At 55.7% G+C, this 57583-nt stretch carries 34 protein-coding genes and 1 pseudogene (1 of these 35 only partly in view); 20 read left to right on the top strand and 15 right to left on the bottom strand.

Annotated elements, in window-relative coordinates:
* A protein-coding gene (locus RB_RS19340) for a sulfite exporter TauE/SafE family protein (RefSeq protein ID WP_011122308.1) crosses the window boundary here: on the bottom strand, window positions 1-129 show its 5' end (the start). It extends 621 nt beyond the left edge of the window; the window shows 129 of its 750 coding nt (coding positions 1-129); it begins with the start codon at window positions 127-129; the stop codon falls past the left edge of the window.
* A gap of 142 nt (window positions 130-271) precedes the next feature.
* Between RB_RS19340 and RB_RS19335 the strand changes: the two genes are divergently transcribed.
* From RB_RS19335 to RB_RS19325, 3 genes are all read left to right on the top strand, one after another.
* Window positions 272-1888 (top strand): neutral/alkaline non-lysosomal ceramidase N-terminal domain-containing protein, encoded by a 1617-nt coding sequence (locus RB_RS19335; protein WP_164922239.1) that lies wholly within the window; start codon window positions 272-274, stop codon window positions 1886-1888.
* A gap of 23 nt (window positions 1889-1911) precedes the next feature.
* Window positions 1912-5511, top strand: coding sequence for a family 16 glycoside hydrolase (locus RB_RS19330; protein ID WP_164922238.1), 3600 nt, complete (start codon window positions 1912-1914; stop codon window positions 5509-5511).
* A gap of 66 nt (window positions 5512-5577) precedes the next feature.
* A complete protein-coding gene (locus RB_RS19325) occupies window positions 5578-7056 on the top strand; it encodes a DUF7133 domain-containing protein (RefSeq protein ID WP_011122305.1) in 1479 nt (492 codons plus the stop codon).
* Window positions 7057-7081: 25 nt separating this feature from the next.
* Here the strand turns inward: RB_RS19325 and RB_RS19320 are convergent, their stop codons facing one another.
* On the bottom strand, window positions 7082-7711 hold the full coding sequence (locus tag RB_RS19320; protein ID WP_011122304.1) for an RNA polymerase sigma factor: 630 nt from the start codon (window positions 7709-7711) through the stop codon (window positions 7082-7084).
* Window positions 7712-7791: 80 nt separating this feature from the next.
* Between RB_RS19320 and RB_RS19315 the strand changes: the two genes are divergently transcribed.
* Complete coding sequence (locus RB_RS19315; RefSeq protein ID WP_011122303.1) at window positions 7792-10884, top strand: protein kinase domain-containing protein; 3093 nt, start codon at window positions 7792-7794, stop codon at window positions 10882-10884.
* A 124-nt stretch (window positions 10885-11008) separates the two neighbouring features.
* Entirely contained in the window at window positions 11009-11707 is a 699-nt protein-coding gene (locus tag RB_RS19310; protein WP_164922237.1) for a Uma2 family endonuclease, read from the top strand.
* Between the two features lie 20 nt (window positions 11708-11727).
* On the opposite strand, the gene RB_RS19305 is transcribed toward RB_RS19310, so the two are convergent.
* The 4 genes from RB_RS19305 to RB_RS19290 are packed head-to-tail and all read right to left on the bottom strand — an operon-like array spanning window position 11728 to window position 16321.
* Window positions 11728-12522 (bottom strand): methylamine utilization protein, encoded by a 795-nt coding sequence (locus RB_RS19305; protein WP_164922236.1) that lies wholly within the window; start codon window positions 12520-12522, stop codon window positions 11728-11730.
* A complete protein-coding gene (locus RB_RS19300) occupies window positions 12519-13238 on the bottom strand; it encodes a response regulator transcription factor (RefSeq protein ID WP_011122299.1) in 720 nt (239 codons plus the stop codon). The genes RB_RS19305 and RB_RS19300 overlap by 4 nt, the downstream gene beginning before the upstream one ends.
* Entirely contained in the window at window positions 13223-14920 is a 1698-nt protein-coding gene (locus RB_RS19295; RefSeq protein WP_011122298.1) for a sensor histidine kinase, read from the bottom strand. The genes RB_RS19300 and RB_RS19295 overlap by 16 nt, the downstream gene beginning before the upstream one ends.
* A gap of 6 nt (window positions 14921-14926) precedes the next feature.
* A complete protein-coding gene (locus RB_RS19290) occupies window positions 14927-16321 on the bottom strand; it encodes a vWA domain-containing protein (RefSeq protein WP_164922235.1) in 1395 nt (464 codons plus the stop codon).
* A 120-nt stretch (window positions 16322-16441) separates the two neighbouring features.
* Here RB_RS19290 and RB_RS19285 point away from each other — a divergent pair, with 120 nt between their 5' ends.
* The 5 genes from RB_RS19285 (at window position 16442) to RB_RS19265 (ending at window position 24887) form a co-directional block, all read left to right on the top strand.
* Window positions 16442-17551, top strand: a complete 1110-nt coding sequence (locus RB_RS19285) for a DUF58 domain-containing protein (RefSeq protein WP_193427744.1) — start codon at window positions 16442-16444, stop codon at window positions 17549-17551.
* A complete protein-coding gene (locus RB_RS19280; protein ID WP_011122294.1) occupies window positions 17548-19575 on the top strand; it encodes a vWA domain-containing protein in 2028 nt (675 codons plus the stop codon). Before RB_RS19285 ends, RB_RS19280 begins: the two co-directional genes overlap by 4 nt.
* Window positions 19576-19632: 57 nt before the next feature.
* Window positions 19633-21624, top strand: a complete 1992-nt coding sequence (locus RB_RS19275) for an ABC transporter ATP-binding protein (protein WP_011122293.1) — start codon at window positions 19633-19635, stop codon at window positions 21622-21624.
* 93 nt (window positions 21625-21717) lie between these two features.
* The gene (locus tag RB_RS19270; RefSeq protein ID WP_011122292.1) at window positions 21718-23922 is read left to right on the top strand and encodes a sensor histidine kinase; all 2205 of its coding nucleotides are present in this window, start codon (window positions 21718-21720) and stop codon (window positions 23920-23922) included.
* A gap of 614 nt (window positions 23923-24536) precedes the next feature.
* Window positions 24537-24887 (top strand): hypothetical protein, encoded by a 351-nt coding sequence (locus RB_RS19265; protein ID WP_164922234.1) that lies wholly within the window; start codon window positions 24537-24539, stop codon window positions 24885-24887.
* A 220-nt stretch (window positions 24888-25107) separates the two neighbouring features.
* Here RB_RS19265 and RB_RS19260 read toward each other — a convergent pair.
* A pseudogene (locus RB_RS19260) lies at window positions 25108-26425 on the bottom strand (IS4 family transposase).
* 406 nt (window positions 26426-26831) lie between these two features.
* On the opposite strand from RB_RS19260, the gene RB_RS19255 reads away from it, so the two are divergent.
* Window positions 26832-27203 carry a hypothetical protein gene (locus tag RB_RS19255; RefSeq protein ID WP_011122285.1) on the top strand — a complete coding sequence of 124 codons (372 nt, stop codon included), beginning with the start codon at window positions 26832-26834 and terminating at the stop codon, window positions 27201-27203.
* Window positions 27204-27213: 10 nt separating this feature from the next.
* Here the strand turns inward: RB_RS19255 and RB_RS19250 are convergent, their stop codons facing one another.
* The 7 genes from RB_RS19250 to RB_RS19220 all read right to left on the bottom strand — a co-directional run bounded on the left by RB_RS19250 (window position 27214) and on the right by RB_RS19220 (window position 39458).
* The gene (locus tag RB_RS19250) at window positions 27214-29184 is read right to left on the bottom strand and encodes a hypothetical protein (protein WP_011122284.1); all 1971 of its coding nucleotides are present in this window, start codon (window positions 29182-29184) and stop codon (window positions 27214-27216) included.
* A 7-nt stretch (window positions 29185-29191) separates the two neighbouring features.
* Entirely contained in the window at window positions 29192-30454 is a 1263-nt protein-coding gene (locus RB_RS19245) for a M16 family metallopeptidase (RefSeq protein ID WP_011122283.1), read from the bottom strand.
* Entirely contained in the window at window positions 30451-31749 is a 1299-nt protein-coding gene (locus RB_RS19240) for a M16 family metallopeptidase (protein WP_007327204.1), read from the bottom strand. Before RB_RS19240 ends, RB_RS19245 begins: the two co-directional genes overlap by 4 nt.
* A 139-nt stretch (window positions 31750-31888) precedes the next feature.
* A complete protein-coding gene (gene miaB / locus RB_RS19235; RefSeq protein WP_011122282.1) occupies window positions 31889-33328 on the bottom strand; it encodes a tRNA (N6-isopentenyl adenosine(37)-C2)-methylthiotransferase MiaB in 1440 nt (479 codons plus the stop codon).
* Entirely contained in the window at window positions 33325-33537 is a 213-nt protein-coding gene (locus RB_RS19230) for a hypothetical protein (protein WP_007327202.1), read from the bottom strand. The genes miaB and RB_RS19230 overlap by 4 nt, the downstream gene beginning before the upstream one ends.
* A gap of 48 nt (window positions 33538-33585) precedes the next feature.
* On the bottom strand, window positions 33586-36510 hold the full coding sequence (locus tag RB_RS19225) for an MMPL family transporter (RefSeq protein ID WP_011122281.1): 2925 nt from the start codon (window positions 36508-36510) through the stop codon (window positions 33586-33588).
* On the bottom strand, window positions 36510-39458 hold the full coding sequence (locus tag RB_RS19220) for a secretin N-terminal domain-containing protein (RefSeq protein ID WP_164922232.1): 2949 nt from the start codon (window positions 39456-39458) through the stop codon (window positions 36510-36512). The genes RB_RS19225 and RB_RS19220 overlap by 1 nt, the downstream gene beginning before the upstream one ends.
* Window positions 39459-40063: 605 nt before the next feature.
* Between RB_RS19220 and RB_RS19210 the strand changes: the two genes are divergently transcribed.
* Genes RB_RS19210 through RB_RS19200 form a run of 3 tightly spaced genes read left to right on the top strand, consistent with a single transcriptional unit; the run spans window position 40064 to window position 44099 of the window.
* Window positions 40064-41272, top strand: coding sequence for a TlpA family protein disulfide reductase (locus RB_RS19210; RefSeq protein WP_007327198.1), 1209 nt, complete (start codon window positions 40064-40066; stop codon window positions 41270-41272).
* Window positions 41269-42792 (top strand): sugar ABC transporter ATP-binding protein, encoded by a 1524-nt coding sequence (locus RB_RS19205; protein WP_011122276.1) that lies wholly within the window; start codon window positions 41269-41271, stop codon window positions 42790-42792. Before RB_RS19210 ends, RB_RS19205 begins: the two co-directional genes overlap by 4 nt.
* A 20-nt stretch (window positions 42793-42812) precedes the next feature.
* Complete coding sequence (locus tag RB_RS19200; protein ID WP_164922231.1) at window positions 42813-44099, top strand: ABC transporter permease; 1287 nt, start codon at window positions 42813-42815, stop codon at window positions 44097-44099.
* A 42-nt stretch (window positions 44100-44141) separates the two neighbouring features.
* Here the strand turns inward: RB_RS19200 and RB_RS19195 are convergent, their stop codons facing one another.
* The gene (locus tag RB_RS19195; protein WP_164922945.1) at window positions 44142-45299 is read right to left on the bottom strand and encodes a S1C family serine protease; all 1158 of its coding nucleotides are present in this window, start codon (window positions 45297-45299) and stop codon (window positions 44142-44144) included.
* 614 nt (window positions 45300-45913) lie between these two features.
* On the opposite strand from RB_RS19195, the gene RB_RS19190 reads away from it, so the two are divergent.
* The 6 genes from RB_RS19190 to RB_RS19165 all read left to right on the top strand — a co-directional run bounded on the left by RB_RS19190 (window position 45914) and on the right by RB_RS19165 (window position 57083).
* The gene (locus RB_RS19190) at window positions 45914-51382 is read left to right on the top strand and encodes a cadherin domain-containing protein (protein ID WP_231845795.1); all 5469 of its coding nucleotides are present in this window, start codon (window positions 45914-45916) and stop codon (window positions 51380-51382) included.
* An 18-nt stretch (window positions 51383-51400) separates the two neighbouring features.
* A complete protein-coding gene (locus RB_RS19185; RefSeq protein ID WP_011122271.1) occupies window positions 51401-53389 on the top strand; it encodes a RecQ family ATP-dependent DNA helicase in 1989 nt (662 codons plus the stop codon).
* A gap of 248 nt (window positions 53390-53637) precedes the next feature.
* Window positions 53638-54255 (top strand): imidazole glycerol phosphate synthase subunit HisH, encoded by a 618-nt coding sequence (gene hisH, locus RB_RS19180; protein ID WP_007333911.1) that lies wholly within the window; start codon window positions 53638-53640, stop codon window positions 54253-54255.
* A 32-nt stretch (window positions 54256-54287) separates the two neighbouring features.
* A complete protein-coding gene (locus tag RB_RS19175) occupies window positions 54288-54845 on the top strand; it encodes a hypothetical protein (protein ID WP_011122270.1) in 558 nt (185 codons plus the stop codon).
* A gap of 184 nt (window positions 54846-55029) precedes the next feature.
* A complete protein-coding gene (locus tag RB_RS19170) occupies window positions 55030-56049 on the top strand; it encodes a sugar phosphate isomerase/epimerase family protein (RefSeq protein WP_011122269.1) in 1020 nt (339 codons plus the stop codon).
* 5 nt (window positions 56050-56054) lie between these two features.
* Entirely contained in the window at window positions 56055-57083 is a 1029-nt protein-coding gene (locus RB_RS19165; protein ID WP_011122268.1) for a bile acid:sodium symporter family protein, read from the top strand.
* Window positions 57084-57583: the final 500 nt, after the last annotated feature.

Below are 57583 nucleotides of genomic sequence, written 5' to 3'. Positions count from 1 at the left end.
TCCAAATACAAAGGCAAATAGCACAACATGCAACATGCTGATGCCGGGGAAGCCAGATTTTGAAAACCCAATGCCGGTCGCTCCCACTGCCAAAAGTGCGATTTGGTCGGGAGTGAGGGATGAAAGCATTGGATTTTGTGTGAATCGAAGGGCGTACGAGTCGGTGGGTGAGATCGCGAGTATCTACAATGTCTCCGGGTTCACGAACCCCACCCCACCTGCCGACTTCGGTCCCCGCCCCAAAATCCCTCCCACAACGACAGGAAGAACCATGGTTCGTCCGTTGGATGTATCTGTTCCCTCGATCCGCTTTATCGGCATTTGGTTGATAGGCTGTTTCCTTTGGGGCAGCTTCGATCACTCATTTGCGACGGCAGAAGAGGAAAATTCAAAGACGCCGGTAGCGGAGTCAGCACCAACGTCGCCTTTGTTGATCGGAAGTGCGCAACGAGACATCACTCCACCGATGGGGTTTCCGATGTCGGGTTATTTTCACGAGCGGTTGGCGACCGATACTCGAGACCCGCTTTTCGCGAAGGCCGTTGTGTTTGAACAGGACGGAACAACGGTTGTCTGGGTCGTTTGCGATTTGGTTGGAATCACCCGTGATTTGTATGAAGAAGTGGTTCGGAGATCAGAATCGTTGCACGGGATCCCAGCTAAGAACCACATTTTGTCGGCGACGCACTCGCACACTGCCCCCGATTACAAGGCTCACTTGGTTCGGCATCTCCGCGGAGAGTTAGACGAGGACGAAAAAAAGAACTCAGGTTCTCCTTACGCGGCAGGGTTGATCGATGGGATTGTGTGTTCGATTGGAGATGCAATCTCCAGCAAACGGGCCGCGAAGCTCTTGGCTGGCAACGCAACTCAGAGCGTGCCGGTTTCTTTCAACCGTCGATCGGTGATGAAAGACGGCAGCATCCGGACTTGGCAAGGTGAATCCAATCCCGATCGACTGCGCGTCGCCGGTCCGATTGATGATCAGTTGGGCATCGTCGCCGTCGTTGATATTGAAAGCAATCGTCCGTTTGCGATTTGCAGCAGCTATGCGTTGCATTTGGACACGGTGGGTGGCACCCGATGGAGTGCGGACTACCCCGCCTTGATGCAGCGAGCGGTGGCTGAAAACTTTGGTGATGATGTGCTGTCCATTTTTGGTGCCGGCACTTGTGGCGACATCAATCACGCTGACCCATCCCGGAAAGAACGCAATTCGTGCGAGTTTATCGGGCACGCATTGGGCGAAACGCTGGTGAAAGAAGCTCGTTCAATGTTGGCGAAATCTATTGAGACACCGTCTGTCACAACTCCGCAATTAAAATATCGCCACGCGGTGGTGCCGCTGCCATTACAGGCACCGACGAAGCAAAGCATCGCGAGAGCGAAAGCATTGGTCCCACGTGCTCGAGAGGGCGAAAAAATTGGATTCGAAGACCTTGTTGCGGCAAATCGCGACGTCCAATTGGATCGGTTGAGAAACAATCCATCGTGGATCGACGCCGACGATCCCGCTAATGTTTGGCCGATGATCGCTTGGGAAGGCGTGGGCAATCATCTGCCCGTTGATGTTTCCACCATCACCGTGGGGGATGAGCTGGCCATCGTCTTCCTACCCGGAGAGGTTTTTGTTGACTTGGGGTTGGCGATCAAGCGACATTCGCCATTCAAGACAACGATGGTGATTGAATTGTCCAACTGTGTCGAAACCGCTTATCTGCCAACGCACGCGGCGTATGCGCAGGGCAGTTACGAAGTCATCAATTCCCGAACGAAACCTGGATCGGGTGAGAAGTTGGTTGCCGCGGCACTCTCCCTGTTGCGAAGTGCGGCTGCCGACGATGCTCCTGCAAAATACGAAACACTTTCTGAACTGACTGCCCGATGATTCTTACTTCGAAGACTTTCCTCATGCGAATGCATCTGCCGGTACCGAATTTCCTGGCCGGACTGTTTCTTATTTTCTGGTGTGCAGTTGGCTCGGCTTCCCTCTCGGCGCAGGAGCCCGCCGCCGATGATCCTGATCTTCAACTGCAAGGTGAGTACGTCGCGGAAGATACTGGTGTCCAAGTCATCGCGATTGGTGACGGCGAGTTCGACGTTGTGATTTACGAAGGTGGCCTGCCCGGGGCAGGTGCAAAGCCTTCGCCTCGAAAAATCGAAGCGGACGAAGACGTGCTGCTTGGTTTGGTGGATTCCATGAATCTGCGACGTGTCGAGCGGGTCAGCAGCACGATGGGCCGGGTGGCTCCGGCAAAGGCCACCGTGCTGTTCGATGGAACCAAAGAATCGGCGGACGCGAACTGGGAAAACGCTCGCGTCAGTCCCGAAGGTTGGTTGATGCAGGGAACGACGAGCAAGCAAAAATTTCAAGACTACACACTGCACCTTGAATTTCGGACGCCTTTCATGCCCAAGGCAACCGGTCAACAGCGAGGCAACAGTGGTGTCTACCATCAAAGCCGCTACGAGACTCAGGTGTTGGATTCGTTTGGATTGGAAGGACTCGACAATGAATGCGGTGCGATTTACACGGTCAGTGCTCCCGCAGTCAACGTTTGCTATCCACCGATGCAATGGCAGACCTATGACGTCGACTTCACCGCGGCGCGATTCGATGATGCGGGAAAGAAAGTCACTGATGCTCGGATGACCGTTCGATTGAACGGAGTCATCGTGCAAAACAATGTGTCAGTGCCAAACGCGACTCGGGCTGCCAAATTGAAAGAAGGGCCGGAGCCCGGTCCCCTCTATTTGCAAGATCATGGCGACGAGGTTCGATACCGAAATATTTGGGTTTTGCCACGGGATGCTGATCGCGAAGCCAAGCGTCCGATTGTTTCAGGGTTCGAACGTTTTGTTGGCACTGATGCGTTGTCGATGGCCGATGCGGGTGAAGTTCTGATCGACAACTTGGCATGTGGTTCCTGCCACGCAGCAGGAACATCGATGTTGCCTTCGCAAAGTGGTCCCGATTTGTCCCAGGTTTTCGGACGAGTTCGCGCTGACGCAATCGTTGACATGATCGCGGATCCGCACACCACCAAACGCGGCACAACGATGCCCGATCCTTGGCCAGGAATGGAGGCGGCCGAGCGTCGCGAACGCGCGAAAGAAATCGCAAGCTACTTGCATTCGATCAACGATCAGCCACTCGAAGATCGCATCGTCAGTGAAAAACTGGCTGATCGTGGTGAAAAGCTGTATCAAAAAGTGGGGTGTGTTGCCTGTCACTCGGCCGATCCCGCCAGCCCCAGTCCAATGTCGGTTCCGCTGGGCAAGCCACACCGCAAATACACATTGCCTTCACTGACGAAGTTTTTGAAGACCTGCAATCAACTTCGTCCGGGACTTCGGATGCCAGCGATGGTGGGAACCGACGAAGAGATCATGGCGGTGGCGGCCTACCTGACTCGCGAGATCACGGTGGGCGAGACCGCCGACGCGTTCACCAGAACGGTCTACCACGGTTCATGGAAGCAACTGCCAAAGTTTGATTCGTTGAAGCCGGTCTCGAAGGATCAAGTGAGTGGTCTGAAGTTTGATGACCTGAAACGAAGAAACAACTTTGGGGTGGTCTACGAGACCGATTTGCACGTCAACGCAGATACGAAGTTGACGTTTTACTTGGCCAGCGATGACGGCAGTGCGCTGGAAATTGATGGGCATCGATTGGAAAACGATGGGATCCATCCTCACAAAACGGTCCAAGCCGAATACGAATTGAAGGCTGGCGTCTATCCGATCCGAGTGGAGTACTTTGATGGTGGAGGACAAACGTCGCTGAGCCTGGAAGTGGAAAGCGATACCTTTGCCCGTGATGACATCGCTTATTGGGTCAGCAACACCGTGGGTGGTAAGCCGCTGGATTTGCTGCCAAGCGACTTCGTCGCGGACTCTTCTCTGATTGAAAAAGGCAAGCAGCAGTTTTATTCCGCCGGATGTGCCAATTGTCACTCGGTCGGCGCGGGCAAAGCTTCCGATTTACAAATGGTTCAAGCCGTCGCGTTGGATCAGGCGAGCGAAGGAAAAGGCTGTTTGGCTGATGAGGTGTCGGAACCAGCCGTTAACTTTGCGTTGGGGGCTTCGCAGACATCCGCCATTGAATCGGCGCTCAAACGGAGACGCTCGGGGCAACGTCCCAAGGTGGCGGATGCTCGCCGTGTGCATCTGACGATGGTCGGATTGAATTGCTATGCCTGTCACCAACGCGACGGAGTCGGCGGACCCGAGTTGTCACGTGATGAGTCATTCGTATCCACTGTTCCTGAAATGGGACTGGAAGGGCGTTTGCCCCCGCAATTAACGGGTGTTGGCGACAAGCTGACTCCGCAAACGATCACCGATGTGTTGAATCATGGTGCGAACATTCGCAGCTACATGGGCACGCGAATGCCGGCGTTTGCGTACGAGCCGTTGCGTGATTGGCATGCTGCGGTGGGGCGTTTAGACATGGATTCAACGGTCGAAGAAGCCGACTCCACTGCCAGTGAGTCAACCATTCTTTCCAATGGTCGCCAGCTTTGCGGCAACGACGGATTGGCGTGCATCAAGTGTCATAGTTTCGGTGGAGACACCGGAGGTGGACTGGGAGCCATTGATCTTTTGACGATGCCGAAACGCCTTCGGTACGAATGGTTCCAACGCTATTTGCAGAATCCAACTTTGTATCGACCCGGCACTCGGATGCCGAATAGTTTTGTGGATGGCAAGTCTTCGATCACCACCATTGAAGACGGTGACCCGGTCAACCAAACCGACGCAATTTGGAAGTATCTGTCGCTTGGTGACAAAGCCAAAGAACCTGTCGGGTTGAAGCAGAATGCGATTGTTTTGAAGCCGACCGAGCGGGCACTGCGGATCTACCGGAACTTCTTCACCGGAGTCAGTGCACGCGGAATTGGAATTGCCTTCCCGAACAAAACCAACTTGATTTGGGATGCCGAGCAGATGACTTTGTCTCGGGTTTGGAAGAATGGCTTCTTCGATGCATCGATGCACTGGCGTGGTCGTGGGCAAGGTCGCCAGGAACCGCTCGGTGATGCGGTTTCGATTCTTGAGGGGCAGTCAACATTGGCTCAGCTTCCAAGCGTTGCTGCGGCTTGGCCCGAGGAGTCGGCAAGAGCCCGTGACTTCCGTTTCGGTGGATATCAACTGAGTGGCGGCGAAACCATTGCCATTGGGTTTGCTCGAGGTGATTTGAAAGTGGAAGACACCATTTCTTCTCAAACGCCGGCTGGTGAGAAAACGTCGCCTCAATTGAGCCGAACGTTGACGATTTCGGTTCCTGCTGCAAAAGGCAACGATCAGTGGGTTTGGCAACCGACCGACCAGCCCATGGAACTTGCGGAAGAATCGGAGGGCACGCAAGTTTTCCGTTTCAACAATCAAGCGAGTTTGCAGGTCCAGGGGATTCAGCTTGAGAAGGTGATGGTGGAGGGCAAAGCGATTTGGCGTGCCGCCCTGCCGGAGGGAGAAACCGTGACGATTCATCAAACGATTGCTTGGTGACGTCCATCCGACGCGTTGCTTTGAACTGACACATTTGCCACCGAACTTTTTTTGACGATCTGAACGATGAACTTCATGCAAATTCGACCTTTGGCCAGCTTGGTCTTGCTGCTGAGCTTTGTTCCAGCGATCCATGCGGAGCAGCCCAAGGAGAGCGACTACTACACCATCACGACCTTCGAAACTCCGGAGGGCGAAGTCATCGAAGCGTGTGGCTTTGAATGGATGGAAGACGGGCGATTGGCGGTGTGTTCGCGTCGCGGTGACATCTTCATGGTCGAGAATCCGCTTGCTGAAAAAGTGACCGCGGATCAGTTCAGCGTGTTCGCTCGCGGGCTGCACGAACCACTCAGCTTGACCGAACAAGACGGTTGGTTGATCGCGACTCAGCGTCCTGAAATCACACGTTTGAAGGATACCGATGGCGATGGTGCCGCGGATGTTTTTCAAACGCATGCCGATGGATGGGGCGTGTCGGGTGATTACCACGAATACGCGTTTGGATCGAAGCTGGATGCCAACGGCGACATGTTGATCACGTTGTGTTTGACAGGTTCATTCAGCAGCAAGGTTCCGTTTCGCGGATGGGCGATGAAGGTGACTTCGGACGGGAAAACCATTCCGTATTCCAGCGGTGTTCGCTCGCCCGGCGGGATGGGAACCGATTCGAATGGCAACGTTTTCTATACCGACAACCAAGGCCCTTGGAACGGAACATGTGGATTGAAAATCCTGCGAGAGGGCAAGTTCATGGGCCATCCCGGCGGATGGGATTGGTATGACGACGCACCGAACATGGGCAAGCGTCCGCAAGAACCTGAGAGCGGCAGTCGCATCTTGACCGAAGCGGCCAAAATCCCGGAACTGGTGCCGACGGTGGTTATGTTCCCGTACGACAAGATGGGAAAGAGTGCGTCGGGAATCGTTTGTGATCAGTCGGGCGGCAAGTTCGGTCCGTTTGAAAATCAACTGTTCGTCAGTGATCAATCGCAGAGCACGGTCATGCGAGTCGACTTGGAAGAGGTGGATGGCGTTTGGCAGGGTGTTTGTTTCCCTTTCCGACGAGGGTTTGCCTCAGGCAATGTCGGGATGGAAATGGCACCCAATGGATCGATGTTTGTTGGCGGAACCAACCGCGGTTGGGGATCAACGGGCCCTCGTCCTTTCGCGATCGAGCGATTGGATTGGACCGGGAAAGTCCCGTTTGAAATCAAGCACATGAAATCAACGTCCGACGGTTTTGATTTGGAATTCACTCAACCGGTGGATGCCGCGACAGCGACCGATTTGGCGGGTTATGAGATCGAGACTTACACGTACGAGTACCGTTCGCAGTACGGCAGTCCGGAAGTGGATCCGACCAAGCCCACGATCACATCGGCAACTGTTTCGGAGGACGGGATGCACGTGCGATTGGTGATCGATGGATTGCAACTCGGTCATGTTCACGAGCTTCATTCCAACGGTGTCCGCAACCAAGACGGCAATCCTTTGCTGCATCCTCAGGCGTACTACACGCTGAATAAGATCAATGAGGCCAAGTGACTCAGGGCAATTAGTTGCCGCTGGACTATTCCGGCAACTCCGCCATGCGTTTGCGGAGTCGGCGAAGCACGCGGGATTTCGCTTGGTAGACGCTGGCCACGGAAAGGCCCAACTTGTCCGCAACCGTTGATGCAGGTTGCTGATCGACGGTGGTGGCCCAGAATGCTTGCCAGGTCATGGCTTCAAATTCGGATTCGACCGACGTCATGACTTGGCGAATCAAAGGGCTTTCGATCGACGCGGGGCAAATGGTGGAATCCAACGTGTCGGCGATCTCTTGCTCGCCGATTTGATGCAATTGATCGAGCGCTTCGCTGCCACCGATCGCTCGCCCATCGGCCTCGGCGAGTTTGCTGAGTCTTCGAAAGTGATCACGGACTCGATTGCGAGTGATCGTCGCCAACCAAGAACGAAAGCTGCCTTCTTGTTTTTTTCTTTGGAAGTCGCCGATGCCTCGGGCCACGGATGAGAAGACCTCTTGCACCACATCGGGTGCATCGGACGCGGGGATTCCGGAGGTCCGGCACCAGCGGTAGACGATCGGGCCGAAGGTATTAACCAAACGGCTCCAGCTTTCGGCATCCATCTGTTTGACGCCGGAAATCAGCATCGATGACAGGGTGGGATGTTCGTTCGAGGGCGACGCGTGGCTCATGAAAAAGATTTTATCAGCAAATGGTGTCAGACGCCCGCGTTCATCCTGGTGCGTTACCCTAACTATCCCGGAGGACACCTATGATGACCGCAACTGAATGCCCGTCGATCGAACGTTTGAAGGATTTGACGCTCGGCCGATTGGCTGAAGAAGACAGCGACTCGATGCTGGACCACCTTCGCGATTGTGCAGTTTGCCAATCTGAATTGGAAACGATCGGCGATGGCGAAGACTCTTTGATCCAAGCCATTCGATCGCCTGACGACGCTTCGGAATGGATTCACGAGCCGCAATGCGACATGGCCGTGATCGCCGCTTTGGGAGCGATCGGAATCGGCCAACAATCACGAACGGTCTCGGAAATGCCGGCTTTTCCGGTCTCGATTGGTGAATATGAGATCGTTCGGCCGTTGGGTCGCGGTGGGATGGGCAATGTTTACTTGGCTCGTCATACCAAGTTAGGAAGACTGGTCGCACTCAAGGTCTTGGCCGGGCATCGTCTCGCTGATGCCAAAATGAAGGAGCGGTTTGGGGCGGAGATGCGGGCCGTGGGACAGCTAAGTCACCCGGGAATCGTTTCGGCCCATGACGCACGTGAAATCGATGGCACAGCGGTTTTGATAACCGAATTCATTGACGGAATGGATCTGGCTCAGTTGGTTTCGCGAACCGGGCCGATCGAGATTGCGGACGCTTGTGATTTGATTCGCCAAGTGGCCGTCGCACTGCAATACACCAGCGACCAAGGTTTCGTTCATCGCGACGTCAAACCATCCAACATCATGTTGAGTCGTTCTGGCGAGGTGAAGTTGTTGGATCTGGGGTTGGCCCGTTTGCAGGAACCTCGTCACGAAACATCAGGTTTGACCGGCACCGGACAAGCGATGGGGACGGCCGATTACATCGCCCCCGAACAGGTCACGGACAGTCGTGGTGTCGACGTTCGCGCCGACATTTATTCGCTTGGTTGCACATTGTTCAAATTGCTGACCGGGCATGCCCCGTTTGCTGGGCCGCAGTGCACGACCGCGTTTGCCAAAATGACGGCTCATGTTTCCACGCCACCACCGGTGCTCAACGATTTCTTGCCTGATGCACCCGCTGGGTTGGCCAAGTTAGTTGCATCGATGTTGGACAAAGACCCAACGTCGCGACCACAAACGCCGATGCAGGTCGCTGAAAAGCTCAAGCCATTTGCGAGCGACGCCAATCTTTCTGGCTTGATCGCTCGAGCCGAAACTGCCTCGCCTGAGCGTGCGCCCACCAGCCATCCAGAAACCAAGGTTTCGCCCCAAAAGCAAAGTTGGCGGCGACGAACGGTACCCCTCACCGCGGCGATCGCTGCAGGATTCTTTGGGTTGTTCATCGGATTGATGAGTGGTGTGTTGATCCGCATCAAGCTGCCCGATGGTTCGGTCATGACCGTGAACGCACCAGATGGAAGCGAAGTCACCGTCGTTCCCGACGCATCAGCCGACCCACCTCCGGAAACCACCGCGTTGCCTGCTGTTGCCGCTTCCGAAGACCAACGCAAAGAAGCGTTCCTGAGGTTCGCGATCTTGGCAACCGAAGCAGAATTGCGGGAGTACGGCTCGAAATATGAAGGTCTTCCTCAAGGCTTCGCTGTCACGCGTGATGGGTTTCGATGGTATGCGGCCGATCTGGATGCGGACCTTTCATCGCCGCTGCACATGAACGGGCAAACATTGCATTTGGTCCGTGAGGCTGGTTCGCTGGCAATCGATCAAGACAAGCTTCGCGGACAGATCGAAATGGCTCAAGCAAAGGGCAATGAGCAAATCGAGCTTCGACTGAGCGAGGCTGCTGGGGAGTCGCTGCGTGAACTCACCCGCAACAACATGCGACGAAGGTTGGCGATCATCGTCAACGGGAAGATCCGAATGGCACCGACAATCATGGCGGAAGTTGGCCGTGACATCGCGATCACGGGGCGGTTTACCAAAGAAGAAGTCAGCTTCTTGATGAATGCTCTGGACAGCGGATTGGTTGCACCGCTTTCAAAACGAGGGAAAGCAATGCAAGCGAAAACAGATCTTGAACGACTCCAGGGTGTTTGGCGACTTTCTGGTCGATCAGATGCCACGCTGCTTGCGTTTGATGGTTGGGACTTTTACGTGGCTGATGATCAGTCAATTCGAGCAGCAGGAAGATTCCTATTGCTGCATTCGCGTGGTCGTGAATCTCAGAAGATTGCGCTAACGAAATCGAACTTTCCTAAAGAATCAACATTGACCTTGTCCTATCGATTCTTGTTGGGGGATCGTCTCGAATTGGAATTGAATGATTTAGCCCACCGGGCAAAAGCAGATGACTTTGGAATTAATTTGGGCAAAGGGTTTCTTGTGTTGGAAAGAATCGGTGAGGTTCCAACTGGAGAACTCAATGCATCGTTCTGGCGAAAAGAGTTCAGGTCCTCTGAAGGTAGAGTTTATTCGCTACAGAGCGAACTCCGTGGACGAATTGAATTGAGTGCAGCATTGACGCAGATCGTCAGAGCAAAGGGCTCAGATGTAAAAACGTCCTCAGCAGGAATCGGCAGCGAATCTTCTGGTGAAAGCAGCCAAGAGTCCACCAATCAATTGAAGCAGATGGGGATCGCCTTTCACAATTTTGCGTCGGCTTATCGAAAGTTTCCTGCCTCGGCATCGATGGCGAGAGAGGGAGCGATTGGAGTTAATGATGAATCCGAATTGAAGCCGTTTTCCTGGCGGGTGGCGATCCTACCTTTCATTGAGCAACAGGAGTTGTTCGAGCAGTATCGGTTTGACGAACCGTGGGACAGTGAATCTAACTCGAAGTTGCTGGCGAAGATGCCTTCTGTCTACCGCCGTCCCGATGCGTCGGAGGACCAACCCGTTGGGCACGCCAACTATCAAGGCATCGCCAATGGTGCCAGTGCATTGGGCATCGACGATGGTGTCAAATTCAAGGACATCCGAGACGGGACGTCCAACACGTTGCTGATTTTGGAAACGAAATCGTCAGTTCCTTGGACGAAGCCGCAAGATCTCAGTGAGTTGCCAGAGTTTGCTGGTGATGCCGTTCTTCGGTATCTGATGGCCGATGGAGCCGTGAGGACGATGGCTCCGGTGGACGAGGAAAAACTGAAGGCTTTGATCACTCGGGACGGTGGTGAACGCATTGAACCTTGAATTGGCTTCAATCGGAAGTGTCTTCTGCGAGCCTCCGTTGGGCGTGGCGCGTTCAAGAAAGTCTGCTGGATCAGGCAGGGCCTTTCGTTTGAGATCACCGTTCGATTTGAGTTAGAATGTGACCATGCAAATCCCTAGTCTTCCCAACGCCACCGCCAATGCGGCTTTGCCTCTCAGTGTCGCTGACACGCTGACGGACCTGGGGGGCATTTCGTCCGATCGATTGCGGGTGGTTGAAGCCTCCAGGCCCGCCACAGCGGAGGATCTCGCCATCCTTCATGCTCAGGGCGTGATGTGCGAACTCGTCGATGGCCAATTGGTGGAGAAGCAGATGGGGTTCAAAGAATCACTGCTGGCACTCGCGATCGGGCACTTTCTGTTCCAGCATGTGTCGAAACACAAGCTGGGCATGGTCTCGGGAGCGGATGGTTTTGTAACCCTCTTTCCCGATCTGATTCGCGGTCCCGACGTGGCTTTTTTGTCTTGGGACCGGCTGCCGGGCGGACAATTGCCGGAGGAGGCGTTTCCTCGAATTGTTCCTGATTTGGTGGTGGAAGTTCTCAGTCCCGGAAACACTCGCGCGGAGATGGCTCGCAAACGTCGCGAATATTTTCATGCGGGAGTCCGGTTGGTTTGGACGGTGGATCCCATTCGAAGGTCCGTTGCCATCTTCACTTCGGCGACGCAGTCTTCGGTGCGTGGCGAAACGGAATCACTTGATGGTGGTGAGGTTCTGCCCGGACTGAAGATCAACTTGGCGGAAGTGTTCGCCGTTCTGGACGGTCCGGATGTGGACGAAAATCCTATTGTCGTAAACGGTTGATTGAGCAGCATTCCTCGTTGTCACTGTCCGGTTGATACTGCTGTTTGAATGCTCGCAAAGTTCTCGGGTGAAAGCTTCACCTGACCGAGGTCGTTGGTGCCTTTGGCCAAGGTGACCTGGAATCGATTGCGGTCCCACTGCTGAACGTTGCCATCGATCGTGACGTTGGTCAGGTGGCGGGCGTCTTCATGGAAGACGCGAAAAGTGAGTTCCTGGTTCTCGGGAAGACCTTTGATTTCAATTCGCCCTTGAGCATCGCTGACGGCGGCGTAGGGGTGATCGAGAACGACCAGCCAAGCTCGCATCCAAGGGTGAATGTTGCAGTCAATCGGCAGCGGTGCGGGCTCTGCTTTTTGCAGGGAAAAGTCGCGATTATTGCCGGCAGGAATGAGGATGCCCGAGTGATTGTTTCGAAAGAAATTGATGTTGATGTTGTGACCTACCTTGGCCTCGGACACATCAAAGATCAATGTGTCTCCGCTTTGAGCTAGGACCACATGCGGTTCGAAACGGCATTCTTTCGCCAGCAGTTTTCGAGTTTGCTTGGATGGTTTGGAAGCAGGTAATTGCGTTCCTCCACGCCCGGTGTAGAGGTAGACCACCACATTCTGAATGCCTTTCGTTTCCTGATCCACCAGCAAACGCTCATCGAGCAAGTTCAATTGGCCGCACACCGCTTTGTCCCTGTCGACGTCAAGCGGTTCAGGGGGTGGAGCTGGACCATCCAGCAAGAATTGCATTCGCAGATCAGCGGTATGAGCGGAAGCACAACACCACGTGACCAAGCAGGCAATCGAAAGGGTGAGCGTTTTCATGGGTGAGGTTTGCACTCGTAGCGGTAGCCGAGGCCATAGACGGTTTGGATGATGCGAGGGTGTTTGGGATCTCGCTCGATGCGTTTGCGGAGTTGGCTGACGGTTTGGTCGACGGTTCGGCTGTTGGGGACTCGGTTATGCCCCCAGCATTCTTGGAAGAGCGTTTGGCGATGCACCACGTCCCCGTCGGCATCATGCAACAGTATCAGGATCTGTAGTTCACGAGCGGTGAGTTCGATTGTCGTTTCGCCACGAGTGGCTCGCAGTTTTGATGGCGTGATCTGCAAATCGTCCATGTTGAACGTGATGTGCGTGGTCGGGTCTTTCGCGATTGGTGTTTGGCTGGGGGCTGGCTGGCAGCGCCGCAGGACGGCTTTGACTCGGGCAATGACTTCGTGGGATCCAAACGGTTTGCTGATGTAGTCGTCCGCACCCAGTTCCAGCCCCACGACTTTGTCGATCTCGTCACCCTTGGCGGTGATGAAAATGACCGGCGTTCGATGGTCTTCGGCACGCAGAAGTCGACAAACGTCAAAACCGCTTTTCATAGGCATCATCACGTCGAGGCACACCAAATCGAACTTCTTGGATTCGATCATCTTTGATGCGGACAGGCCATCACCGACTGTTGCCACGTCGTAGCCCTCTGCGCCCAGTAATTCCTCCAGGGCAGCACGAGTGTGCCGGTCATCTTCAGCGATCAAGATCCGGGGCATGATGGTTCAGTTGGGGGTGACGAGACGCGATCGGATATTGGGTTCACTGGTAGCAGGGTGAAGCGAAAGTGTGATCCCGACTCGGAAGGAATCCAGTTCAATTCGCCACCATGCCGTCGGGCCGCGTTGCGGGCGATCGCCAGCCCCAGGCCTGTTCCTGCAGGTGCTGACAAGGAATCGTCAAGTCGCTCGAAGGGTTCGAAGATTCGTTTTGCTTCCGATTTGGTAATCCCTGGACCCTCATCGATGACATCGATGGTGATCAGGTTTGCTGTTTGGGCGCTGGTCAGTGTGACGCGTTTTCCGGAAGCCGCGTATTTCTCGACGTTGCTGAGCAAATTCACCAGGACCAATTCGATCACATCGGTGTCGATTGAAATCGCTTGGTCCGCATAGAGCTCCAGTTCCGTTTTGATTTCGAGGCTTTCGAAAGCGGGAGCAAAACTTTCCACGACGCGGCGGATGATTTGATCGGGAGCTTCAATCGTCGGACGCAATTTGCCTTTCCCTGAAACCATGTCGAGGACACCCGTGACCAACCGTGAGAGCCGCTGGCTTTCCTCTTCGATCACGTCCAACCGTTCCAGCAGTCGTCGTTGATTGGGCTCATCGGACGTTGAAGTCGACTCCGAATCGAGGTCGCGTTTGGCAAGTTCGGCGTACAGGCGAATGTTGGTCAACGGAGTTCGCAATTCGTGCGACACATGGCTGGCGAAACTGACACGTTGTTGAGCCAGCGCCATTTGACGCCGGATCGTTGTCATCACATACGCTCCCAGCAACAACAGCGTGGTGGCGAGAGCCAACAAAGTTGCCAGCAGGGGGACGGTTCCGTCCGCCAACCAACCCGGGGACGCGTCGGTGGACGGCGTGTAGATCAACCGCCATCCGTTCCACGGAGCTTCCATCCGAATGGTGGCAAGCGGTTGGATTGGGGCGATTGTTTCGCTGGAATCGCCCCAGCGGTACACCGTCCGATCGGTGCTGTCTCGCAGTTCGTATCGCCCGCTCTCATCGGCGGAAGTGGCGGGCAAGGCTTCGACCAAGTCGGCCATCCAACGCCCTCGTTCCAAAACAATCCCGGTGGCGGTTTGGTCGGATCGTGGCAGCCAAAGGACCAGTTGCAGACCGTCCTCGTGGAACCAGCTTTGCCAGCGAGTGTCACTGTTTGATAGATCGTTTGATGAAGGTGCCTTCGGAAACTGCACGATCCGTGTTTGGGGAACGACTCCTTTGATCGAGGACGATGATTGGGAATCGCTATTGAGACCGAGAGCTTCCTCTTGTTCTCCGATTGGTCGTCCACGAGCCAGTTCGCTCAGAGCGGCATACCACAACGTTTCCGATGTAGCATCGATGACAGGTTTGCGGGGGTAGATCAAACGTCCATCGCGATCGACCAACAAAACCGATCGAGCAATCGGTGTCGAACGCCTTAGTTCCGCCAGGCGATTCAAGTCCCGCTCAGCCTTGCGAAGTTGGTCGCCAAGTTCGGTTTCATATCGCTGGGCGATGGGACGCAAGTTGGAACTCAAGTCCCGCAGTCGCCCAGCGAAGAGTTGTTGCAACTGTTCTCGTTGCTGCTGTTGTTGCCGCGCGAGCGTGGCGGTTCCGAACCAGCCGATCAGGATCAGCGGTGAAACGATGAGCAACAACAACGCGAGAACGTGACGCAGAGGCAAAAGAGATTACCGACGAGGGGCGGAGGATTGGGAAGGCGAGAGACTGGGGACGTCCACCGAATAGGGTTGTTGACTTTGGACTGCATTCTGCAACTGCCGCATGCTTTTGCGAGTTGAATTCCACTTGGAACGATCGACAATCGCTTCCGCTTGCATCTCGTTGCTTTCTTCGGCCAATTTCAGTTCAGGAAGAACACTGGTGACGCCCTTGGCTTCACACTCAACGTACAGTTTGTTAAGAGAGGTTGCGTTTTGATTCAGCAGCGATTGTGCTTCCTTGACTTGGCCCGCATCACGTAGCGCGGTGGCTTCGCGATTGAGTTCGGTGGTGATTTGCAAGCTGCAGTAGGCGTAAACCTCCATGTCCTTGGCTTCTTCGACGATCTTTTCTTCGTCACTGAAGCGAACCTGAATGCTGCTGGTCAGTTTCTCTTTGGTTTCGGTTTGCAGATTACGATACTGCACCGTGACTTCTGCCAGATCTCGGGTGGAGTCTTCCGTGCCGGGTGAAACTTCGGTTTCAACGATGAAGTAACGTTCTTGATTGGCGTAAAGCTGCGCGAGTGGAATGCGAATCGTTTGACCTTCGATGTCTCCTTCGCTGCCGATCATGCGAACGGGACGCACAGACTCATCCAGTTTGACCACGATTTCGAATTCGTTCGCTACGACGCTGAGCAAACCATCGAACTCTTGGTTGAAGACCGACACCAAACTGTCGGCGTCTTCGATGAACGCGTGGTTGCCACCGCCCACGGAGGCGAGCGCGACCATCAAGTCTTCGTTGTAACCTGAACCCAGGCCAAGCGTGCTGACGCTGATCGCTTCCTTCATCAGTGAGCGTCCCAACCCTTCCAGTTCTTGTGGGCTTTTGGGACCCACGTTGGCCAAACCGTCCGAAAGCAGGATGACTCGATTGACTTGTTCGTCGGCCAAGAACTTACGAACTTCCGCGGCACCTTTGCTGACTCCGGCGAACAATGCGGTGGAACTACCGGCTTGGATGCCACGGATCTTTTGTTTGATGGAGGAGCGATCGGTGGCTTTGGTGGCGGGGACTAAGACGGTGACATTGCTGTCGTACAGAACGACTGAAACGATGTCGTCGTCGCTCAGCCGGTCGATCGCGGCTTCGGCGGCTTCTTTGGCACGTGCGAGTTTTTGCCCGCTCATCGAACCGCTGTGGTCAAGCACCAAGCAGACGTTGACGGGTGGGCGTTCTTCCGCGGATTTCAGTTCAAAACCGGTCAGTGCGATTCGCAAGTGATTGGTTTGTTTCTCACCTGCTTTCATCACGGGGTGGACCAAGCGGACATCCAATTTGACTTGTTCGGCACTCGCTTGGTGAAGCGGTGTGGCCGTCATGGCGGCAACAAGTAACATCAACAATGAGAAACGCATCGGAAAGCTCCTGGGACAAGAGTGGACTAGCGATCGAGCCGGACATGGCTCGGACGTCACTCATTGAACGGAAAGCGGTCGCCCAAAAGTTCGAATGGGTGTCAGCCAATTGTAAAAGAAATGTCATCCAACGAATTCTCGCTGTTTCGCCGGGGAAATTCCCTCCGATCGGACCGTGCGGTCATCGCTTTTCTAAGAATTTCTGATCTCGACGAAGAGACAGTTGAGGTGCGGTGGCGTGCTCCACCGCTGCGTGAATCGGCTAAACTGCATCCCATGAGCAACGCACCCGCTTCGTCGACGACCGAACCGACTCCCGCAGCCAGCACCCCGACCGATGCCAAGCGGCAAGCGTCTGGGCCTTTGTTGACGCCAGCCTTGTTGGGTCGGCTGGAACGGCTGGAGCTCGTTTCTCGGAAGATCTTTCGGGGGCGGATGAAAGGCGAACGCATCAGTCGCCGGAAAGGTCAAAGCGTCGAGTTCGCTGACTTTCGAAATTACGTGCCGGGCGATGACCTGCGGCTGATCGATTGGAATTTGTACGCTCGGTTGGATCAGTTGTTTTTGAAACTGTTTCAGGAAGAAGAGGACCTGCACTTCCATGCCTTGATCGACACCAGCGCGTCAATGAATTTTGGCACGCCGAACAAATTGCGTGTCGCCAAGCAACTCGCGGCCGCACTCGGGTACGTGGGGCTCTGTCACGGTGATCGGGTTTGTGTTCGAGCCATGGGGCAATCCGGTCACAACGCTCCCGTGCTTCGGTCGCGTGGTTCGTTTTGGAAAATGTTGAACTACCTGGACGGTTTGTCGGGTGGCGAAAATGTTTCGCTGCACGACGGTGTCAAGGATTTTGTGACGCGAGGTGGTGGCAGCGGCGTGGTCGTGCTGATCACCGACATGATGGACAAGGAAGGCTACGAATCGGCACTGCGGATGTTGGTCGGTCGGCAAATCGATGTGTTTGTGCTGCAGGTGTTGTCGCAAGAAGAAATTGATCCGCCACTACGAGGTGATCGCCGCTTGATTGATGTCGAAGATGGCGATGCGGCCGAGATCACCGTCAATCAATTCGTGTTGGACAAGTACCAAGCCAACCTCAAAGCCTTCCTCAATCAAATTCGGCAGTACTGTGCCAAGCGATCGATTGTGCACGTGATGGTTCCAACCGACACGCCGATTGAAACGGTGATCACGAAATACCTACGAACTCGTGGGGTCGTGCGATGAACGGTGGTGGAATGAGTTGGATTCCGGCCTTGTCGGGTGTATGGCCTTGGGTGGTGTTGGCGTGCGTGCCCGTGGGCATCGTGCTGCTTTACTTTTTGAAACTGCGACGTGAGCCGGTCGAAGTGCCGAGCACGTATTTATGGTCTCGAACGATCGAGGACCTGCACGTCAACAGTTTGCTGCAACGGCTTCGCAACAGCCTGTTGTTGTTGCTGCAATTGCTGGCAGTGTTATTGGCCGCGTTCGCTTTGTTCCGACCAGGCATCCGAGGCGAAGCGAATTCGTTGGGCCGGATGGTGTTTCTGCTGGATACTTCTGCCAGCATGCAAGCTCCCGCAGGAGACGCTGAAGGAGCAGGGCAGGGCGGTCGCAGTCGGTTTGAAGAGGCGCGTCGTCAAATCGGCGATCGCATCGACACGATGACGGATTCGGAGTCGGCGATGCTGGTGACATTCAGTGACCGCGCCGAAGTGATGCAGGCCTTCACTTCGGATCGCAATCGTTTGCGGGATGCACTGGACCGATGTGAGGTCACGAATCGACCGACGGATATTCTGGGGGCACTGCGAGCAGCCGATGGCTTGGCCAACCCACGTCGGACCAGCGAGATTGGAGACGTCAACGATGTCCAAGTCGCTGATGCGATGCCCGCGGAACTGATGCTCTACAGCGATGGGAACTTTGGCGATGTGACGCAGTTCAGTCTGGGGAACCTGCAGCCAACCTATGTTGCGATTGGATCCGGCGCGGTCCGCAATTTGGCGATCGTTTCGTTCTCGGCTCAACGTGATTTGCAGAACCCCGATCAGATTCAAGTTTTCGCGACGGTGCTGAACACGGGCACGTCGGATGAGTCCACGGAAGCATCCTTGTACATCGATCAGAACTTGGTGGATGCGGCGTCAGTGAAGTTGGAACCGGAGGCTCAAACTGGATTGTCGTTCACGATTGAATCTTCCGATGCGGTTGCATTGAGGTTGCAACTCGACAGCGAAGACGATTTGAAGATCGACAACGAAGCGTTCGCGGCGTTGACACCCGCGGGGTTGGTTTCGGTGTTGGTCGTCACTCCCGGCAACCGAGCGCTCGAGCTGGGCCTGACAACACCCAAGTGCCAGCAGATCGCGTCGTGCGAATTTGTGACGCCTGACTACATGGAAACCGAGGCGTATCAAAAACGGGTGGATTCGGGCCGCGACGATTTGATCGTTTACGATCGATGCCGACCCAAGGATTCTCCTCCGACCAACACGTTCACCATGGGGGAATTGCCCAACGATGATTGGAAGTGGAAAACCGAGTCGGGCGCGTTGACGTTGATCGACATCGATCGAACGCATCCGGTGCTGCGGTATCTTGAGCTGTATTCGTTGCTGGTGTTTTCCGGTCGAGCTGTGGATGGGCCATCGGGCTCGCTGACCTTGGTGGAATCGGATGTCGGTCCGGTGATGGCGATTGCTTCGAGGGATGGTTACCAAGATTTGGTGTTGGGGTTCCCGCTTGTCAGCGAAGACGAATCGGGCGATATGCAGGCCAATACCAATTGGTACGCTGAACGCTCTTGGCCGGTGTTCATGTTCAACGTATTGAGAAACTTGGCCGGTGCGGCTCAGTCGTCAGGGGCACCGAGTTATCAACCGGGGCAAACCGTGATGGCTCGCCTTGAAAACGTTCTGGAGTCGGTTGAGGTCGTGCGAACGGTTGAGCAAGGCAGAAAAGAATCGCTGGGCAAGCAACCGGTCGGAGCAGGTGGCGTGGTCGAAATCGTCTCGACTTCACTGCCCGGTAATTATCAATTGATCGCCGCGGAAACAGATCAAGTGGTTGATCGGTTCGCGGTCAATTTGTTTGATGCTCGTGAAAGTCGATTGGCAGCGCAGCCGACCGTCGAGTTGGGGTACGAATCAGTGGAAGCAACCGACGCGGGAATCGAGGTGCGTCGCGAATTTTGGCGGCCTCTGTTGATCGCCGTGTTGGTGTTGATGGCATTGGAGTGGTGGTTCTACACGAGGCGTTTGGCGTAGGATTGACGGACTCCGATGATTCCATCGGTCGTTTGTTTCCACGCACATTGTTGTTAGATGCCGAGTTCGCCCAGTCGCCGTCGTTTCGAAGCCTATCGTCAAGCGGTTCGCGATCGTCATCGCCGAGGGAATCAGGACACTGAAAAGGATCTGGCCAGCGGACGTGGCGGGCATCATCACGGTGGCGGGCCGGGTGGAAAGAAGATCGGGACGCGAGATCGATCCTTCCGCGAATTGTTTCTTGCTTTTTGGGGACTGATTGCCGGGCAAAGAGGGGCCATTTTGACGGCTCTGGCGCTGTTGACGGTCAGCATTGGTTTGCGATTGATCCCGCCGCTGGGAACCAAGCTGGCGATCGATTCCGTGCTGATTCGCCCACCCAAACCGCTACCGGACTGGGTGAGCGGAATCCCAAATCTAAGTGAGATTCTAGGCGACCCGATGTCGTCACCGATGCGCGTGCTGATCGCGATCGGATTGTTGGTGACCGTTCTGACCGCGATTGGAACCGCGGTGAATTTGGTGGGTCGTTGGATCGCGACCAAAGCGGTCAATAAAACGCAAGTGTCCATCCGAGCTACCGTGTTTGATCACGCTGTTCATCTGCCACTGCACCATGTGCATTCGATGAAGAGCGGTGGCGTGGCCAGCCTGATTCGAGAGGACGCAGGCGGCGTTGCCGATCTGATCTTCAGCATGCTCTACAACCCCTGGCGGGCAATCGTTCAGTTCATCGGCAGCCTCGTGATCCTGATGCTGGTGGACTGGAAGCTGATGTTGGGTGGAATGTTTTTGTTGCCGACCGTTTGGTTGACGCACCGCACCTACATCAATCGCATTCGTCCTCTCTTTCGAGATGTCCGCAAGCAACGTCAAAAGATCGACAGCGGCGCGACGGAAACCTTTGGCGGCATTCGCGTCGTGCGAACGTTTTCGCGATCTCGCAGCGAGTCGAGTCGCTATGTGCGGGAAGGTGACTTCTTGGTTCGGCAGCAGTTGTTCACTTGGTGGTGGATGCGGATCATCGAGACCATTTGGGAAGTGCTGATTCCGCTCGCTTCCACCGGCTTGTTGCTTTATGGCGGCTATCAAATCATCGAGGGCAATCTGACCCTCGGTGACCTGATGATGTTCTTGGTCTACCTGACGATGTTGTTGGATCCGTTGGCCACGATCGCTGGCAGCGCGGTCGCTTTTCAGAACAATCTGGCTGGGTTGGATCGTGTGCTGGATGTGTTGGATGTGGAAGAGGAATTGCCCAGTCGCGAAGGTTCGATCTCGTTGGCTTCGAAACAGCGAGTGGGTGATCTGTCAATTCAAAATGTCACGTTCCGTTATCCGGGAACCGAGACGCCGGTGCTGAAAGAGGTGAGTTTCGACGTCGCATCGGGGCAAACGGTCGCCTTGGTGGGACGCAGCGGAGCGGGCAAGACGACACTGACCAATTTGATCGCTCGGTTCTATGATCCCGACGAGGGAAGGATCTGTTTCAATGGTCGCGACTTGCGAGACATCCAGTTGTCCAGCTATAGATCGTTGCTGGGAATTGTGGAACAGGACGTGTTTTTGTTCGACGGCTCCATCCACGAAAACATTGCCTACGCCCGCCGACGAGCGTCACGGGAGGATGTGATCTCGGCGGCGCAGGCAGCTGCCGCTGACGAGTTCATTCGCAAATTTCCCGAAGGTTATGAAACGGTGATCGGCGAACGTGGCGTCAAGTTGTCAGGTGGGCAACGTCAACGATTGGCCATCGCACGAGCGATCTTGGCTGACCCTCAAATCCTGATCTTGGATGAAGCGACCAGCAATCTCGATAGCGAAAGCGAGCGTCTGATCCAGGACAGTTTGAGCGAGTTGTTGCAGGACCGAACCGCGTTCGTGATCGCTCACCGATTGAGCACGATCATGAATGCTGACAAAATCGTGGTTTTGGAAGACGGCGAAGTGCTCGAGATTGGCACGCACGAAGAATTGGTCGCCAGCGGTGGCCGCTATCGAGACATGGTGATGCTGCAAATGGATCAAGGCATGCAAGCCAGTCGGTGAGACAAGACTCGCGTGATCGCTTATCATTCGCAGGTAGCGTCCTGTCTTGCAATCAGCGATGCGTTCCACGTGTCGCGAGTGTTTTGATAGCAGATGACGAATTCGACCTCACAACCGCTTCTTGGTCGAACGATCCATCTCTTGCGTGACTTTGCGGTGACTCGCAGTTCCGCATTGGCATGGTGCATCCTTGCCATATCGCTGGCCGTGACCGCGATCGCCTGGTATTTGTCGAGCCAGTACATTCGCGATCGAGCGTCGGACCGCTTTCTGTTTCGCGTGAGTGAAATGGAAGTCTCAATCGAGCAACGGATGCTGGAGTACGAACAAGTGCTTCGCGGTGGCGTTGGTTTGATGGAAGCATCCAATAGCGTCTCGCGAGCTGAGTGGCGGACCTACTTCGAGAACTCTCGTTTCCAAGAGTACTACCCTGGCATTCAGGGAGTTGGATTCAGTCGGGTTGTGAAGGCGGATGAAAATGATGCCTTTGTCGAATCCGTTCGCGCCGAGGGTTTTCCGGAGTTCGATATTCGGCCCGACGGTGAGCGTGATGTTTACACGGCGATCGTTTATCTCGAACCGTTCGATTGGCGGAATCAGCGGGCCTTCGGATTCGATATGTACTCCGAGGCAACTCGTCGAGCGGCAATGGACGCGGCGGTCGCATCGGGCGAACCCACCATTTCAGGCGTTGTCAAATTGGTGCAGGAAACCGAGGACGATGTCCAACAAGGTTTCTTGCTGTACTTGCCGGTCTTTGAAAATCGCGAAACGGTTGAGGAGGAAGGTCAACAATTAGCATCGGTTGTTGGCTTTGTGTACGCGCCCTTTCGAACTCGAGATTTGATGGTCGGGATTCGGAAATCGAATCTGCCGGACATCGATTTCAAGATTTACGATGGTGAGAGCGAGTCCACTGCCAACTTGCTCTACAGCAGTCACCTCCCGATGTTGAGGCCGGCCAGCGAGGGCAATGCGGATTTTGTGCTGACGAAGCAGCTTCATCTTCGCGGACGCGATTGGACAATCCACTTTGAATCCCAGCCCGATTTTATCAGTGGTGGCGAATCGGCGATTAGCTTGGCGGTCGCATTTATCGGATTGCTGGTGGATGTGTTGCTGTTCTTGGTCATTGGATCAATCGGGCGTCAACAGCGGCAAGCGGAACGAATTGCGGAACAGATGACCAGCGAGTTTCGCAAGGCTCAGAAACAGTTCCAAGCCGTCTGCGACACCGCCCATGATCCGATCGTATTGTTGGATGAATCACGACAAGTCGTCTATGGAAATCCAGCGACGATGGATGCCTTTGGGTTCTCCGAAGACGAGGTTGTTGGTACCTCAGCGAGTCGTTTGTTTGAAAGATCGCTTCGAACGGAGGAGTCCGCTTTATCATCGATCACGGACGACGAACTGCTTTGCATTCGAAAGGACGGAACGACCTTTCCCGCGAGAATCTCGATCTCCTATTGGCATGATGGCGAACAACAGCTTGCAGCAATCATCGTCCGTGATGTAACTGAGCAGCGACGGGTTGATGCGTTGATACGACAGCAAATCGCCGAATTGAGCCGAAGCAATCGGGATCTGGATGCGTTTGCCTATGTCGCTTCGCATGACTTGCGGTCTCCACTTCGAAACATCAAGCATCTGGCTGATTGGGTGACGGAGGACACCGGGGATCAGTTACCCGTTGAGAGCGCCGAACACCTGAAGACATTGAAGCAGTGCATCGATCGGATGGAGCAACTGCTGGATGATCTGCTTCAGTATTCTCGTGCCGGGCGAGTTCATGATCGACTGACGCAGGTCAACACAAATGATTTGGTGACAAGGATCTTTGCAATGTTGGCAAAGCCAGATGCCATGCAAGTTTGCATCGACGGAGAACTGCCGACGTTACTGACCCTCAAAGCACCACTGGAAACGTGCCTGCGGAACTTGGTCAACAACGCGATCAAACACCATGACCGCGCAGACGGCAGGGTGTGCGTTTCGGCGATCGATGATGGCGAGTTGATTCAGTTCATTGTCGAAGACGACGGACCGGGAATCGCTTCACGCTTTCAGAAGAAGGTATTTGAAATCTTTCGCACCGTTGCCCCGAACTCAGATTGGAAGAACTCGAGTGGCATGGGATTGTCGATCATTAAAAAGACCGTCGAAACCTACGGCGGAAAGATCGAGTTGCAATCCGAATTGGGGCAGGGCACACGTTTCATTCTGCACTGGCCACGCCAGATCGTGATGCCACTCGAAAGCGTCGAGCCACCTGTGTCAGCCGAGTCGGAAGGCTAGCTCTGATCGCGGATGCAACTTTTCTTCCGGCTTCTGCCTTTCTTTATCCCGGCAGGAAGGGAGAGGGACGCATGGGGTTGCATGTCCGTTGATCGACCGAAATTGTCGCCGACGGAGGCCCTCCGTCGGCATGAGCACAGCCAATCTCAGCCAGCGAAAGTGCTCTCGGTATCTCGTGCGAATGGGGTGCTCAGTGGGGCGGGGATGCGGAAACTTGGGCATCCGTACATTGGAAAAGCCCTCGTCGCCTTTGCAGGGCTGAAAGGTTTGGTTTTACGGGGATGAAGGTTCGGCGAAAACGATTGGTTCAACGGGGTTTTGGGTAGTGTGATCGTTCGAGTCTCTGTAGCTTGCCGCAGAAACGACTTCGATGGATCCAGTTCGTGGCCGTGCCAATACACCAGGCTCTTTTGCTCTAGGGTCGTTAACAATGATGCTCCTTGCGTGCTTGCGTTCAATCAAAATCATGTACCTAAAAATACCCCCTCCCGTTTTGAGGGTCCGTTTAGAATTGCCGTATGCCGCAGTTCAACTCGATAGCAGCAGGGTTTAACTATTGCTTCGTCCTATCGGATTGAGACGGCGGTCCGGGCATTGTTGCGGGTGATTCATCAATGCACTACTTGCTGATCTGTGACGACAAGGCTCTTCCGCTTTCAATTGAAGCTGTCATTAACACTGAGTTATCGAATACGACCCTTGAATCCATTCGAGAGATTGGTGCTCAGAGAATCCGGGACTCGGGAGTCGTTTTTACTTTTCGTCGAGAAAAAGCAGCTGTTGATGTGACGACGATGACGGGAGATCCCGAGGATCCCAGTGGACCTTACGATGGTCAGTCATGGATCTTCATCGACACACGTTGGTCGCTGCTCCATCACCGTGCGACACGGAAGCTCGCAACGGACATTCGTGAGGTCTTGCTTAGGTACGGCGCGATCGATGATGCGCCCGAAACGACTTGATGTTCTGTAGACACGCTGGAGAAAGGGGACGGGGGCAATAGTGTTCGGCCCGGCGTTTGCCGGGCTGGAATATTGGCGGATGGTTGGCGAGTTGAGTGTGGGTTCATTGCGAAGGATGCGAAGCGATCCGGCTTGCCCAGGGCCGTTGCGTTTTTGTGTTTGGGACCGCGCAGCATTCATGCCGAGACCAGTCAGGCAAAATGACCTCCCGCAACGCCGATTAGCAAATTTCTTTACGCTCCTCTTTGACACGCTTTGCCTCTTCTGCAGCTGCTTGCTTTTCGATGTGAGCAATCAGCTCCTCTTCAGTGGCTAAGCCTTGGAAGTAGAAGCTGATCATTTCAAACGTTCGTTTCGTGGGGCGAGATCCAGTCCACAGGTTGATCAGCAAGCAGGCAATCACCGAACAGTAGACTTGAATCTGGATTCCATTGGCGTTGTGGCTGATCAAGTGATCGCCGCCCATCAGTTGCTTGTAGAACCGAAAGAAGATTTCAATTGTCCATCGGTAGGCGTAGATCAGGGCAATGATTTCAGCAGGTACATTCAGTAGATTGGTGGCAATGCGAAGGATCCCATCGCTGTTGGGGGCCTTGGAACCTCTCGCCTTTCCGCCAGTGCGGTTTTGATGAGGCGTGCAGCGGATTTGGATCAACCGGATCGGATGATCAGGGGAATTTGAGCTGCTGCTCGATCCTCCAAGCTTTACTATCGTATCGCTGAGTACCCCCGCAGCACGGTCACCTTCGGTTAACTCAAGTTCTTGAGTCGTCTCGTAAACCGTGTTGTCACGTAGTCGGCAAACATAGCTACTCGATGACGCGACGATTGAATTGAAGAGCGAGAACTTGGCATAGCCACGGTCCATCACGTACAGGCGATCTTCTTCGAGCACTCGTTTGAGAACGGCCCGTTCATCGTGTTGCCCACCGCCATCAGGTGTCACGTCGACTCGCGCAGGCAGCAGGTTATTGACCTCAAAGTGTGTGTGTAGTCGCCATCGCACCAGCGCTGAGCCCGTTGTTTGCTTCAGAATGGATGCGGCAATCAGCGACGGCAACGCGTTGACAAGTGAGCCATCCACGGCGGTGATCGTTTGCTGAATGCTGCTCAGTCGCGGGTCCGGGGCAGCATCGTTGACTTCAGCAGACAAGGCCTCAATGACTGGCTTGAGATGGTCTGCAGAGAACAGCCCACCGGCTTCGGATAGCGATCCCAGCGAAGCTTTCTCGTTGCTCAGTTTGTTACGTACTTTCGTCAACTCACTGGCCTGCGAGATTGCTCGCAAACTTGAGACAGTGGGGTTCAGGACATACAGCAACACGAGCATGCAATACTGATCGTAGTGCAGCGTACGGTTACCAGCGGTATCACGCTGGCACTCATGTTCGTGAAGATGCTCGAGCAGGGGCTTGAGCATGGCGAAGTATTTGAGGCCTTCGATTTTGATCTTTAGGCTTGACGAGAGATTCCTGTGTTCGCTCGCCCTGGTCATCAGGAAGCTTTCGTCTTTTGAGTCGCTTGGTTTTGGTTGGCATGGCAAACCAACGATTGCCCGCTCAACGCAGGAGTAAAGCAAGATCGACGCATGAGCCAAACCGGTTTCACGCCTCTCGACTCTGGCGGATGCAAACCAGTGAATGTTTCACATCATCGCAACTGCCCGCCAGTCTCCTTGAAGCACGAACGAGACACTCTCGCCCAGCGAGCGAAGACAGGCCAAATTATCGATACTAGCAATTCAGCGTCGGCCGGCAAACGTCGGGCCGAACACTATTGCCCCCGTCCCCTTTGCGAGGGATTGTGTGGTGTTGGTGAAGAACTGGTTTGTTCTTTTGTTTTTTTGGTGGTTGCACTTTGCGGCTTTGGGGATGGTCGGCATAACTTTGCACCGCTCGCGATGAGGCGAGGGATGACTGTTTGCTTGCACCGGAGAGATCAACTGTGACTCAACACCAACCTTATGAATCGCCGAGCGTTCCCACGGAATCTGCCGCTCCTTCCAAGAGTTTGTTGGGAAAGATAGCGACCGGGGTTCTTACGCTCGGAATGATGGTCCTGGCATATGGAGCGATCGCCTTTTGGGTGCTGCCATTTCTTCCGCCCAATAGTGAATCGGAAGGTCGGTTGCCGAGCCTGGCCGTGATGGGCGCGGGCGTATTGGTGACCGTGGTGGGACTGGTTCTCCGGAGTCTGACAACGAGCAAGGATCCAGAACCCAATGTGAATCAGCCGAAGAAGATTCGGGCGATGTATGGGGTTGCGATTTTGCTGGGGATTCTTGGGCTGGTGTTCTTTGTGATCACGCGTCTGTAGTTCGCGGCGGTCAGGCTTTTCGGATGAAGTCGGCGGCGTAGCTTCGGACCTCGCCGCCGTTGAGGACATGGACCATGCGGAGTTGTTGGATTTCTTGGTCGCTGAAGGAGGACATCGGCACGTGAACCAGGTGCTTCTTGAACCGGCGGGCCAAGCGTTTCCATCCGCCGCCGGGCGGCAGGGGGCTCATGATCGCGACGTGTTTGCTGCGTGAGTGCATGCAGGCAGCGGCAATCAATCGTTCTTCCAGTGTCGCGGTGAAGTTCAAGCGACGGTCACGCCAGATGTCGCGAATCGGTACGGGCGGGTACAAGAACATTGCACCGCCATAGATCCCCAGCCCAATGCCGGGGCCGACCATCTCTTGTTGGAAGTCACTGGCGAAGAATGCGAGGGTGGATTCCCATTCGTGCTCGGCGAACCAAGTCGTGCGCCAGGGGTAATCTCGTGGGTCGGCGGGGGAGTCAAACAGCATCAGGCAGGCATCGAGTTGCCCGCGACTGGGCGGCATGACTTTGACGTAGATCTCTTTTTCGTACCAATGTCGAATCGTGTCCCGGATGTCGATTCCGTCTTTGACGCTGGTGGTGAACTTTTCGGTGCGAGCCAGGTCTTGGCCCATGATCGCCTGGGCTCGTTCGCTGACTCGGTTTCTCAGCAGTTCAATGCGCTCGTCTTCGGGCGGGTAGCTGCACTGGGAATAGGGGTTCCAATTGTGCTGCCATTCATGGCGTTCTTTGTCGCTGGGCCGTCGTTGGAGCTGGATCGTTTGCCACGAGATCGGTGGTCCTGGCAAACGATTGACCAATGACACAACATCTTGATTGGGCAAGCGAGCTTGGTCGATTCCCAGCGTGATCGGTTGATCGGATTCAGGGATCCATTGGTCGGAGTTGGCACCTGGTTCGTCCGCGTAGGCGTACTTGGTCGCGACTTCGGCGACATGCAATGCGAATTGGTCGCCGAGGACTTGTTTGCAGGCGGTGATGATCGTGACCATGTCCGGTGTCATCCGGCGGTTGATCAATGACAAATTGCGGATGTATTGCAGGCACTTCGAAAGCAGCAACGGCGTGATCTTGCGGGCTCGGTTGCCCAGATCGTCGAGGTAGCTTTGGCGACCGGCGATCAACAGTTCTTTGACGCCGTCGATCTGCAAATTTTCATCGTCTTCCAGTTCGGCTCGCGCACGTTCGTGGAGCGACGTGATGAAGGGCAGCTCGCCGAACAGGAACAGCAGCGTTTTGGAATTGATTTTGTGACGAGTCGGCGTGGAAACCTCTTCGTTTTCAAGGTCATCAATCGATCGGCCCTGGTCGGTTCGCAGGAGTCGGTGGGCGTCGCGAATCCATGGCCAATGCAGGATGCTGGTGACCAGCAGAATCCGCTGGTAGCTCTTTTCCAATTCGGTGAGCTGGGCGGCCATGTAATGCATTCGGTCGCGAGTCAGCTCATCGCTCGGTGGTGGAATGCTGGGGAGGATCGCGGCGGCGAACTTTTCAACTGCAACGTGCCGGACCGCATGCGCGTCGGGCATGACGGTGGAGAAAGGCTGGAAGTGGTTCGTTTCCAGATCAATGAAATGCCGCGGGATGTGTTCGCCCATCGCGGCGCGGATCGCCATGATCACGCTTTGGCACGGATCGATCGGCACGTAACTGGTGGGCAGAGCCTCCGCGTCATCGTCGTCGGCCGACTCGCCGTATTCTTCGGCTGACAATTCAGGATTGAAGGGCAGCGGTGGTTCGAACGTCGATTGTGACGCGGGGTGTTGCAGCACGATCGAAGGACGCGGGAGTTCCAAGACCGCTTCTTCGACCGGTTGTTGGAAAGACGGCGGCAGCGGAACGGCCAGGCAATCGAAGTTGTGTTCGAGCATGAACCGACGGGTCAGCCAGGCGAACTGGCCACTGCCGTGGATGATGGGCAGCAGTGTGACGCGATCGTTCAGGCGTAGCAGCTCGGGGACCGTGTCGCTCATCTTTTAATCAACCAACCAAATTGGATTGAGGTTCAGCGGAAGAGGCAACGACTTCGGTTGCTGATTGCCCCAAGTAGGTTCGGGCGGCTTCGGCAACGCTTTCGATTGTCACACCACGGTAGGCGTCCAGCAACTCATCGAGCGACAGGTAATCGCCACAGCACAACCAGCGACTGCCCAGCCCGAACAAGCGGTTTGACGGGCGTTCAGATTGCATGATGCAGCCAGCGACCGTTTTGTTGATCACTTGATCCAGTTCCGATTGTTCAACGCCGTCACGGGCGACTCGGCCGAAGACTTCGTTCATCAAGCGAACGTTGGAATCCATGTCGTCGGCGGCGCAGACCAAGTAGGTGAACAAGGCACCGGTGTCGGTAAACTCTTGCGGCCAAAGGGTGGCGACTTCGGCACGGCCGGTGTCGATCAAATCCCAGAACAGCCGGCTGCCGCCATCATCGCCGACGATAGAAGCCAGCAACCGCATTGCGTAGCGGAGCTCGGATTGCATTGAGGGGCCATCGCCAAGAGTCACCCGGTAACTTTGCGACGCATCAGGCACGCTTAAGTGCTGTGTCAGTTCGATGCCTTCGGGGGTGGTGCCGAGATCGTCACTGGCCAAATCCGACGGGGCAGGGCGGTCGAGCCAATGCTGCGTCATCTTTTCGGCTTGAGCGACCAAGCCATCAAAGTCGACGTTGCCGCTGGCGGCCAGGACGATGTTTTCGGGTCGATAACGGCGATTGAAATAGGCTCGCATCGATTCGACTTGCATCGATTCGATTGAGTGCGTCGTGCCAAGCACGCGCCGTCCCAACCCGCGTGGTCCGTAGGCGCATTCCATCACCCGTTCGAAGGCTCCAAATGGAGGCTGGTCTTCGTACTTGGCGATTTCTTCCAGGATCACGTTTCGCTCGGTCGCGAAATCGTCGGCGTCGAGTGACGGGCTGAGCATGTCGGTCAGCAAGTCGACCATTCGGTCTTGGTACTTGGGCAGCACGGACGAATAGTAAACCGTTTGTTCTTCGGACGTGTAGGCGTTGGATTGACCGCCGAGTTCATCCAGTTCGCGGTTCACATCCGCAGCCGAGCGACGTGCGGTTCCTTTGAACATCATGTGTTCGAGGAAGTGGCTGAGTCCCGATTCGATGTCGGTTTCGTCACGAGCACCGGCACGCACGAAGTAACCGACCGCGGCGGAGTAACCACGTAGGTCGATGTCGGCAACGATTCGCAACCCATTGGCTAGGGTCGTTGATTTGAGTTCGTTCATGCGAGCGTTTCGCCTCCTTGAAGGGCTTCCGGTCCGACGGTCACGATTCGGAATTGCCGCGGGCCGTGTTGGCGAAAATAGGATGCGACTTGGTCGAGGGTGATGGCTTCGATTTTGGCTTCGAGTTCTTCGGTTGGAATGACGCGTCCGAGTTGATATTGGTCGGATGCGAGTGAGCTGGCTCGTGAGCCGGCGGATTCTTGTTCCATGATCAGTCCGCTTTCGATGCGAACTTTCCAACGCGAGAGTTCTTCTTGTTCGAGGTCGTCGGCCAGATGTTGGATTTCGCGAAGGCTGACGTCGAGCGTTTCTTGCGCTCGTGCGGGAGTGGTGCCGGCGTAACCGAACACGGCACCGTGCTGTCCGATCGTGTGGGTGCTGGCCCAGACGCTGTAACACAGCCCGCGTTGTTCGCGAACGCGATCGAACAGGCGACTGCTCATGCCATCGCTGAGGATTCCGATTCCGGCTCGCATGACGAAGTAGTCATCGCTGCCGTAGGGAATGGAATCGAATGAAAATCCGATGTGCGTTTGACTGCTGGGCAGTTCGATGTGCTCGTTGCCATCGATCGGGGCAGGGGAGGGCAGGGCAGGGCGTTTGCCTGACTTCCAATCGCCAAAGGATTGCTCGATGGAATCGAAAATTTGATTGGCGTCGAAGTTGCCCGCGACGGCCAGCACGCTTCCACCGGCATGATATTGATCAGTGTAGAACTGGCGGACGTCATCCATGCTGAGCGCTTCCAGGCTCGCTTCGCTGGCGTATCCACCTCGTCCCAGGGAGGGGCCGTATTGGCGTTCGCGAAGTCGCCGCATCAAACGCTGAGTCGGTTCGTCTTGGAACGCGGCGAGTTCTTGCCGCAGAATCATTTTGGCGTCGTCGAATTGGTTGCCCGGTAAGTGTGGGCGACGCACGACATCGGCGAGCAGTTCGATGGCGGGAAGCAAGGATTCCGCTGGCATGCGTGCGGAGTAACCCGCGACGCTGGTCGCGGCGGAGTTGCCACTGTCGATGCCCAGGTTGTCTTCGGCGGCAACCAGTTGGCGACTGTTGTAGGCACCCGCACCACGCTGGACCATTTCACAGGTCAGCGAAGCCAGACCATCGCGGCAGGCGAGGTATTCAGGATCGGCCAGTTGTGACTCGCTCAAACCAACCAATTCGGTTGTGATCCCAGCGGGCAACCACAGCGTGTACGCGGCGGTTCGCAGCCAAGGCATCGGTTGCACGACGACGGTCAGGCCGTTGTCGAGCGTTCGAGTTTGAATCGGAGGAGATTGAGTGCTGAGCAAGGGAATCGCTGAGGGCTGAGGGCGAGTTGCTAGTGGTTGGTTGGGTTCAATTGGTAGCGGAAGTCGCCAAGACTTTCGGAAATCACGGTCGAGGCCGACACTCGTGACGAGTTTCGCTACGTGGGTTGCGAGCTAGGAGCTAGGAGCTAGGAGCTAGGCCCGGCATTCCGAGCGAGACGACTTCGACTGTTTTGACGCGGCCGATCAGCGTGTGGCTGCTGACATCATCGATTTGGATGTCCATCAATTGGCCGGCTTGGCGTCGGTTGCCATCAAAGACCACGATCCGGTCGCAAATGGTTCGTCCGGTCATTTGAACGATCGGTGCATCCAGATCGGATTTGTCGGCTTTCTTGCTTGGGCCTTCGACCAGAACTTCGACTGTGTCGCCGATCAGTTTTTGGTTGTCCTCTTTCGAGATTCGATCTTGGACGGCCAGCAATTCGTTGTTGCGAGCCGCTTTGACTTCGCGAGGCACATCGTCGATCAGGTTGGCGGCGGCTTTGGTGCCTTCGCGAACGCTGTACTGGAAGATGAAGCTGTTCTTGAATCGGCAGCGTTCGATCAGTTTCACTGACTTTTGGAAGTCCTCATCCGTTTCGCCGCAGAAGCCAACGATGAAGTCACTGCTGACCGAGGCTTCGGGCAGGACCGTTTCGATGCGTTCGAACATCTCCATGTAGTCGGCGATCGTGTAGCCGCGTTTCATGCGTTTGAGAACTGCGTCGCTGCCGCTTTGTGCTGGCACGTGCAAGTAAGGCGACACCTTTGGCAGATCGCGAATCGTTTCCAACAACCGGGCGGTCATGTCTTTGGGGTAGTTCGTCACAAACTTGATGCGTTTCAAACCATCGATGTCGTGCAGACGTTCCAGCAGACCCGCCATGTCGGTTTCGCCGTCCGGTCCGCGGTGGCGATAGCTGTTGACGGTTTGTCCGAGCAGCGTGATTTCGAGGGCACCTTGTTCAGCGAGCACGCGGGCTTCGGAAACAATCTCTTCGGGCGACCGGCCTTGTTCGGGACCGCGGGTGTTGGGCACGACGCAGTAGGTGCAGAACTTGTCGCAGCCGATTTGAATCCGCAGGTAGGCTTGGAAGGGAGTCGGCCGCATGGTTGGATCCCGCAAAGGATCGAAGGTTTCGTGACTGCGAGCAACGACGGTTTGCTTGCCATCTTTGCGACCCAGCGAAACGGCCATTTGCCGTCCTTCACCGCTGGTGACTTTCGTCAGCATGTCGGGAATCGCGTGCAGTTGTCCGGGGCCGACGACCATGTCGACGAAAGGGGCACGTCGAAAGATCGTTTCTTGGTCTTTCTGAGCCATGCATCCCATCACACCGATGGTTTTCTCGGGGTGGCGAGCTTTGGTTTCTTTGAGTTTGCCGAGGGCGCTGTACGTCTTTTCTTCGGCTTGCTCGCGAATGCTGCATGTGTTGTAGAGCAGCAGGTCGGCTTCGCCGGGCGTGTCGACGACGGTGTAACCGTGGCGTTTCAAGTCGGCGATCACCATTTCGCTGTCCAGAACATTCATCTGGCAGCCGACGGTTTTGATGTAAACAGTTTTAGTCATGGAGATCACTCCGGCTCGTCTTCGGAAGGTTTTTTACTGGCTTCGATGGCGGCCCGTTGGGCCTCTTGGGTGCGGTTGACATGATCCCGCAAAAGACCCGTCAGGTGGGCTTGTCGTCGGTTCATGGCACCCACGACGATCCAGGCGGCAACCGCCGCTCCGGCGACCCACAGCCAGTTGATATTGGTCAGAAAAGTTTGTCCCCACAGCGCATTCATCGCTCCAGGATAACGCCACGGGGGCGTTTCTCGGAAGACGAGCCATTTTCAATCCGTTGAGGACCTGTTTGGCCTTTGAAAACGCTGGGAAGACGAGGATTTTCGCCACTGGTCGTGAAGCACCACAAAGCTGGGCACGAGGACCGTTCGCACATAAAGCGTGTCCAGCAGGACTCCGAGACCGAGTGCGAAACCGAGTTCGGTGATTCCTCGCAGCGTGGTCGGTTGGCTGGCGATTTGCTCGCCCAGTGAGGCGGCACTGTCGCTGGTGAGAAATGCCAAGCTTTGAGTGATCCAGGGCCACCAGGACGACGCCGTCATGCTGATAAACGTGGCGGCCATGACCAAACCGCAGGCGGTGATGATGCCGCCGGTTCGGGCCACAGCGCGGCGGACCGCGGCCAGCGAACCGAGTTTGCGTTTCTCTTCCAGGATGCGAGTGACCAAGTAAACGTTGTAGTCCTGTCCCACGGCCACCAGAATGACGAACAAGAAAATCGGCAGCTTCCAATCCAACCCGGGGAAGGTCGGTCCATGCAAAAATCGAAAGAACAGGTACGTCAGCCCGAGCGTGGTGTAGTAGCTAAGCAAGACCGTGGCGATCAGATAAATCGACAATGCGACGCGTCGAATCACCAGAACCAATACCGCGAAGACGGCAGCGATCACGGCGAGCTTGATTCGAAACGTGTCCGAGAGGGTGACTTCGCGAAGGTCCACGATGGAGGGCGTGGTGCCTGCATAGAACGCATCGATTTGGAGCCCGGCTTGACCGAGCGCTGCGGTCTGCCCGGCGATGGTTTCTTCAATTCGTTTCAAACTGTTGCCCGCAGCCTCGCTGAACGGATCTTCCTGGATGATCACGTCCATTCGAATCAGTCGGTTGGCGTACTGCGGCATCGAAGACACAAAGTGCAGTTGCGTCAAACGGTGATTCTGAAGTGCCCGTCGCCGCCAGGCTTCGCTGCTGAGCAAACTCATTTCACGATCCGGCGGGAAATCCCCCAGCGGATCGTTGCGATGTCGAACGGCGGTGACGCCTTCGGTTTGATACAGCGCCTGCGTGACGGTTTGCAGGGTTTCCTTCTGCTCCTCTTTTCCCATTGGCTGTTCAGACAACATCAGCACCGATATTGGAGCGAGTTGACCGATGCCAAACTCTCGATCGAGCACACGCATGCCTTGCCGCGTGCTGGCAGAGGCAGACAGTTGACCACTGATGTCATAAGTGACGGTACGTTCGTTTCGAAAACCAATCCAAGCCGGCGGCAGCAGCAACGCCAAGCCAATCAGCAACGTCACCATCGGGCGACGAGTCAATTGAATCGCCATCCAGTTCCACAGTAGATCGCCGGGGGAACTGTCTTTGTCGTTGACACTGCGATTGCCAATCAACTGAATTCGCGGTTCGCGACTGACTTGGCCCGCCGACGTGGGCCAAAAGACTTTGGGGCCCAGCAGGCACAGGCACGCAGGCGTCAGCGTCATGCAAACCAGCAAGCCGATCGACAGGCACACCGCGATGATTGGGCCGGTGTGATGAAACTTTCCAAAGTCAGCAAACCAAAGCATGCCCAGCCCAACGATCGTTGTCATGGCGCTGCCGATCAGCGCTCCGCTGACCTGCGTGAGAGCTTTGCGACAGGCGACGGGCCAAGGCGACTGCGCGGCTTCTTCACGCAAGCGGGCGATCAGGAACAAACAATAGTCCGTGCCGGCGCCAAACAAAATGACAACCACAAAGATACGGCTGGTCGTGTAGATCTGGATGTCCAGACCAGGAACCAAACCGGATTGCGACAACTGAGTGAGAAACGTGACCGCGGCGGTTGATACCATCACTGCGATCGCGATCGAAAACAGCGGCACAGCGACCAGCAGCGGGGCGCGGTAGACAATGGAAAGCAGCAGTAAGATCATCACGACGGTGAACCATTCCGTGTACTGAATGGCGGAGCGAGCGGCCGAAAGGGTTTGTCCTCCAATCGCGGCCGAACCGGTGACGATCAATTGAGGTGATCCGGAATCGGAACGCTCTTCTTCGGTCAGGTAAGCATGGCTGTAGGCAACCGTTTGGTCGACGATTTCCTGCAGTTGTTCCAGCAGTTCGATGTTGCCTGTTGCCGCCAGCTCGCTGGATAGAGTCAGCACGGCCAAGCGGGCTCGCGGGGTTTTCAGCTGTGAACCCAGCGTGCGATCTTCCCAGCTGTAGATATCCAGCAACGGTTCCCAGTCCTTCAGTGGCCGCTTCGAAATCGGCAGCACGGACATGGGAAGATCCGAGTCCAGCACCAAAGCGGCTTCGAGATCCTCGGCCACGCGTGCGGTGGTTTCGGAAATGGAAGATGCTTTTTTGTCTGGTTCGGTCTTTGCATCGGTGTCACCAGGAGCGACGGCTGTCTCCGGCGCATCGGGCGGTTGGATCACCATTTGAGAACCGAGCAAATTGCCTCGGTCCCAGTAAGCGATCGCCATGCGCGGTTCGTAAGGAGTCGGCGATGTCTCGGGGACTCGATCACCGAGTGCTTCATAGAATTGCGAATCGATCTCGATCGCTTGGTCGAAAGCCTGCGTGGCAACGATCCACCACCGATTGATCGGTTCGTCCTCGCTGCCGTCGCTCAGTTGCATCGCACGTTGCCACGCGACTTCACCCAGACGGTGATAGAGACGGCGGAGCAAGTCCAGACCGATAAGACGATCGGACTTTGTCAGGTCTTGTTCGGCGCGAGAAAGCGTGACAACCATTTGGCTGCGTGCTCTCGTTCCAAAGAAGGCTTCGTCGAGCAACTTGCCACCCGCAACGCTGGTTTGCGTCGCTGGGAGATATTCGAAGTCGCCATCGAGAGCGACTTGTTTCCAAGAAGGCGAAAACGCTTTGCAGAGAATTGCAAAAACAACCCAACCCAAAACGATCCAATGAGCACGTGCGATGACCTGTCGAGAGAATCGTTGGGTGGCGCTGGTTTTCATTAATCGCGAGATGGACGGCGACGCGGGGAGTCATTGTTGTCGCGCCGACGATCATCTGAATTTGAATTGCGATCCCGTGACGGACGCGTATCGGATTCAACTCCCAAAGCCGCCAGGGCTCGCTGGACGGCCTCGGCCGAGACGCCTCCGCTGAGATTGATGATCTCAACGTCGCCTCCCGGTTTCGCGGCAACGTCCAACTTGTCGACCATCTCAGCGATCAAGTCAAGCAGCGACTCGCCTTCGGCACTGATTAACAACGTGTTGCCGACTTCGTCGACACCCATGGAAAGCTTGCCGTTGAAGGAGAAATCCTGTCCGCCACCATCCTTTCCGCTCTCGCTGTCTTCCAATCCGCTTCCGCTCTCGCGGTTACTAGCATTTTGAGCTCCCCCCCGTTTGCCGCCTCCACCAGCTTGAAATGCCTTGTCGTTGCTGCTGAGCAAATCGCGATAAGCGTCCTTGACCGTCTCGGCAATTTTCGCGGCGTTGCCGTATTGGATGTGAACCAGTTTTGTGTAACGGACCCTTCGCGGATTGACTGTTTCGGGAACGTCCCACAAACGGATGAGTTCTTCGATGGTTTGCAATTGTTGACCCGTCGCACCACTGACGATCAGGGTGCCGGTATCGGAGTTGGGAAGGAATTTCAATTTACCCGCCGCATCCAGGCCTTTCGGACCTTTGTCATCCGAGTCTCCGCTACCAAAGATGTAGCGGTAGAACCGATCCGAATCATCTTCCTCGTCTTCTTCGTCCTCCTCGAAGTAGTCTTCCAGATCGTCTGCAATGAAGACAACGGAGGCATAGCGGATACGAAAGACATGATACGGGCGACGTGGTGGCGAAACCTGCAGCATCAAGTCCTCCAGTTGATCCAAAGCATCGGTGTCGTCACTGCGGAGTACTAAATTGCCCGCCGCGTCCAACTTGATTTCGATCTTCGGCTTGGATGATTCCGGTACCGTTGCAGCAGTCGTGGTTGCTTTGGTGCTGGTTGGCGTCGAAGAAGGTGGATCACTGGCGGCGGCTTCTGATGATGCGTTGTCGGTTTGGCCGTCGTTCGATACAGCGTTGACCCAAGTCAGCTTCTCAGCGGATTGTTCGACACGAGTCAGTTCGGTTTCCGGTGGCAAGATTACCGCTGGAGCCTCCTCGGTCTCTTCCGTTGAATCTTTGTCTTCGGTTTCCGTCTCTTTTTCTTTCCGCTCCTCGCCAATCGCATCGATCGGATCTTTGAATTCGTCAGCATCCGGTAGCACCAATTCAGTCCCGGAAAGCTGTTGCCAGCGTCGCTGCAAACGTTGAAGGTACTCCAGCGTTTCGGGAGTGGCGGATGCTTCGATGATTCGCATCGTTCGTTCGCTTCCGCCGGGCGGTGGAAGTTCACCGAGTTTGATCAGCAGTGAGCGGACCTCTTCCATTTCGGTTTCGTTGGCCCACATCAAGACTTGGCGGTAGGCGACGTTGGCGGTGACTCGGAATTTGTCCTTTTCCTTTTCATCGTCATCGTTGCTACCACCCCATCCGTAGTAGCTGTATCGCGAACGCGAGTTGCTGTCGTCTTCTTCGGGTTCTTGTCCCATTAGGAATGAAATGGATTCCGCGACTTCGGCCGCACCAAGACGCCGTAATTGCAGGACTTCCAAGCGGCGTTTGCCGCCATCGAGTCGTTCGATTAGCGATTTAATGATGAAGCGATCCGCGGCAGATCCGGAAACGATGACCGCGGAGTTGTCCTTGTCAACGCGAATTCGTGTGGTGGGTTCGAGCACGTTCATCTCTTGAGCGATCTCGATCAGCTTTTCAGGATCCAGCGATACCAACCGAAACACGTCCACTCGCGATGTTGCATCGGTGAGGCTGCGGAGTGAGCCACCGGGCACATCAATTCGTTTGATGAACTCAGCGGCAATGGCAACTCGATCGAGCGGAGCACGAACGAGCACGGAGTTCTGACGCGTGTTCGCAACGATGGAAATTTCTACATCGCCTTTTGTGTCACCACCCTTGTTGCCCTGCTGCTGTTGCATCTGCTGCATTCGCTGCATCATTTGCATTTGCTGTTGAGACATTGGGGCGGAGTCTTTTTTCTCCACGCCGAGAAATTGCTCCAGCATGCTTTTGGCTTCTTCGGCTGGAATGTGTCGCAACCGGAATTCTGGCGCCAATGCGTCACGGCTGGCTGCATCGCGTTCTTCGGCGAGCAGGTGAGCGACTTGCCGCAGGTTCACTGCCACGTCCATCACTTCGATGCGATTGGTGGTTGCCAACGGGATCATCTTTCCCGCACTGCTGAGCATCGCTTTGAGTTCTTCAGAGAGTTTCTCTGCGGACAGCCATCCCGCGTCGAGCATCGTGCGAACGTAGCGGTGGTCTTCGAGTTCATCCAGTTCGCTGACGCTGACCCGTCGCACCATGCCCGGATTGACGGCGTCGGTTTTCACGATTGCGATTCCGCCATCCAGGTCCAACATGGTGTAGCCGCGGGCCAGCAGGTGGCGGTTCATCAAGTCGGCTGTTTCGGCAACGGTCAACCGATCGGGGCTGATCAAGTTGACGGTGTCGCCGGGTAGTTCTTGCCAGTCGATGGGTTGTTCGGAGATGTCCGACAACCAACGCACCAAATCGGTCCATCCTTGATTGCGGAATCGGAAACCAACTTTGCCGTCTTCGCCGACGGTGGCCTTCAATTCACTCGGGTCGGATGATTTGGCTTCGATGCTGTCACGGCGGATGACTTTGGGAGCGGCTGATTCGGGCGGTTTGCCCTCGGCGTCTTTCTTTTCGCCTTCCTTCTCGTTTGGCTTGCCCTCGGGTGGTGGGGCACCGGGCGGACGTCCATCCGGTCCTGGCGATGGCACGCTCGCGGTGATCGTCTTTCCATCAGCGGTTCGGACAACCGTGGTTCTCTGAGCCGACGCGGGCAACGAAAAAGTTGCTAGCAAGAGTGCCGCAACTGCCAGGCGAGACGCTGGAAGTCGGAGACACAATTGACCGGCGAACCTAGATGCCACGTGTGAGATTGGAAGCAGCACAAATGCGCTCGTGGAAAGAGAAGAGGGGGGATTTGAGCGACGTCATGCGAAGTTGACGGCGGATGAAGAACCCGCATAGGCATTATGGACCAACCCCTCCATCAATACAACGAAAACACCCCCAGAGAGCCAAATCGGTTCTCTCGACTCGCGAAAAGCGGATTGTTACCTTTGGGGGAACGATGATTGCAGTGCTGGGCCAATCGTTTTTTCGATCCGATTTGGCCACGTCCAATCTCTGGGAACGAGGCGTTCCCGGGTGGCGGTTGGGCTGCAACGTTCGCTTCGCGCTGGATTCGTGGACGATGAACAATTCGGCGTTTGGTGCACTACAGTATGCGTATTGCACTGCATCCGATGACCGCCGTCGCATTGTCCCGCGAAAAGTTGCCGTTGAGGCTGCTTTAAATTCGAACAGGGCGAGTGTTTTCGCCAGACAGACATTGTCAGAATGAGTGTCGAGCACCGCTCGGTCGATTTTCTTCCTTCACCAAACAAACGCAAAGTAGTTTTCAATGACCCGCTTTTTTTCGCTTCCTGTCGCGTGGACACGTAAGACTCTGCTAGGTGCCGCCTGCGGAGTTGCATTTTTGACCGGTGGCGTTGCGGCTCAAGCCGAACCGACGTTGACCGTGGGATCGAAAGCACCTTCGCTCGATATCGAGCACTACATCCACGAAGACCTCGGAAAATTCGGTCCGGTCACCGATTTCGAAGATGGCAAAATCTACGTGGTCGAGTTTTGGGCAACGTGGTGTGGTCCGTGCATCCAAAGCATGCCGCACCTGGTCGAATTGCAAGAACGACATCGCGAAAATGGCGTTCAGATCGTCAGCATCTCGGATGAAGATCTAGAAACCGTCGAAGGCATTCTGGAACGTGACTACCCAGGCAAAGAAGGTGTCACATTCGCGGAACTGACATCGGCTTACACATTGACAGTCGATCCCGACGGTTCGTCGACCGATGACTACATGCGTGCCGCCAATCAGAACGGCATCCCCGCCGCGTTTTTGGTCGGCAAGACCGGTTTGATTGAGTGGATCGGACACCCGATGAGTCTCGACGAGCCGTTGGAACAAGTCATCGAAGGAACATGGGACCGCGAAGCTTTCAAAGAAGAAATGGCTCGCCAGCAACGCTTGGAAGAAGCGATGCAAAAGGTCAATCGTATGGCCGGTGAAGGAAACTTTGAGGATGCCATCAAGGTCATCGACAAGGTTTTGGAAGAGTTCGAGGGTGTGGATGACGAAATGGGGCAGTCGGTTCGTGAGCAACTGACTCAGTTCAAATACGGTCTGCGTTTGGACTCGGGCGATCTATCCGAAGACGTGATGACGTATTTCCGTGGCCAACTGAAGGAAGCGAAGGGCAACCCACAGGCCATGGCTCAGTTCTCCTACGGGTTGATGTCATCGATCCAACAAGGAGCCAAGGTTGGCAAGTTGGCGGATGAAACGCTGGTTGCACTCAACGCTGAAATCGAAGGAGCCGATCCCCAGATTCAGCCTTTGATGCACGTTCTGGTTGCTCAAATGAACGCATCGTTGGAACGATTCGATGCGGCGATCGAGGCACAGAAGAAAGCCATCGAGAAATCCGAAGGTCGGCAAAAAGAACGCATGGAAGGCATGCTCGAAGAACTGGAAGAGCTGGCCGACGTGGACTCGACCACCAAAAAGTCCGACGATGAAAAGGAAGACTCGTCGGAAGAAGGTGAGTGATCCAGCCACAGGCGGACAACCCCGATCAACCCTCTCGCTTGCGGTTGTCGGGAATCAGTAAACGGTTTGGCTCCACCCAAGCTTTGTCGAATGTTTCGATGGAAGTGGAAGGTGGCCAAGCCATCGCGGTTATCGGTGAAAACGGTGCCGGCAAAAGTACTTTGATGAAGGTGCTGGCCGGGATCGTCTCGCCGGACCAGGGTCAAATTGAATTGGACGGTCAAGTCCTTTCCTGGTCCGGACCGCGCGACGCGATTGATGCCGGGATCGCGTTGATTCATCAAGAGCTGAACCTGCACGACAACCTGAGCGTTGCCGAGAATTTGTTTCTCGGCCGTGAGCCCTCCCGATTTGGTTTGCTCGATCGGGCGGAGTTACGACGCACGGCGTCATCATGGCTGGATCGAGTTGGTTTGTCGGTGTCCCCGGATGCGCCCGTCGGGCCACTTCCCATTGCGTCCAAGCAATTGATCGAGATCGCGCGAGCTTTGTCGACCGATGCACGCGTGGTCATCATGGACGAACCGACCAGCAGTCTGAGCGAAGAGGAATCGCTGCGGTTGTTCGAGTTGATCGAACGGCTTCGCGAAGAAGGTGTTGCGATTCTCTATATCTCGCACCGCTTGCACGAAATCATTCGCTTGGCCGATCGAGTGGAAGTGCTGCGGGATGGTGAGCATGTCGAAACGTTGACGAAAGGCAATATCACGCATGATTCGATGGTTCGTGCGATGGTGGGGCGTGATCTGACGCGTCGTTCTCACGAAACCGCGAAAGAGTGTCTTGAGCCTCGACTGACCGTGTCGGGTTTGAGGGTCGGATCCCGCGCCGCACCTCCGGTTGATTTGCAGGTGCTCGGTGGCGAAGTGGTCGCCTTGGTTGGATTGGTCGGTGCAGGGCGAACCGAGATCGTAGAAACGATCTTCGGCGTCCGCGAACGGTTCGGTGGCGAGATCTTGATTGACTCCGAGCCGCTCAAAGGCGGTGTCGACTCCGCGATCGCAGCCGGATTGGCGTTGGTACCGGAAGACCGCAAGCGGACTGGGCTGTTGATCCAATCGAGTGTTCGTGACAACGCGACCATTGTTTCGATGACGCGGGACGGAGTGTTTCGCAATCGCAAAACGGAACGTGCGACGGCCGCAGAATTGATCGACCGGCTGCGAGTGAAGACTGCTTCGCAAGAAATTGAGATTGCTTCTTTGTCCGGTGGAAACCAGCAAAAGGTGGCCTTGGCGAAGTGGTTGGCCGGTGACGTGAAGGTCTTGATGCTCGATGAGCCAACACGAGGCGTCGACATTGGCGCAAAATCTGAGATCTACGAAGTGATCGATCAGTTGGCGAGCCAAGGCATGGGTGTGTTGGTGGTCAGCAGTGAAATGGAAGAAGTCTTTGCGATCGCCGATCGGGTGATTGTCATTTCCGATGGTTGTGTCGCGGGTGAATTGACAAGATCGGAATTGACCGAAGAGGCGATCATGCGTCTCGCGGTGGCAAAGGGCGAACCTGCCCAAGGTTGAATAGCCCAAGGTTGAATAGAATGCGTGGCAAGAATTTTGGCATCTTCGCGTTGTTGATCGCGATTGTGGTGATCGCGACTTGGTTGGAAGGCAACTTTGTCGCCGCGGCTAATTTGAAGACGCTGATCCGCGACACCAGTTTGTACGGATTGATTTCGATTGGCGTCGCCATGGTGATCATCACCGGCGGAATTGATTTGTCGATCGGTTCGTTGATTGCGTTGTGCGGTGTGATGATGGTTCAAGTCATCGATGTGCGCTACGAAAGATACGATGCAATTGGAAGGATCGCCGCGATCGAACGCCCGGACGAAGGTGACACGCGAATTCGCATTGATACCGGGATTGATCCAGTTCGAGCGGGTGACCGGATGGTTTACGCGGGCGCGTTCAATGAATCGAAGGCCTATCTCACCGGCCAAGTCGAAGAAGACGACAATGTTTGGCTGACGACCGGCAACCCGGCACGCTCGTTGCAAACGGGCACGGAAGTCTCTCTGGAACGCATCCGCTATACCAATCCGTTGCTCGCGTGCGGTTTGGTGTTGTTGGCCGGTGCGTTCATCGGTGCGTTGCATGGCTTGCTTGTCACTCGTGCCCACCTGCAACCGTTTGTGGTGACGCTTTGCGGATTGTTGGTCTACCGCGGTTTGGCTCGAGTTTGGACCGGTGATGATCAAGTTGGGTTGGGCAGCGCGTTGGCCGATTTCAAAGCGACGGTGACGGGCAATGTTTTTGAATTTCCGCTGCCATTGGTCGCGAAGCTATCCGGTGCGTCGGAGTCGTGGTCCGAATGGACTTGGATTGCGTTCCCCTTCACCGGTGTGTTGTTGATCATCGTGGCGTTTGCAGCCTGGGTCTTCTTGGAACACAGCGTGGCCGGACGGCATTTGTTGGCCGTCGGTGAGAACGAAGAAGCGGCTCGTTTCAGCGGCATTCGTACCGAACGGCTGATCGTGATGGCGTATATCGTCAGCGGTCTACTGGCTGCACTGGCGGGAATTCTTTTCCTGTTGGAATGGAACTCCGTGCAACCCGGATCGAGTGGCAACTTCTATGAGCTCTACGCAATCGCGGCAGCGGTCCTGGGCGGGTGCTCACTTCGTGGCGGCCGGGGGGCGGTCTTTGGTGTGATTGCGGGTGCCGCGGTGATGCGATGCCTGTACAAAGCCATCGTGGTGTTGGGCATCGAGCAGCAATGGGAGATGGTCATCATCGGCGGAGCATTACTGGCAAGCGTGCTGTTCGATGAAATCTGGCGGCGTTACCAGTTATGGAAGTCGGCCAAGTCGGTGGCCACCAACTAGACCGCGGTGAGCCCTAAGATCAAGTTGACGTGAGCCTGACGATCAGGGTTGGAACGTCAACGTGACTTCCGTGCGATAGCGTTTACCATCCCGAAGGATCACCATCGAGATCGGTCGTTGATCGGGCTGGGCCATGCCAGCCAGTGCGACCAGGTGATCGTCGTCTTCGACGTTGATGGAATCGAATTGCAGGATGATGTCGCCTCGTTGCAGATGGGCCAGTTCGGCTGGCGAACCAGGACGAATGTCCTTCACGCGAGCTCCACCCAATTTGATTTCTTCTTGCGAACCAAATCGCGAATCGAAGTCGGGCGTGATTTTCATCGAAGCGTAAATGCCCGATGCTGGAGACAGATCCGCAGCGGCAAAATTGGGGTCCAGCGTCACGCCGAGGTACCCGCGACGCAGGCGACCATGAACGATCAGTTCCTCCGCGACGCGAGCGGCCATGTTAATCGGAATTGCGAATCCAATGCCTTCGCTGCCACCGCTGCTGCTGGCAATCGCGGTGTTCAGAGCGATCACTTCGCCGCGAAGGTTCAACAACGGGCCACCGCTGTTACCGGGATTGATTGCGGCGTCGGTTTGGAAGAAATCCTGCAGGTCAATTCGTTCTTCACCCAGCGACAAGTCACGGCGACCCTTTGCACTCAAGATGCCAAACGTGACCGAGTGACTCAGACCGAACGGGCTGCCGATCGCGATGACGAAATCGCCGATCTGGACCTCGTCGCTGTTGGCCAACCGAGCGGCTGGTGGCATCTTGGCAAACGAACTGGTTCCACGACGGATCGAGTCTCGCTCGGCCGATTCGATTCCCGCGATGGACGGCGACAGTTTCATGACGGCAACGTCAGTGTTGGGGTCCATCAAAATCTTTTCCGGCACCCAACGTCGACCGTCGCTGGTACGCATCACGATTTGATTGGATGCGGCACCCTTGATGACATGACGGTTGGTCAAAACCCAAGATTCACCCGCGACATCGAGAACGACACCACTGCCGGCTTCATCAAACGATTCGGCCGTCGCACCACTGCCTTGCGTTTTGTGAGCTTCGATATGAATCACGCTGGGTTTGACCAAGTGGCTGACCCGGCGGACCAGATTGCCCAACCGGTCGAAGTGTTCAAACTCTTCGGCCAGGTCGTCGAACAAGCGATCTCGCGTCACGTCGACTTGGTCTGGCGTCGGCATCATCGTGCCGGACCGTGGGCCTTCCAAGCGAGAGCCACCGCTGACGATGTCACGGTCCGTGGCTACCCGCATGCTTTTGCGTGGCCCGTTGTCTTGGGCTGATACCAGCGGGCTATGGTGAACTCCAGACAACAATGCCAGCAGCGCTAGTGTCGCTGTTTGGATGGTTGTTCTGCAGGAAAGACTCATCGAAGTTCCATCCGCGATTGGGAAGTGTTTGCCGGAAATTGGCATACGACTGCATTCGTCACGTTGGAGATTGATCACGTTGGCGAACGTCCGGACGCGGGAGTTGAACGATGAGGAACGGGGGTGCCCCGGACACAAAACGATCGAAGGGACGATCGGAAATGCGGGGCGATTCTACGCATCGTCCAAGTCGCGGGACCAGCTTTTGTTTGCCAGCGGGGTGACGCATAACTGCCAGAAACCAACCAATCCGAACGTGAATCTGAGGGATTTCGCTCAATCCGAGCGGCGAATGGTAATGATTGTTCCGGTCTTTTGGGTTAAAGGGGCGTTCTGTGTTGTTTGGCGGGGGGCTGACATTTATTCTGAGGGCAATTATCTGGTCCCTTGATTAGGGGATTCATCGCACGCGAATGGCTGGTCTCATCATGAAACGTACACCTTGGAAAGCTCGACCGTCTCAGTCCCGCACAGGATCGAAAAACGCTCGCGTTCGATCAGAGCGACGAAAACTTGCACGGCGGCGGCACAGCCGGATGGAGACACTTGAGAGCCGTCATTTGTTGGCGGCGATCAGTGGCGAAGTGTTTCTAGATCTCAATCAAGACAGTACTCGCCAGGGCACCGAGAACGGTGCCGCCGACATTCGCGTGTACTTGGATGAGAACGTCAATGGAAGAATGGACGAAGGCGAAGAGTCTGTTTTGACCGACTCCGCCGGGTTCTTCTCGTTCTCGCAATTGCCCGCCGGCGACTACCACGTTCGCGTTTTGCCAGAACAAGGATTGGTGCAGACCGCACCTCAAAAGACGTTTGGTTTGTTGGAAACCGTGACGCAGGAATCAGGAGTGAACGTCCGTGCGTCGCAAGCGTTTCAGTTCGGAACGCATGAGGTCGACAACCAACGATTGGTGGAGTTGCTCGGCCAACCCATCACCAGCCGGCTCGATGGTATCACTCGAATCAACGATGGCGATTTGTTGGCGGTTGATACCCGCGCCAACGAGGTGTTCCGGATCGACCCCAGCAACGGTGAGATCACTCGTCTGGGAAATACCAACGTCGATATCGTCGGCGGCTTGGCTTACGACGCGGTGACCGACAGTGTTTACACCTTGGTGCGAGGTGGTGGCGACAACACGTTGCGACGTCTGGCCAGTTTGGATGTGAACACGGCAAAGGCGACGTTGATCGGCGGCGGCCGTTCAGGCTTGGCATCGGTCGCTGACATCACGTTCGATCCTGTCAATCGACGCCTCATCGGTTTTGATGACACGGACAATGAGTTCTTTGCATTTGACATGTTCGGTAATGGGCGGACGCTGTCTTACACGTCGCGAAGTGTCGACACATTCACGATGAGTTTGGCGGGGTCGGATCTGACGGCGGCTTTGCCAGCTGATGCGACCTACGTCACGTTGTTTGATGCGGATGACACCGGGTTGGTGTCGACCATTTTGGTGGATGTCGACACCGGTTTGGTTTCTGATTCCTTCCGTGTGAATCAACCGATTAAACCGGTCGCGCTGACTCGGCCAACGACGGGCAATAATTCTCAGTACGTCGAAGTGACTGAGTTTCAAACCGTGGCCGGATTGCAGTTTGGAATCTCGCCTGATGTGATCGGCTTCCGAGTTCGTCCCAGTAACCCTGAATCAGGGGTTGGGGCGTTGGGACAAGAAGGATTGACCGTCGTTGGCGGTGCCATTGGCGCTGATGTGGTGGAAGTCACGCTGAACAGGCAACCTGATTCCGATGTGGTCCTTGACCTGGACGTGATCGCTCCAGCCGGAAGCAATCCTGGGGTGATCCTGGAAACCAATCAGCTCGTGTTCACGCCCGATGACTGGAATCAGGTCCGCCGTGTGATGGTTTCGCCAGATCCAGACAATCCAGTCAACGTGATCACCAACATCGATCTTGAGATCGTCGTGGATCGTGATCTATCCGATGCGGCTTGGATCAATCTGCCGTTGCGAACGATGGAAATTCGCGTTCTGCCACCCGTGTTGTCGGTGGATTTGAATCAACCGGTGATCAACGAATTGATGATCGAAGCAGGGTTCACTTCCACGTTCAACGACTTGACCGATCAATACATCGAATTGCGCGGGATGCCCAACCAGCGGTTGGAGGATGGAACGTACTTCGTTGCCATTTCCGAAGACAACTTCAACGAGGGATCTGTCGAGACCATCATCGACTTGTCGGGACAAACGTTTGGCGCCAACGGTTTCCTCGTGCTGCTGCAAGAAGGCAACTCATACGAAGCAGCGTTTGGGTCGCGAGTGTTGGAAAGTGACCAGTCTGGTTTTCTGGGTTTGCCCGATGGGATTTATTCAGATGAGTCGAACGACGGTTCCTTGTTTCGCAACTTTGACAACCGCGGCTACTTCTTGATCCAATCGGACGTTCCGCCCGCACTTGGAGATGACATCGACACGGATGACGACCAGCGAGCGGACGAAGGTGGTTTGCTGTCGACTTGGAATGTGTTGGATGCGGTTTCGATTCAAGACTACGTCTTTGGCGACAACTTCTCATATGCGCCGATTCTGTTTGCTGAAAACATCAGTTCCACGGCCCGGAGTTATGTCTTGCCGCCTGGCGGAACGGTCGTGGAAGCCGACGGTTTTGGCTACGTCGGTCGATTGGGCGATTCCATCGGATCCTCGGCAGAGGATTGGGTGTTTGGAACACCCGTTGATGCGGCCAACGGATCCGCCATTGAGTTCGAGAACGGCGGAAGGTACGAGTTGCTGTCGTCATCCGTCTCTCAACCGGCACTCGCGGATCGATTGCTCAACCACATCGGCGAAAGCAACTTTGTTGGTGGCGCTCGCGGACAGATTTTGCTGGCACCTTCAGCGGGTGCTATCGCCGATGGAGCTTCAGCGGATCTGCGATTGCCCGGTCAGGGAATCACCGTTTTCGCGGACACCAATGACAACGATCGGTTGGACGATTTGACATTTGTCGTTGAGCCTGATGACGTGGTGCCACCGTTCGATCCGCTGGACCCAACCGTTCAGGATCTGACGTATGTGCTCACAAACGAATTCCCAGGCGTGACCGTTACCAGCACGAGTGGCAATTTCTTCTCGAATACGCCGATCCTGGCCGAACGCCAATATCTGAGTGGCCGAATCAGCGGCAACCGAGTGTTCAGTGATGGCGGCTTCCAGCAATTTTCAACCTTCAACCGGTTGCGGTTTGATTTCTATCGTCCCGTGAAGTCGGTTTCGATTGACGCTCTCGGCAGTGCGTTCACGTCGTTGGTTTCTTACGGCCGTTTGGATGCGTTCAATGCTGATGGCGATCTGATCGCCACCGCGGTGAGCGGCGTGTTGGTCAATGGTCGCCGAGAAACGGTGACGTTGTCGGTCCCTTCGGATGAGATCGTTCGCGTTGAAGCGTATTCGGACACCACCATCACCGGCGGGACAACGTTTGGTGCCTTCGATCGATTGACTTACGTCCAAAGCGAAGCATCCACGGTGACGGACCAAGACGGTATCTATGAGTTGCGGTCGCTGTTCGAAGGCGACTATGACTTGCAAGTCCAAACCGGAACCGGTGCGACGGCGTTGTTGGGGACGGCTGAGCATTCTTTCACCGTGTCACGCTTTGATAACTTTGTTTTCGAAGATGTGTTTCGGGTGAACACGCTGCCGAAGACGACCGATCAAGTCATTTTGGTGGATGAGAATCTGCCGGTCGGAACCGAAATCCTCGTTCAGCAAGCTGATGATGCTGATCAGCCAGCCGACGGTGGTGTGCCATTGTTGTACGAGATCATTGGTGGCAACTCGGCAGGATTGGTCGTCAATTCGTCCACCGGAAATCTGACCGTGACAGCCGACTCGGACTTGGATTTCGAAACTGAGCCCAACCGAATCATCACGATGCGAATCACGGATGCCGCGGGGGCAAAGACCACCAACCGCATCACGATTTCGCTGCGAGATATCAACGAGGCTCCAGTGGTGCAGGACACACCGCTGGTGGTCACGGAAGATGTGCCGGCGGGTTCCGCGATTGGACGCGTCAAAGCGTTTGATCCCGACGTCGCATTCCGTCAACAGTTGTCGTTCGAACTGGTCGGCGGCGAAGCCCAGAATGACTTCAGCGTTGATCCGATCACCGGCGTGGTAACGTTGCTGAATGCGGATAGTTTGGATTTCGAGAACAACACGCAGCGAACCCTGTTGGTTCGAGTTAGTGATGACGCTGCGATTCCTGCAGAAAGCATTGTTGAACAGCGAATCTTAGTGCTCAACGAGAATGACCGGCCGACGATCGCACAAACACAGTTCGCTGTGTCGGAAGACGCAACGGGAGAGTTGTTCCGCTTGGAAGTCGACGATCCCGATGAAGGACAGATGCATCAATTCGAAGTGGTCGGCGGAGTCGCGGCCAACTTCGTTCGTGTCACCCAGGAAGGTGCCGTGCGGTTGTTGCCCGGTGCGGAATTGGATTTCGAAACATTCCCGAATATGACATTGCGAGTTCGCGTCAGCGACAATGGTGGCCCGCCATTGGCCGAAACGGTGAACGTCCAGATTTCCGTTTTGGGTGTGAACGAACAACCGAAACTGCAACCGTCGGTGGTCCAGTTCAACGAGGGCAGCGTACCCTCCGCGGACCAACTTTTGACGCTGGTGGATCCGGAACAACGACCGCAGGATCACAGCATTGAACTGCTGGACGGTCCATCGAATTCATTGTTCGAGTTTGTTGCCGGAACCGGCACTGATGCGGGAACCGGAACACTCCGAATCGCGTCTGGAGTGGAACTGGATTTTGAGGATCAATCGGTCCACCAATTGAGCTTCCGAATCACAGATACTGTTGATAGCTCGGTCGCACCATTCACGGCGACGTTGTTGGTAGAAGTGCTGAACCGAAATGAGAATCCCACGATTACCACCGAACGTGTTGTTGTTTCGGAGGTGCCGTATCCAAACGGTGCACCCACCTCGAGCGACAATTGGGTGATTGTCGGGCGGATCGGTGTGGCTGATCCTGACGGCGATTTGGTGACAACCCAATTGGTCGGTGGCACCGGGTTTGCCAACTTCGACTTGGATCCCAATTCGAGATTGCTTCGGGTTCGTCCGAACGCTGTCTTTGATGTCGATGCACCTGACGCACCGGCACAAACATTGGTGATTCGAGCGGACGATGGAACCGCAACGACGGATCGCACCATCACAGTGCAAGTCAACAACGTCAACGAACCACCCGTGTTTGACATGGCGATGGCCGATGCAACTTTCCAAGACCGGTCGTTGGTCAGTGGGCAATACCTGGAATTCCAATTGCCCGATAACATGGTCAGTGATCCAGAAGGCGGAAACTTCTCGATCCGCATCTTTGGTCAATCGGGTACCTTGCCGAGCTGGATGAAGTACGACATCGAAACACAAACGCTAGTTGCAACACCGGGACCATTCGACACTGGTGTCTACAACCTGACGGCTCGTGCGTTGGAGTTTGGGCCTCGGCCACTGGCCACGGATGTGCAGTTCACTTACACGGTCGGGTTGGGACAAACACCATTCCAAAACGCTCGCAACCGTTACGATGTCGATCGAAACCAATCGGTCGCCCCTTTGGATGCACTGCGGATCATCAACTACCTCGAAGCAAACGGACCCGGTCGTTTGGAGCCCGGAAACATGCAGTCGTTCCCGGGGTACCTGGATGTTTCGGGCAACGGTGAAGTGACCTCATTGGACGCGTTGATGGTGATCAACGAGATCAATCGTCTGGAGGAAGAAAACGCTGGGGCCGAACCGGTTTTGGTCGAGATTTCGGCTGACGACTTCTTGCGTCGCGAAGACGCGGTAGACGAAGTTTTGGCGGCTGAATTCGATTCCCCCTCGCTGTTCTGAAGGAAGTAACGGGTCACGATGGAAGAAACGGGCACGGACGCCGAGAATGCTTCCATCGATCCAAGCATGCTTTCAACCCGCTGGGCAATTGCTGAGCGGGTGTTGAGTGATGCGTTTGGTTTTGATCGTTTGCTGCCGCCGCAGAAGAAGGTCATCGAGCGACTGTTTGACGGTCGCAACGTGGTCGCGGTGATGCCGACGGGAAGTGGCAAAAGTTTGTGCTACCAACTGGTCAGCCAATGCTTGCCGCACCTGACAGTGGTTGTTTCACCCTTGGTCGCTTTGATGAAGGACCAAGGCGATTCGCTGAAACGACGGGGCATTGAGGTCGCCAGGCTCGACCATTCCGCCTCGCCGCAGGAACTTCGTTTGGACTTGAAACGGGTTCGTTCGGGCCACTGCAAGTTGCTGTATGTTTCCCCAGAACGCTTTTTCAATGAGCGTTTTCGTGCGGTCTTGGGTGAGACACCGATTTCAATGTTGGCGGTCGACGAAGCCCACTGCATGAGCGAATGGGGGCACCACTTTCGGCCCGATTATCTTCGGTTGCCGGACGTGGTGGAGGAGCATAGCATCCCGCAAGTGTTGGCGCTGACAGCGACGGCACCTCAACGCGTCGTTCGCGAAATTCGATCGGCGTTTGGGTTGGAACGAACTGATGTTGTGAAGGTCCCCACGCATCGATCGAATTTGCATCTGCAATGCACACAGGTGACTTCCCGTGAGCGGGACGAGCGGTTGCTGGAACAGCTTCGGAAGGCAGCGAAGTCACGCAGCAAGGGTGTCACGATTGTCTATGTCACTCGTCGCCGGACCGCCGAACAACTGGCCGAGTCGCTCAACGAAGAGGGCCTTTCTGCGATGGCCTACCACGCAGGGTTGACCAGCGAACAGCGTGATTCCATTCAGCAGTGGTTTTTGGAATCCAACAACGGCATCTTGGTCGGCACGGTGGCCTTTGGCATGGGCGTGGACAAACCCAATGTTCGCCGAGTGATTCACTACAACCCTTCGTCGTCGTTGGAAGGGTACAGCCAAGAGATTGGACGAGGCGGCCGGGATGGCAAAGCGACCCAATGTCAAACATGGTTGGTTCCCGAAGACCAAATCGCGATTCGCAATTTGCCGTGCAGTGACTGGCCGACGAAAGAGTCCGTGGAACGTTTGTTGGATCGGTTGATCGGCCAACCGGATTCGTTTTATCTGTCGCTCGGCAAGCTGGCTTGGGAAGTGAACTTGTCTTCTGGAGTGGTCGGCACGTTCATGATTCAGTTGCGGCAGCGTGGGCACCTGGAGTTGCTGCCGGCTCGGTATGACGTTTATCGCGTCAAACCAAGGTGCGACATTTCGGAAATCGTTTCGCGAAGTGACGCGATCGATCCGGAGGCGGTTTCCGCGATTGTTGCCTCGTTGGTCAAAGCCAAGCGTGCGTACCGGGTCAATTTGGTGGTGGCGACGCGTCAGTATCGTGTGCCTCGAAACCGCTTAGTGGCGGCGCTCGAAGAGTTGTCGTTGTCTGGAGTCATCGAGTTAGAATCGTCCGAACTGATGCATGGGTACCGCTGGGTGGAACGAATCGCTCGGCCCGCAGCGACGGTGAAGCACTTGTTGAAACGTTTTGACGCGTCGATGGAGGCAACCCAGCAACGCATCGATTCGATGATGGAATTCATTGCCTGCAAGGAGTGTTTGCCAGTCGCGATGGCGGCTCATTTCGGTTCACGCCGTTCGCGTCCCTGCGGGAAATGCTCGACTTGTCGCGGCGAGGGGCCGTGGGATACCCAGTTGAATCCACCTGATTCGATTGGAGATTCGGCCCAAAGAGCGATGACCGATGCGATCGCGGAATATCCCGACCTCTTTTCAGATCCGATCGATCAGGCCAAATTCCTGTGTGGCTTGTACACGCCCGCTTTCATGCGTTTTCGTGTGAACCGGCATTTTGGCTTTGGTGTCTGTGAATCTGTTCCCTTCACCACCGTTTTGGCGGCGATGAGGGCGAACTGATTCTTGGCGGTCATCCGCTCGCCGGCTGTTGATTTACTGAGCCGTTGCGGAGGTACCCTTGGTTCCATCACCAAAAAACCGGGGCTAACGCCCGTCGGCTAAAGACTGAGTAAATCAACCTGTCGTCGCACGTCGGGTTAGGACTCGCAAGCTGATGTTGTAAAACGACCGATGGCACACGATTCTCTTGACTTTGTTCTCTCGTCACCACATTCCCGCGAAACCGCTTTTTTTTAAGACTGGCACCCATGATCACCATCGTTGACTATCAAATGGGAAACCTCCGCAGTGTCCAAAAGGCGGTGGAACGTTCGGGCGTGGAGGCGGAGATCACCAGTGATGCTAGCCAGATCGCAGCGGCCGAGCGATTGATCCTGCCGGGTGTGGGAGCGTTTGGGGATGCGATTGGCGAGATTCGTCGCCGCGATCTGGAGAAGCCGATCAAAGATTTCATCGCTTCGGGCAAACCCTTTTTGGGAATCTGCCTGGGGCTGCAGATGCTGTTCGAGCAAGGCTTCGAGGGCGGCACCCACGAAGGGCTCGGCGTGTTGGGCGGCGATGTGGTCGCATTCGAATTGCCCGCCGAGTTCAAGGTCCCACACATGGGTTGGAACGCGGTCGATGTGAAGGACGCCGGTGCCGACCTCGGGATTCAATCCGGAACGCATTTCTACTTTGTCCACTCCTATTTCGTTCGCCCGGCCGATCCATCGGTGGTCGCATTGACATGTGATTACGGTGGCGAGTTTTGTGCCGCCGTGCGTCGTGGCAATTTGATGGCGACCCAGTTCCACCCCGAGAAGAGCCAGGGAGACGGACTGCGATTGATGCAGCGTTTCGCGACCGCGCCGGTCGAAGTCGCCTGATTCATTCGCCATCCAACCACGAGCACACTCGCATGTCTTCTTCCATCTCGACGCCTCCCGCCCACCAGTTGCAAACCGAAAATGGGAGTTTGCAAATCCGGTTTGAGTGGCAACAAGATCGCTACGCCCACATCGTTCGCTGGCAGTCCGAAACGGGCGAGGTTGCCGAAGCTCGCAGCGTGGAAGGTTCATCCGATCAGGATTGGCCCGCCTCGCCAGCACTTCAGCAGTTGTCGACCGAAACCATCGAAGGTGTGCCGACGATCCTGGGAGTCGGCTGTGCCGGCAGCAGTCACTTCAGTGTCAGCGTGCAAGTGTTGGAAAAGGCGGATGCGGAGGAGAGCGATTCAGAATCTCCCCGCGTTCGATTCGATTGGGCAGTGAGAATGTCCGCCTCGGATGCCAAGGAGCATCCCGTTGCCAATTTAGGAACCCAGTACGCGGCGGAAAACATGCTCGCGACATCGTTGTTGGGGCAAACCCAATCGGTTCGTGATTCGGACTCTGATGGTGGAATACGGTTCGTGCCGGATCAATCCGCTGGTGGTCCAACGCGGCAGTGGAGCTACGATCTGCTCGGGGCGACTTAGGGGTTTTGTAGTGGAAGGGCGGGAGCTCTCCGGTGACGCGGAACCGGGCGGCTCGCGCCGCTCCGCTAAGAGGGGAAGACCGGGCGACTCACGCTGCTCCGCTGGGAGCGAACGCAAAGCAACCGACCGTTTGGTCTTCATTTGAAATACACTGTGGGTTTTCATTCCTCAGGATGCTGCCTCGATGTCGAACACCTTTCCTCGTCGCCAAGCGTTGTTGGCGGCCTCAACTGTCGCCGCCGCACTGCCCGCCTCGCAACTTTTCGCGTCCGAGTCACCCACGACGCTGACGGCGGCGAAATCGTCGGTCGACGCGATTCCGACGCCACCGCTGGCAATGAACACCAGCACGCTTCGCGGACACAACTTGACCGTGCCCCAGCAAATCGAGGTCGTTTCCAAAGCTGGGTTTGATGGGATCGAACCATGGATTCGCGATCTGCGAAGCTATGTCGATGGTGGCGGCAGCGTTTCTGATTTGAAGAAACAACTCGACGATTCAGGATTGAATGTTGTCGGCGCGATCGGTTTTGCTCGTTGGATCGTTGACGATCCGGCGGCACGCCAAGCTGGTTTGGAGGAGGCCAAGCGGGACATGGAGTTGGTCGCTTCGCTCGGCGGCAAGCAAATGGCCGCGCCTCCGATCGGCGTTCATCGAAAGGAAGAACTTGGTGATGGTGGTGCGCCGTCGCTGGAGACAATCGGTGAACGTTACCGGGCGATTTTGGAGCTTGGCGACACGATGGGAGTGACACCGTTGCTGGAGCTTTGGGGTTTCTCGCCGGTGCTGCATCGGTTGGCAGAGTTGGCTTACGTCTCGACGGCGGCGGCTCACCCGTCCGCCGCGGTGCTGCCGGATTTCTATCACATTTACAAAGGCGGCAATGACATGTCGTCGCTGGGCATGATCGAAGCCTCACGCATGCCGCTGTTCCACATCAATGACTATCCCGCTCAGCCCGGCATCGATGTGATCGCCGACAAAGATCGCGTGTACCCGGGCGATGGAGTGTGTGACTTGGTCGGCACCATTTCCATGTTGCTTCGCAACGGATTTGTTGGCACGTTTTCGTTGGAGTTGTTCAATCCGACTTATTGGAAGCTGCCCGCGGAAAAGGTCGCCGCGGAAGGTTGCCAGAAATCGCGTGACGTGATCGCGAAAGCGGTCGAAGCGGCCCAGCAAGCCTCGGCCGCGCAGGCTTGAACTGAATGAAACCACTTTTGGCCTGGGGACGACGGCACGGGTTTCTTCTGACGTTGGCGGTCTTGTTCGCGATTGGATTCACCGCCGCTGATTACCTTCGACCGGTGGCGGAGCAGGACTGGCTTCGCAGTGCGGTGGTGTTCGCCGTGATGTGGGCCTCGGGCATGACGCTGCCTTTGCGTTCGGTGACCGATGCGGTGCGGAGACCGACCGCGGTGTTGGCAGCGGTCAGCCTGAACACAGTGGCGGTCCCTTTGGCCGCATGGTGGATTGCAGGATGGATCGCACCAGAATGGAAGTTGTCGTTCTATGTGGCGTCGTTGGTGCCATGCACGCTCGCGTCGGCGATGGTGTGGACGCGTCGAGCTGGCGGTGACGATTCGATCCCGATGTTGACTACGGTCGTGACCAATCTCGCCTGCGTCGGTGTGATCCCGCTGGGATGGTGGTTGGTTTCGGACACCGAAGCGGTGGCGGAGCTCACTCGCGGGCTGCAGGAGATCGGGGCAGCCGTTGGTGGCGACGGATCGGGTGGTCAGACACTGGCGAGCCAGGCGATCAAGCTAGGATTGGTGGTGGTGGCACCGTTGACATTGGCCCAGTGCATGCGGCATTGGGGATGGGCCGAGTGGGCCGATCGAGCCAAGCCGACTTTGTCCTGGGCAGCTCAGGGAGGCATCCTGATCATGGTGCTGTTCGGCGCCGTGACCACCGCTGACAAGTTGGTTTCCATCACCGAGGAAGACGGCGTGGCCGTGTTTGCTCAACTGATTGCGGCCGCATCTGTGATTCACTTGGTGTGCTTGTTGATTGGGATCCTGTTCACGCGTTGGATCTTAGGCCGGGGGCGCGAGACACAAATCGCGGTGGGTTTCTCGGCCAGTCAGAAAACGCTTGCGATTGGCCTGCAAGCGTCCATGGACCTGGGAGTCAGCGTGTTGCCAATGATCGTTTACCACATCACTCAGTTGGTCTGGGACACGGTGGTCGCCGATGCTTGGTTGGCGAAGGGGAACAAGGATACGGCCGAGTGATGTACGGTTAGCAGGCTGTTGATTTAGTCGCATACCGAATGACAATCATCAGCCGTTGGGCGTTAGCCCCGGTTGGCGTCTAATCAACCGCCGCTAACGCGGTGCGGCTCAATAATTCAACAGCCTGTTAGGTCTTGTGTGAGCCGTTCGAAACTTGAGATCTCCACCGCCTTCTGCAGTGCGTGTATTTTCAGTCACCTCTCCCCCGACGAAGTTGGGGGAGAGCAACAGCGATATACTAGGTCGGAGCAAGCGTTCAGCGAGATCCGGGTGAGGGGGTCTCGCGATTTGTGAAGCCAAGTTTGCTGTGCATCGCCCCCTCACCCGAACAGGGCCTCGATCGGCCCGTTCGACCTCTCCCCCAGCTTCGCCGGGGGAGAGGTGACGCATTGATTTAAACCAAGATCTGCGTCTGCCAGAATCATTGCACCTCGAAGGGAGCCAAGAACAGCAAGCGACTCGCTTAGCGGTGCGGCGCGAGCTACCCGGTGAGGAACCGG

Source organism: Rhodopirellula baltica SH 1 (assembly GCF_000196115.1).
In the GTDB taxonomy this organism is placed as follows: Bacteria; Planctomycetota; Planctomycetia; order Pirellulales; family Pirellulaceae; genus Rhodopirellula; species Rhodopirellula baltica.
The sequence above is the reverse complement of the archived record's forward strand: the minus strand, read 5'-3'. Positions and strand labels throughout refer to the sequence as shown.

Excerpts from the sequence above, each read along its gene's own strand:
- RB_RS19335 (WP_164922239.1), top strand. The coding sequence starts at position 272 with ATGGTTCGTCCGTTGGATGTATCTGTTCCCTCGATCCGCTTTATCGGC.
- RB_RS19330 (WP_164922238.1), top strand. The coding sequence starts at position 1,912 with ATGCGAATGCATCTGCCGGTACCGAATTTCCTGGCCGGACTGTTTCTT.
- RB_RS19325 (WP_011122305.1), top strand. The coding sequence starts at position 5,578 with ATGAACTTCATGCAAATTCGACCTTTGGCCAGCTTGGTCTTGCTGCTG.
- RB_RS19320 (WP_011122304.1), bottom strand. The coding sequence starts at position 7,711 with ATGAGCCACGCGTCGCCCTCGAACGAACATCCCACCCTGTCATCGATG.
- RB_RS19315 (WP_011122303.1), top strand. The coding sequence starts at position 7,792 with ATGATGACCGCAACTGAATGCCCGTCGATCGAACGTTTGAAGGATTTG.
- RB_RS19310 (WP_164922237.1), top strand. The coding sequence starts at position 11,009 with ATGCAAATCCCTAGTCTTCCCAACGCCACCGCCAATGCGGCTTTGCCT.
- RB_RS19305 (WP_164922236.1), bottom strand. The coding sequence starts at position 12,522 with ATGAAAACGCTCACCCTTTCGATTGCCTGCTTGGTCACGTGGTGTTGT.
- RB_RS19300 (WP_011122299.1), bottom strand. The coding sequence starts at position 13,238 with ATGCCCCGGATCTTGATCGCTGAAGATGACCGGCACACTCGTGCTGCC.
- RB_RS19290 (WP_164922235.1), bottom strand. The coding sequence starts at position 16,321 with ATGCGTTTCTCATTGTTGATGTTACTTGTTGCCGCCATGACGGCCACA.
- RB_RS19285 (WP_193427744.1), top strand. The coding sequence starts at position 16,442 with ATGTCATCCAACGAATTCTCGCTGTTTCGCCGGGGAAATTCCCTCCGA.
- RB_RS19280 (WP_011122294.1), top strand. The coding sequence starts at position 17,548 with ATGAACGGTGGTGGAATGAGTTGGATTCCGGCCTTGTCGGGTGTATGG.
- RB_RS19275 (WP_011122293.1), top strand. The coding sequence starts at position 19,633 with ATGCCGAGTTCGCCCAGTCGCCGTCGTTTCGAAGCCTATCGTCAAGCG.
- RB_RS19270 (WP_011122292.1), top strand. The coding sequence starts at position 21,718 with ATGACGAATTCGACCTCACAACCGCTTCTTGGTCGAACGATCCATCTC.
- RB_RS19265 (WP_164922234.1), top strand. The coding sequence starts at position 24,537 with ATGCACTACTTGCTGATCTGTGACGACAAGGCTCTTCCGCTTTCAATT.
- RB_RS19250 (WP_011122284.1), bottom strand. The coding sequence starts at position 29,184 with ATGAGCGACACGGTCCCCGAGCTGCTACGCCTGAACGATCGCGTCACA.
- RB_RS19245 (WP_011122283.1), bottom strand. The coding sequence starts at position 30,454 with ATGAACGAACTCAAATCAACGACCCTAGCCAATGGGTTGCGAATCGTT.
- RB_RS19230 (WP_007327202.1), bottom strand. The coding sequence starts at position 33,537 with ATGAATGCGCTGTGGGGACAAACTTTTCTGACCAATATCAACTGGCTG.
- RB_RS19225 (WP_011122281.1), bottom strand. The coding sequence starts at position 36,510 with ATGAAAACCAGCGCCACCCAACGATTCTCTCGACAGGTCATCGCACGT.
- RB_RS19210 (WP_007327198.1), top strand. The coding sequence starts at position 40,064 with ATGACCCGCTTTTTTTCGCTTCCTGTCGCGTGGACACGTAAGACTCTG.
- RB_RS19200 (WP_164922231.1), top strand. The coding sequence starts at position 42,813 with ATGCGTGGCAAGAATTTTGGCATCTTCGCGTTGTTGATCGCGATTGTG.
- RB_RS19195 (WP_164922945.1), bottom strand. The coding sequence starts at position 45,299 with ATGATGCCGACGCCAGACCAAGTCGACGTGACGCGAGATCGCTTGTTC.
- RB_RS19190 (WP_231845795.1), top strand. The coding sequence starts at position 45,914 with ATGAAACGTACACCTTGGAAAGCTCGACCGTCTCAGTCCCGCACAGGA.
- RB_RS19185 (WP_011122271.1), top strand. The coding sequence starts at position 51,401 with ATGGAAGAAACGGGCACGGACGCCGAGAATGCTTCCATCGATCCAAGC.
- hisH (WP_007333911.1), top strand. The coding sequence starts at position 53,638 with ATGATCACCATCGTTGACTATCAAATGGGAAACCTCCGCAGTGTCCAA.
- RB_RS19175 (WP_011122270.1), top strand. The coding sequence starts at position 54,288 with ATGTCTTCTTCCATCTCGACGCCTCCCGCCCACCAGTTGCAAACCGAA.
- RB_RS19170 (WP_011122269.1), top strand. The coding sequence starts at position 55,030 with ATGTCGAACACCTTTCCTCGTCGCCAAGCGTTGTTGGCGGCCTCAACT.
- RB_RS19165 (WP_011122268.1), top strand. The coding sequence starts at position 56,055 with ATGAAACCACTTTTGGCCTGGGGACGACGGCACGGGTTTCTTCTGACG.